The following is a 57,671-nucleotide window of genomic DNA, read 5'->3' as shown; positions in this document are numbered from 1 at the left end:
AAATAATAGCAGATATTATATGCAAAAAATTACAGGCAACTTCATTTCAGAAACAATGCGTAGAATTACCAAAGGGGGAAGAACCGTTTGAATATAGTGATGAACTGGAAATAACAGAAGAAATGGAGCAGTACATTACCCAGATAAAGAACCGGGTAGAACTGCCGGAAACAGCCATGATTGGAAGTATTATCATGAACTGTAATCCATTTACATTAGGACATCGCTATTTGATTGAAACGGCGAGAAAACAGGTTGATATATTGCTGATATTTGTTCTGCAAGAAGACCGTTCTGAATTTTCATTTTCCGAAAGATATCAATTGGTAAAAGCAGGAACGAAAGATTTAGAAAATGTATTTGTTGTGCCAAGTGGGAAGTTTATTATTTCAGCAATTACCTTCCCGGAATATTTCCTGAAGAGTCAGAAAAAAAGTATGATTGTAGATACCACAAGAGACTTAGAGGTATTTGGGAAATATATTGCCAAAGAACTGCATATTAAGAAGAGATTTGTTGGTGAAGAACCGATTGATATGGTGACAAATCAGTATAATCAGAACATGAAAAAAGTGTTGCCGAAATATGGAATAGAGGTTATAGAGATTCCAAGAAAAGAAGTTGAAAATCAAGGTGTAATCAGTGCTTCTAAAGTGCGAAAAATGATGAAAGAGGATAGTGAAGAACTAAGGAAATTTGTACCGGAAACAACCTATTCCTTCTTACAGTGGAGAAAAAATAATGTTACTTTTTACAGTTTAAGTAATGGGATGCGAATACCCAAAATCGGATTTGGAACATTTCCAATGAAAGAGGAATTAGAGGAAGTGATTCCAAAGGCGGTAAAAGCAGGATATCGCATGTTTGATACATTGGATAACTATCACAATGAATCCTATTTAGGAAAAGCATTGGAGAAAAGTCAGGATTTAGAAAAGGATTTTTTTGTTGTTACCAAGATATCAAAGCCTCAAAAGCTGTTAAAATTTTCACAAGAATATCAAAAAAGTCAGGAAAGACTAAAACACAAAATCGATTTATTCTTAATGCACTGGCCGTATCCGTTTGTAAAATATAATTTGTGGCGAGAAATGGAAAGTTTATATGAAAATGGTGCATGCGGAGGAATTGGTGTTTGTAATTTTACCAATAAGGAAATGATAAAATTATTAGAAAGGGCAAAAGTGAAACCACTGGTAAATCAGATTGAACTTCATCCAATGTTTCAGCAAAGACAGATATGTGAATTTTGTGAGGAAAATGGAATTAAGATAATGGCATATTCTCCTTTAGCAAGAATGGATAAACGTTTGATGGAGAATGAATTGCTTAAATCTATGGCAGAAAAATACGGAAAAAGTGTTCCACAGATTATTTTAAGATGGGATGTTCAGCATGGATATATACCCATTCCGTCAGGAAAGAAAGAAGAGCATTTAATTGCCAATATTGACATTGATGATTTCTTGTTGACAGAAGAAGATATGCAAAAGATTGACAGTCTTGATTGTGGAATGCGAGTAAGATTTGACCCTGATAAACGATTTAATGCAAAATATAAAATTGCTTTCTGGGGAATCAATGTAATTTATGCAACCAGAAAAAAGTTTGTGAAGATGTCTAAAAGTATGATAGGAAACTTGAAATTTTTAATAAAATATTATTTGAAACAACTTGTTAGAAGTAGGTAGATGGGGGAAAGATGAGTAAACGTTTTATAAAGATATTTTTTGGTTTAGGAATAATACTGTTATTGGTAACTGCCGGAATGGTGGCTTTGGTGGACCCGTTTGGGGTTTATCATAAGCCTTGGTTTGGGTGGAAGACTGTTAATTTGAATCAGGCATACCAAAATCCGGGATATGTGAAAAATTATGATTATGAAACAGCACTGGTAGGAACATCTATGACAGAAGGTATGAGAGCATCTGAAGTAGACAAGCTATTTGATACTACAACCATTAAAATTTGCCAAAGTGGTGCGCATTCTATGGATATGGCAGAGATGTTAAAGTTAGTTTGTAAGGAAGGAAAGGCAAAACAGGTTATTGTAGGATTTGATGCAAATATTTTCCGAAAAGAATACGATACCTATCGTAGTGAGATGCCATTATATCTTTATAATGATAATCCATTAGATGATATAAATTATTTATTTAATAAACAGGTACTTTTTGAAGAAATTCCGGAAATGTTACAAGCCAATAAAGAGGGGAATTTACCGAAACTAGATGATTATTATATTAGGGGAGAAGGAGAATATTCCAGAAAAATTGCATTATCAAATTATGAAAGAGGGGTAATTGATGAAGTGAGTGTGAGCTGGGATAGAGCAGACAAAAATATTGATAATATTGCACCCATTATTGAAAATAATCCGGATGTTACATTTTATATTTATATGCCCCCATATAGTATGTTGTTTTGGGACAGATATATGTGTAATGGGATAGTAGATAATGAGCTTGCAATGCAAAAGCAGATAGCAGAAGCCTTTTTGAAATATGATAATGTACAGTTCTACTATTTTATGAACGATTATAATGTTATAACAAACTTGGAAAATTACAGAGATGCAGGGCATTATAGTCCGCAGGTTTGCAGTGAGATATTACAGGAAATTCATAATGGTAATTATAGGGTTACAAAGGACAATTATTTGTCGGTGTTTGCTGAAATGGAGAATTTTGTAAAAACTTATGATTATGATTCCATGTTCAATTAGGAATAGAATGAAAACATATATCGTTACGAAAGAAAAGGTTGGATGATATCAAGGGAGGAACACATGACATTTAATACATATCTGTTTATATTTGCATTTTTACCGGCATGCTTTTTGCTGTATTTTGCATGTAATCATTTGAAAAAGTATACATTGGCGAATATTTCATTAATTATTATGTCAAGTCTGTTTTATTTATACGGAAGCATTTATAGTATGCTTGTGGTTTGGGCAAGTATTGTTGTAAACTATGCAATACTTCAATGGATGAAAAGAAGTAAGGCACCAAAAGCAATTTTAATTGTAGGGATTGTTCTAAACTGTATGGGCTTACTTTCTTTAAAGTATTGTAATTTCTTTATTGACAATGTAAATGGTATCTTTCATTCAGATTTTAATTTACTGAAACTTATATTACCATTGGGAATTTCCTATTATACATTTCAACAGATTGCATATCTGGTAGATAATTACAGAGGAGAAGTTCCGGAATATAGTTTTATAGAGTATAGTTTATTTATTTTGTTTTTTCCAAAGGCAATTGCAGGACCGATTTTATTTCACTCAGATATTATGCCGCAATTCCAGGAGGAAAACAGAAGAAAGATAAATGCAGATAACGTAGCAAAGGGATTGTATGCAATATCCGTAGGAATGGCAAAGAAGGTATTGTTGGCGGATACTTTTGGAAAGTTTGTAGACTTTTATTATGGAGATATTGCTTCTATGAATTCCACGCTTGCAATTCTTGCAATGATAGGATATACATTCCAAATTTATTTTGATTTTAGTGGATACTGTGACATGGCAACCGGAATCTGCTTACTGTTTAATATTGAGATTCCAACGAACTTTAATTCTCCATATAAATCCTATTCAGTGATTGAGTTCTGGGATAGATGGCATATTACATTGACACGTTTCTTTACAAAGTATGTGTATATTCCTTTAGGGGGAAGCAGAAGAGGAACGGTAAGAACTTATGTAAATACGTTAATTGTATTTCTGGTTAGCGGCTTGTGGCATGGAGCAGAGTGGAGTTTTGTGCTTTGGGGATTAATGCACGGCATAATGTTAATATTAAATAAAATGTTTAGGCAGAAGATAGAAACATGGAATAAAGTATTTTCCTGGTTCATAACATTTGGATTTGTAAATGTAGCGTGGATATTTTTCCGAGCAAACGATTTATCTCAGGCTATGCAAGTGATAAAACAAATAGCACAATGTAACTTTGGAGATATTGGCAGCAGTATTGCTCAAATATTTGCCTTGCCGGAGGTAATGGAAGTATTTAATGTATTACACTTAAGTGAGTGGATGACAATTAAATTACCATACTTTATGGTTTGCAGTTTCTTTATTTTGGCATTGGTTGTAATACTAAATGGGAAAAATGTGATAGAGCAGGTTGCAGAGTTTAAACCCACAGTCAGAAAGAGTATTTTTACAGCTATTCTTATGGTATGGTCTATATTATCATTTACCGGAGTGGGCACATTTTTGTATTCTGGGTTTTAGAACGGAGTAAAGCATGGAAAACAGGTTATCGAAGTTGCGGATATTGGCAGGGAGTGTGGGAATAATAGCAGCATGCACGGGAATACTTTTCTTTCCTTACTTATTGGGAGAAAAGTTATTTCTGTTCCCGCATGTTATAAGTGACGGTGTGGTACAATTTTATCCGCAGTATTATCAACTGGCAGAAATGCTGGAAAAAGGGCAAGGATTTGCGACGTATGTATTTAGCAGCGGATGGGGAAATTACATTTATATAAGTGATATTTTTGAGTTATTCATCGTTATGGGTGGAACACAACAAATCGCATATAGAGTTGGCATTGTCATTGTATGCAAAGTGATTTTAAGCGGAGCAATCTTTAGTACATATTTGTATTATAGCGGTAAGCACAGTACAACCAGTATAATTGGCGGGCTGACCTATGGATTTTCGGCTCAGGTTTTAATCGGAGGAATCTGGAAGAACCAGGGGGAGCTTGCAATTATAATGGCACTGGCATTGTTGGTAATAGCGGTATGGAAAAAGGGAAAAAGCATACGCAACGTAATACTTACAATATTTGCATTAGCTATGTATGCTACACAAATCAGCATTTATTATCAATTAGTGTATGGTGTGGTAATTGTTGGATGTATTTTTGTATCCTATTTGCTGAAAGAAAGAAAGCAACATTCTGAGAAAAAAGCCAAGAACAAAAAAGTGTGGATCGTCCTTGGCGTAGCTATCATAGTGGTAGCAATTATTTTGTGTTGGTACATTATGCCCCAAATGGTATCTGTTTTTCAAAGTTACCGGGTACAGTCAGGGCTTGCACAGTGGACAGAGAAATGGAAAGATACATTTACGATACATAATATAAAAGAATGTATTACGGTATATTTGCGAACCTTATCTCCTAGCATATTGGGAGTTAGCGGAATTGAAATGTGGTATGGGGAAGGTCCCGGAGCATATTGTGAGGCGGGAAGTTATTACTGTGGACTGCTCATACTCCTTATGGTGCCGCAAGCATATGGAAAAGACAAAAAAAGAAATATAATATATTCTTTGTTATTGGCAGGCGTAGCAGTGTTGACGTTTTTTCCTGCAATACGTTTAGTTGCCAATGGATTTGCAAATACCTATTTCAAACTAACCAGAATGTTAGGAATGTTAGTTGTTTTGTGGATTGGTATACAAGGATTGCAAAAGATTGTGGATAACAGGGAAAATCTAAAGGTAAAGCGTCTGTGGATAACCGTAGGTGTGATACTGACCCCTATGTTATTGTTAGCAGTTTGGAAATATCGAGGAAAAATTTATACACAGGATATGATAATTGTATCGGTATTTATGTTATTATATGGGGTGATTCTTACTTTTTATAGAGTAAATCAAAAACAAGAAAAGAAACTAAAATATATCTTAATTGTTTTAGTGGCAATAGAGAGTGTAGGAATTAATTACCGCTTTATCAATAATGCGGATGCAGTCACAAAAGAAGAATGGGATACAGCCTACTATCAGGACGGTACGATAGAAGCAGTAAATGAGATAGAGGAAAAGGATGATGATTTTTTCAGAATCGAAAAGGGATATCGTAGTGGTTTGTTAGATGATGCAGGGGTACAGGGATACCATGGAACCACTTATTATATCGGTGGAGTGGGAAACAGACCGCAGACAGAACTGATGGTGAATTTAGGAATGCCGGCATTGTGGAATCAGCGAGGATATTGCGGTGGTGCATATGGAAATGCAGCAGCAGAAGTATTGTTTGCAGACCGTTATGCATTGGCACGTTATGATGAATGTATCAGTTATAATTATCAAAAAGTGGATACCGTTGACCAAGTTCATATATTTGAAAATAAGGATGCATTTTCAATAGGGTTCGCCTATGATACTGTAATATCACAGGAAGAATTTGAAAAAAGTGATTATCAGGATCGTAGAGATATTATTTTACAAAGTTGTGTAGTAGAAAATGACAGTCCGTTATTAGAAGATATAGGAGAAGCTGATGTTTTACAGACAACAGATATAGAACCTATAAGATACATAGAATTGGAAAATTACCAATTAAATACGGGAATTAATGTAGAAACGATTCAGAAAAATGAGACGGTAGTGGTGGAATTGGAAAATGCCAAAGAAGAGTGTCTGAATGTGGTGTGGTCTACACCAAAAGAGGCATGGCAGAAGAATCGGGAGCGGATTGTGAGTATCTACGAAGAAATGGGAAAAAATGAGCTGGTGTTAAATAATCAGGAAGGAACAACTATGTTTATAATACAGCCGTTTTCCACCACAGAACTTACAACCGTAGATAAAGTGGCAATCAAAGTATATGATACAGACGAATACTATAAGGTTTACGAACAGTCAGTGGCAAAACTACACAAGAATGAGCTTCAGCTTGAAGAATGGTCAGATACATCCATGAAAGGAAGTATCACAGTGGATAGTAAGAAATTGCTGTATTTATCCATACCATATAATAAAAAGTGGACATATCTGGTGGACGGTGAAAAAGTACAAGCAGAAAGAGTCAACTATGCATTTACCGGAATTGTGTTAGAACCGGGAGAACATGAGGTAGAGGTGCAGTTTCGAAAGTAGAATCTTCATGAATTCTATGTTATAATTTAAGTACAATTATTCAAGGGAAGAAGGAGGATTTTTATGGGAAAAAAAGTGTTATTGAACAAGAGACTAAGATGCATTGGGGCATGGTTACTTTCACTTTTTTTAATGTTACCATTGTGTATTCCGATGTATGCAAATGCAGCATCAACCTTGATGGGGACAAGGGCAACTGCTGCAGATGTGGTGGAGGCAACTTCTACAAACAAGAAGGGTATTCAAGGCGTTGAGTTTTGGACAGATAGCAGTGATACCGAGTTTAAGAATTCTGTAAATCATGTGTACATGAATTTGGAACTTACCAGTATCATTAATACAGACGGAACCGGAACACCGTATGTTTATAATGGGAAGACTTACTACTTTAATTATGAGAATTATGTAAAAATTTTTGAATGGAGAATTCGTGAATTACGTGCAGCAGGTAAGATTATTACGGCAGAAGTTTTGATGGGATGGACAGATAATCCACAGTTGCAGAAATTGATATATCCGGGGGGAAGAGAATCAGGACATTTTTATTATGCTTTGAATGTACAGGATGCTGAGGCTGTAGAAACATTGAATGCTACATTTCATTACTTAGCAGATGTATTTGGTCAATCAGATTGTTTTATTCAAAATTGGATTTTGGGAAATGAGGTTACAGCGCCACAGCATTATAATTATTGCGGTACTTATGATGCAAATACGAATATTGATATTGCAGTAAAGTCTTTTGATTTATTATACAATGCAATTCAGGATAATAGTCCTTATGCAAAAGTATATGTTTGTCCAACTCATAACTGGTATGATAATTTAGTAGGAACGGGGATTCCAACGAAGACATTTATTGATGGATTTGCAGCAAGAGAAACAGGAAAGAATTGGAACATAGCATATCATGCTTATCCTAGACAGATGGATAAGACCATGTGGAGTAAGGATGCGGCGGCAGATTTGTCACATGACATTACCTCTAACTTTGTATGTGCAGCCAATTTAGAGGTACTTACAGATTATATAAAAAACACCTATGGAAGCTCCCATCGAATTATTTTGTCCGAGCAGGGATTTGATGCAGGAAGTCTGGGACAAGAAGCACAGGCAGCCAGTTTAGCATACCTTTATTATGCTGCAGCACGAAATGATATGGTAGATGCCATGATTTATGTGCAATATAAAGATAATTTAGGAGCAACAGGTGCAGGACTTTATCAGGGCTTAGTGAATGCAGATGGAACAGGGCGACAAGCATATAATGTGTTCAAATATATGGATACGCCGTATGCAGCTTCTGTGGTAAATCCGTATATGCGTTATATTACCCCGAATGCAAATGGAACACCAATCACAAGCTGGAGTGATGATATTATATGGAAGGCAGCAAGTACCAATGCAACCATGACATCAGCCCAGTTGTATATTCCTGATAATCAAACAGGACCTTGTATCCAAATGGCAATGAGTGCAACTGCTTCTAGTGAGACTGACTTGGAATATCGTTGGCTGGTATATGATCAGAGTACAGGAGTGTGGAGTGTTGTTAGTGGTTGGCAGCTCAATCAGAACATTCTAAATTGGTATCCACAAAAGCAGGGGGCTTATCTTGTACAAGGTGAAGTTCGCGTAGCAGGAAATCCGGGCTCTGTGCTTACAGCAGCAACCGGATATCAGTATGGAACTACCACAACAGTACCTACATTATCTTCCGTAGGAGTTTATCTTTGGCAGTATGAAAACGGACTGATTGAAGGTGGAGCGGTTGTGAATGATGGAGTAGATACTTCACAGTTATCTTATCGCTGGTTAGTATATGATGTAAAAAATAATCAGTGGATTCAGGCAAGTGATTGGTCAGGTGATTATGGCATTCACTATAGACCAAGTAGTAGTGGTGATTATTTGGTTTACTGCGAAGTGAAAGATAATGCAGGACATACTGTAAACACAACAGTTGGCGTAAATTACCGTCATGCAATTAAGGCAATTTGTCAGATGCCAGACCCAAATGGTAATGGTTATTTGATTGGGATTCAAAGTTTTGATAATCCGGGATATTATTATGAGATGCAGATTTTAGATTGTAATTTGTATGTACAGGGAAAAGATGCCTGGATTTATACTACAGGAAAATGTGGAACACAAGACACTACACTATGGACTATCTGGCAACCGGTTCCGGGATATTATTGGACATTGTTTAACTTATATGATGCATCCGGAAATCTGGTAGATCAACAGTGTTATGGATTTACAAATGCAGAATAATGAAATTGTAATAATAGGAGAGTCTCAGAAGGACTTTCCTATTATTATATTTTTTACTTTCTTTTTTAGAACAGCAATTGTATAATAGAAACATATTTATAATATGCGAAAGTGAGAAAAAGGTACGGAGGAGATAACGAATGAAAATAGCAGTGGCGGGTACCGGATATGTAGGTCTGGTGGCGGGAGTATGCTTTGCCGAAAAGGGACATCAGGTAATGTGCGTAGATGTGGATGAGAAGAAAGTAGAGACAATGAAGGCAGGCATTAGTCCGATTTATGAGCAGGACTTAGAAGAATTAATGCAGAAGAATTATAAAGAAGGAAGATTAGACTATACCACAGATTACCGGTCAGCATACCACGATGCGGAGGCTATTTTTATCGGAGTAGGAACTCCGGAGCAACCGGACGGTTCTGCAAATCTTTCTTATATAGCAACGGTGGCACGCCAAATTGCGGAGAATGTAGAAAGAGATTGCCTGGTAGTGGTGAAGTCTACCGTTCCGGTAGGAACCAATGATAAAGTAGAGCAATTTATCCATGATTTCCAGAAGAATAAGAAAGTAAAAATAGAGGTGGCAAGTAATCCGGAGTTTTTGGCACAGGGAACCGCAGTACATGATACACTTCATGCAGCCAGAATTATTATCGGAACCGAATCCAAAGAGGCAGAACAGAAACTTATGGAGATTTATGAGCCGTTTCATATTCCGGTAGTATCGGTAAATCGCAGAAGTGCAGAGATGATTAAGTATGCAAGCAATGACTTTTTAGCATTGAAGATTTCTTATATGAATGATATAGCTAATTTATGTGAGCTTGTGGGAGCTGATATTGAGGATGTGGCAAAGGGAATGTCTTATGATGCAAGAATCGGAGAACGTTTCTTAAATGCAGGAATCGGATATGGCGGAAGTTGTTTTCCAAAAGATACCAAAGCACTGGAATATCTTGCACGACAGAATGGATATCAGTTGCGTACGGTAAAGGCAGCAATAGAAGTAAATAAGGAACAGAAAACCTTACTTTTACATAAAGCAATGAAACGTTTAATTACATTTCAGGGGTTAAAAGTTGCAGTTCTTGGACTGACTTTTAAGCCGGGAACGGATGATCTTAGAGAAGCTCCATCCCTAGAGAATATTCCATTATTAATACAGGCAAAAGCCAATATTTATGCTTATGATCCGGTGGGGGCAGATAACTTTAAAAAGCGTTATCCGGAAGGAGTAACATATGTATCAACACCGGAAGAAGCATTAAAGGGAGCAAATGTATGCTTTATCTTTACGGAATGGGGAGAGATTAAAGCAGTAAAACCGGAAGAATATGCAAAATTAATGCAGACCCCATTAGTATATGATGGAAGAAATATTTATCAACCGAAAGAAATGCTAGAAGCAGGGGTTGAGTATTATTCCATAGGAAGGTAAAGGAAGTAATGGAGAAGAAGAAAGACATAGAGATTTCGCTGTTAAAAGGAATTGGAATTATTGCAGTTGTAGTAGGACATACCAGTAACATACATATCGTTCCGATTATTTACTATTGGCATTTGCCCTTATTCTTTTTTATCATTGGTTTGACCTATAATCATAAAAAGTATGAGAAGAATGTAAGTGGATTAATGGGGGCACGATTGCATGGATTCTTCCCTATGTATTTTGTATACATGATACTTTTGGGATTGCTTCACAATGTATTTTATAATATGGGGATATTAGCAGATGGGAATGTGGCTTATAACCTGCAAGGATTTCTAGATGCTTTTTGGAATTATTTTCGTTTATATACAGAGCCATTTGCAGGTCCATTGTGGTTTATGTTTCCATGGTTTTTTGCTACGTTACTGTATGGAGTAATTGTGTATGGTACATCATGGATGCGAATAGATTATAAGAAACGTCAGATTTTTATTGTAGGAGCTACAGTTGTTTTAGCAGCGTTTGGTTTCTTTTGTGTATCAAGGGGATACTTACGTTATGACTATACAGATGTTGCGTTGGTAATTATGCCTATCGTAGCAGTTGGTGGATTGTACCGCTTATGGCATGAACAGGCACAAAAATTTATTGTATTACCGGGATGTTTGGTGGCATTTGGTATTATGCTGTTTGTTCATTTGAAGTATGGATTGTGGACAATTTTGGATCAGAGAAGATACAATCATGTGGCGGTATTTTACTTATTAGCATTTTGTGGAATATATTGTTGTTTATATGTGGCAAAGTTATTAAAAAAGAAACCGGAAGCAATATGGGTAACAGTTCTTGCGAAAATCGGTGAATATAGTATGGATATTATGACACTTCATTTTGTGTTTTTTAAACTTGTGGATTATATTTGGTTTAAATGCTTTAATGTAGATGAACAGTTTGCATTAAATACATTTCCACATAGTTTTAAAACAGAATGGAGCAATATCGTATATTCGATAGTTGGAATTATAGGACCGATTCTGGTAAGAATGACATTGGATTTTGGAAAAAAACAAGTAATAAAGGTTTATCTGCGAAAGGAAGTAAAGGAAAGTTAGAAATGAAAAAAAGGATAATTGATACATCAGTGTTTTGTGGAATTCTTGGAATTGCAATGATGATACTGTTTCATAATTACATATTCGGAGACAGATATTTTCTGTTTCCTAATGTAGTAACCGATGGAGTCGTACAGTTTTATCCGGATTATGTTCAGAAAGCATCCAAAGGTATTGGGTCCTTTTTTTCGTTTTCTTATGCCTGGGGAAGTAACTTCAAGGTAAGTAACCCGTTTGAATTGTTAATCACCTCTTTTGGAGGAGCGCATGTGGCATATATGATAGGAATTGCCATGGTACTAAAATGTATGCTTGCAGGCATTTTCTTTTATGGATTTTTAAAAGAAAAAGGCATGACAAGGGTAACAAGTACGGTATTTGCACTTAGTTATGCTTTCTCCGTTCAAGTAATCGGGGCTGGTTGTTGGAAAAGTCAGGCAGAGTTAGCCATTATTGTTGCTATTTTCCTGTGGGCAATTGAAAGAGGAAAAAAGAAACGCGGAATTGTCCTGTTTGCTTTGGGAATTTTATTGACAATATTATGTCTTGGATTATATTTTAAGCTGATGTTGATTGCCTTTTTGGCTTTATATCTCGTGGCAGAGCTTTATCAGAGCAATATTAACGTGAAGAGGCAGTTTACAGCAAAACAAAAGAGAATCATCATTTTAGGATGTGCTTTATGTATGCTGGTAGTCATGGGAGTGCTTTGGTACAAATTGCAAGATGTTTTTCAAAGTTACCGTTTTCAGGCAGGAGTAGAAAGTTTAGGACAAGAATGGAAGAAAACATTTTCTTATAAGAATATACAGATTATCGGAACAGCAATCATACGAACCTTTGCACCGAATGTACTGGGAATTCCTGGAGCAAACGAATATTACGGAAGTGATACCGGGTGGTATATTGGAGACGGCACATATTACTGTGGTATATTGACCATATTGCTGATACCACAGATATTTCATCGTGATACCAAGAAGAGAAATCTTGTGGTTGCAGTAGAATTAGGAATCAGCAGTATCATTATGCTTTGTCCGGTATTTCGTTTGGTGTTGAATGGATTTTCCAATGATATTTATAAATTGTCCAGAGTATGGGTAATTCTAATTATGCTGATAACGGCAGCAATTGCACTGGATGAAATGATAACAGGAAAAAGACAGCTTGCGGGGAAACGACTTATAATGACATGGGGCGCAACGATAGCAATCGTTCTGGTGATGTGTCTGAAATTACAGAAACATATGTATTACTATGATGTTTGTATATATTTGGTTGTTTCCGCATTAGAGGTTCTGCTTCTTTGGATATACGGTAAGAAAGGAGAAAAGAGCACCAAACTCATCCGGAGTGGAATGGTAGTGTTGGTAGTTTTTGAGGTACTTTCACTGAACTATAAATTTATAAATAACAGTGATGCTGTAACAAAGGAAGCGTGGATTACCGGATATTACAATGACGGAACAAAAGAGATTTTAGAACAGTCTCAAAAAGATATGTTGTTTGAGCGAGTAGATAAAACTTATCAGAGTGTTCAGTTAAATGATTCGGCAGTACAGGGATATTATGGAACCGCTTATTATGTGGGAGGAGTAGGAAAAAGTTCTTTTACGGACTTTGCGTTGTCAACATCTATCCCTACATTGAAAGGAATTCCGGGATGGTGTCTGGGAACTACGGGAAATGTTTATCTGGAATCCTTATTTTCAGTAAACAAGATAGTTGCTAATAGTGATAATTGTGCAAGCTATGGATTTCAGTTAGAAAATAACAGCAATGATAAGTATCTATATAAAAATAGGAATGTATTGCCACTTGGTTTTTGCTATGACAAGGCAATTTCCCAAAGTGCATTTGAAGAAATAGATGCATCAGACCGAGCAGAAAGTTTACTGGAGTATGCAGTAGTAGAGGATGGAAGTGATATATTTAAGGACTTTCAGACAGAGCCAAAAGAGAAAAGAAAGTCAGAACCTGTATACACGGATGAAATAGCATCTTATGGGATAGGTACGAACATTGGATTACCGGTAGAAGTGACAGAAAACGAGACTGTGGTAGTGGAGATAGAAGATTCCCAAGAAGTAAGTGCTCAAGTGGCATGGACAACAGAGGAAGGGAAATTCGGTTACCGATATGCAAGCTGTTATGAGCAGAATGGAAAAACAAAAGTTGAGTTCAGCGGTCAGAACGGAATTAGAAATATTGTAATATATAGTAATTCCGGTGAATCGGATTTACATTTGGATAAAGTAAGAATCAGTGTATACCAATCAGAGGAATATTACAAAGAATTTGAAAAGAATATTGCAGAAAGAAAGAGTAATGTACTACAACTTGAGCAATGTACAGAGGAATACATCTGTGGCACCATTCAAGTTGAGAAGGCACAGTTATTATTTTTTACCATACCGTATGGGGCAAAATTTAAATATTATATAGATGGAGAGGAGGTAAAAAAAGAAAAGGTAGATATGGCATTTACTGGAATCTATTTACCAAAAGGAACCCATAAAGTGGAAATTGTTTATTAAGATACGAAAGAAAAGGAGAAGGCTATGAAAAAATTTTTAATGTATGCCATTGGAGCCATTGGAATTATCGGAACATTTGCTTTTGGAGGAAAAATGTCCGCAGAGGCTCATACAAGCGGAGGATTTGGCTGGGACGGCAGATTATATGACGACAATGGAAACGTAGTAGTGAATGACTTTGTATTTGATGGTTTTTACACCTATTATGCACAGGCAGATGGAACACCGATGAAGGATAGATTAACTTATCATCCGGATGGACAGCATATTATTTATTTTGATGGAGAAGGACATGAGGTGTTTTCCGATTTCAAGTATTGCGCAAGTGTAGGATATACCTGCTATTTTGATTCACAGGGGTATATTTACAAAGACCAAATTACATATGTAGATGGTGTCCCATATTACCTGAATGGAAATGGAAAGCTGGAGGATGCAGGTTGGTTTCGGTTTGCCAATGGTTTGGATTACGGATATGCAAATGAAGATGGAAGCTTGTTAAATAACAGATTTGCCAATGATGGTTATGGAAGAGTTGTATATTACCATTGGAATGGAATGGCAGCCAGAGGGTTAATCTCAGACGGACTATGGTATTATAATATGGATGCGAATGACGGTCATTATCTGGGCAGATTTAAGGCGGCAGGTGTAGCAGCATCTGATAGTTATCAATTACAGGTATTGGATTTAGTAAATCAGGAACGTCTTAGTAGAAATATTGCACCGCTTAAGTTAAATCATCAGGTACAGCAGGCAGCGCAAGTGCGGGCAAATGAGATTTGTACATCATTTAGCCATACCAGACCAGATGGAAGAAGCTGCTTTACAGCCTTAAATGAAGCCGGTATACCTGATGTGATTGCAGGTGAGAATATAGCAGCAGGTTACAGAACACCGGAAGAGGTCATGGACGGTTGGATGAATTCACCGGGACATAGAGCTAATATTTTGGATCCGGACTTTACAGAAATGGGAATTGGATATTTCTATAATCCGGCAGGAACATATGGCACTTATTGGGTACAGATGTTTATAGGGGATTAAGAAAATAGAAAAATAAATGTTGAAAATTGGAAAAATAGCTGATAAACTAAATATATAGCTAAATTTTACTGAGAGAGGAGAAGTAGAGTTATGAAGAAACAGTTAATGAAAGTTGCAGCATTCTTTGGATTAGTGGTTACGGTATGTTTTGTAAGTAAATTATCTGCAAATGCATATACAACCGGAGAGCTGAGAACAGAGAACGGACAGCAGTACTTGTATGCAAACGGACAGAAGGTAATTAACGATTTTGTATTTGATGGAACTTATACTTACTATGCACAGGCGGACGGGACACCAATGACAGATCGTTTGACTTATCATCCGGATGGAGAACATATTATTTATTTTGATGAAAGCGGACATGAAGTATTTTCTAATTTCCAGTATTGTCCAAGCGTAGGATATACCTGTTATTTTGATTCACAGGGATATATCTACAAGGATCAGCTTACTTTTGTAGATGGTGACCCATATTACTTAAATGCAAACGGAAAGATGGAACAGGACGGATGGTTTCAGTTTTCGAATGGTTTGGATTATGGATATGCATATGCTAGTGGTGAATTAGAACATCAAGGATTTGATTATGATCCATGGGGGAGAGTTGTATATTATCATTGGAATGGAATGGTAGCCCGTGGATTGATTACAGATGGAAATAATTATTATAATATGTCCACAGACGATGGACATTACTTAGGACATTTTTCTACCGGTAATCCAAATCCGGTATATGGACCGGGAAATTATATTGTTGGAGTAAATATTCCGGCAGGTGAATACTTCTTAGCAAGTCAGGGCGATGGAGTAGATTTCGATATAATTGGAGCTGATAACAGACGAGTAAGAGGAGATTGGAATTCACAGAACCTGATTTTTACCGTTTTAAATGGAGAGACATTGTACATTAATGAAGGAATTGCTACTGCTAATTTGGCTTCTCAGGGAATTGATACTTCTCAACCTGCATTGAATGCTAAGATTGGAGTACATTTAGGACCTGGAGTATACAGAATAACAGCAACAGATGTATATGGAACACCAGATGGCAGAAAAGGAATTTCATATTTTAATTTGTGGAATGACAGTTCATTCTTAAATGGAGTGGCAAATAGTTGTGACTTTTCTTATACCGGTCAATATGTAGATGTAAGAGTATCAGCAGGACAGATGTTAGATGTTTGGAACGCATATGTTACTTATGTAGGACCGTAATACAGCAAAAAAGCCGGGCATAAAGTGTGAATGCCCGGCTTTTCACTTACAAACAAAGACATAAAGAAAGATAAATAATTGGAGAAGAATATGTTAAAGGATTATAAGCCCTTAGATAAAACAAAAAAGATTTTAGTAACTGGCGGAGCCGGATTTATTGGTTTTCATTTCAGCAAGAAATTATTAGAATTAGGATGTCAAGTGGTTGGATTTGATAATCTTAATGAATATTACGATGTAAAGCTGAAATATGATCGTCTTGCAATACTGCAGGAGTTTGAGAAGTTTCGTTTTATAAAGGGTGATTTGGCAGACAAGAATGTGTTAGAACAATTGTTTGAAACGGAAAGACCTGATATTGTTGTAAATCTTGGCGCGCAGGCAGGAGTTCGATATAGCATAGAGAATCCGGAGGCTTATATGCAGTCTAATATGATAGGATTTTTTAATATATTAGAATGTTGCCGGCATTATCCGGTAGAACATCTGGTATATGCTTCCTCCAGTTCTGTATATGGGGTAAATAAAAAGATCCCATTTTCCACACAGGATAAGGTTGATAATCCGGTAAGTCTTTATGCGGCTACGAAAAAGTCAAATGAACTTATGGCACATTGTTATAGTAAGTTGTATGGAATACCATCAACCGGATTAAGATTTTTTACTGTGTATGGGCCGTACGGAAGACCGGATATGGCATATTTTTCTTTTACCCAAAAGATTATGAAGGGGGAAACAATTAAAGTGTTCAATCACGGCGATATGTATCGAGACTTTACTTATGTAGACGATATTGTTGCCGGAATGATAAATATCCTCAGCAATCCACCAAAGAAAAATGAAAATGGTGTAAGATATAAAATATACAATATAGGAAATAATAAACCGGAGAAATTGATGTATTTTATTGAAACATTAGAAAAGTGTTTAGGAAAAGAAGCAAAGAAGGAGTTTTATCCAATGCAACCGGGAGATGTATATCAGACATATGCAGACGTGACAGACTTGATAGAAGACTTCGACTTTAAGCCCGGTACACCAATTGAAGAAGGATTACAGAAATTTGCTGAGTGGTACAGAGAGTATTACAAATAATGAAATGGAGGAATGAAAGAGTGAAGAAATTAAGAGGAAGTTTGGTATTAATGCTGATTATGGCAATGTGTATTCAGCTGGTACCTATGAATGTATTTGCCAGTGAGCCAATGGAGGAGCTGGCAAATAAAACAGGATATTTACCACTGGAACTGGAAGAAGTTGAACTTACAGATGAAGATGTGGCAGATGCCTATACGTTAGAGGAACAGGAACAAATCGGAGCCACCTATCAGGCAGGAGTTTCAAGTTACGAATCAAGATATTATTATTATCAGTTGTCCGATAGTAAAAAGGCATTATATGATAGCATGTACTATCAGTGCAACCAGTATTTAAGTACACAGCAGGATGCGACTACTTATAATAGCAGTTATGGTAGAACCGATTATATTGAGTGTACAGGATTTTCCAGAGACGATTTAATGGAAGTAGTATATTTATTTACTATCTCTAATCCACAGTTCTATTTTGTTCGTGGAACAGCCGCGATGACAGGAACACAGGGAAGTAGAAGCTTTGTGGCATTAGCAATATATGCGGATTATATTTCAGGATCTGCGCGTGCAAATTATACTGCACAGTTTATGAATAAAGTAAATAATTGGTTAAATACCATAAATGCACAGGGTAGCGAGTATAAAAAGATAAAGGCAGCACATGATATAGTTTGTGCTAATGTTACTTATGATAATGGAAGTAATATTGACAAACATCAGAGTAGTGCAACAGCAGTACTTACTGGAAATACAGTATGTGCAGGTTATTCCCAGATGTTTTCTTTGCTGTGTAATGCAGCAGGAATGGAGACAGTTTGTGTTACAAGTCCGGAACATGAATGGAATGAAGTATATCTGTATGGCGGTTGGTATGTGGTTGACTGTACCTGGGATGATTTAGATGATTCTAATTCCTGGGATTATACATATTTCTGTAAGTCAGAAAGTGCCATTGATGAAGGATATCATGAACCGGAAGCCTATATTGTTGCATACAGACCGGGATGTTATGTAGATTATATCGGTAAAGTATCTTCTTACAATGGAAATACTTTTTATCGTGAGCCGGACGAAAGTATAAGATGTTACAATAAAAACGGAGCATTGATTACCAACAAGTTTATGTTTGACGGTAGCTATACTTATTATATGCAGGCAGATGGTTCAGCGATGACAGACCGATTGACCTATCATCCGGACGGAGTGCATATTATTTATTTTGATACTTATGGACATGAAGTATTTAATAACTTCCAGTATTGTCCAAGTGTAGGATATACCTGCTATTTTGATTCACAGGGATATATCTATAAGGATGTTATTACATTTGCAAACAATGCAGTATATTATTTAGATGCAAACGGAAAAATGCAGAATAGTGGTTGGTTCCAATTTGCAAATGGTGTAGATTATGGATTTGCTAACTGGAATGGAACATTAAATACAAGTGGATTTTCCTATGATCCATGGGGAAGAATTGTATTCTATCATTGGAATGGAATGGTAGCTCGTGGATTGATTACAGATGGTGCTTATTACTATAGCATGGATACCACAGATGGTCATTACTTAGGAAGCTTTCCGGTAAACTAAAAATAAAAAGCTGACGATATAACGATAGGGAGAGTGTAAAATACAAGCACTCTCCCTGTTTTTATACAATAGGAAATTGCGTTCTATTGCATAAAAAGCGCTCCGCTAAGGATGTAATAGGAAATGTTGAAGGAGGAAGGAAAAGGGATGAAGGAGAGAAAGGTATTAAAGAAGTTAATGGCATTTACATTAAGTTTGTTACTGGGGATGATGTCATCTGTAAGTGTTGTTCAGGCAGAGGAAATATCTGATGCAATAGAAGAAAATCAGGTAGAGGAGCAATTAGGAGAGAACGAATATGTGCTCGATGCCGATGAAGAAGATGTGCTAAAAGATGAAGAAAAGCCGGAAGTACCATCAGGTTATAAGGTCGATTTGGAACAGGAGAATGAAGTAGACTTATACCAAGATGAGAAAGAACTGGCATCTGCGAATAATTCTTGTGGAGATAATGTAGCATGGAACTTGAATAATGGTGTGCTTACCATTAGTGGAACGGGAGCGATGAGTGACTATTCAGGAAGGGCTTTACCGGCATGGTATAGTCAGAGAGCCGGTATTACTTCCATTGTAGTTAGTGAAGGGATTACTTATGTAGGTTCATGTGCGTTTTACGGTCTAAATAGTGTAACAACGGTATCATTGCCATCATCATTAACTGCATGTGGCAATATGGTATTTGCAGAATGTAGTGGCTTAAGTAGTGTATCGGTACCGGCAGGAGTTACCTCTATTTCATATGCAATGTTTGCAAACTGTACAAGCCTTAGTACAATGAGTGCACCGGGAGCAACTGCCTATGGAGATTATGCATTCCAGGGATGTAACTTTTCAAAATTTACGGTAGGCAGGAATGTCAATACAATTAGTTCACTGGCATTTTTTAATATGAATGCAACAGAATTTGAGGTAGAAGCAGGGAATACCGTATATTTTGCATCAAATGGTGTACTGTTTACAGATGGAGGAGCTACGTTGTATGCATATCCTTCATCAAATACCAATACTTCTTATATAGTTCCTAACACGGTAAGAAAAATTGGAGATTTAGCATTTAATAATAATAAGTATGTAACACAGCTTACAATTGGAAATTCTGTTACAAGTTTGGGAGAATCAGCATTTCAGGCTTGTTCCGGTTTAGAATCTATTACAATTCCGGATAGTGTGACGGAAGCTGGGAATTTTACCTTTTATGAATGCCCGAATTTAAAAAGTATAAATTTTGGCAGGGGATTAAAAGAGACGTCATATCAGATGTTTGAAGAGTGTAGCGCATTAACAACCATTAATTTTGGAGAAGGTTTGAGTTCTCTTGCAGCAAGAACTTTTGGATATTGTAGTGGATTGAAAAACGTAAGTCTTCCGGCAACTGTAAAAAGTATAGGAAATGGATGTTTTGGTGAATGTTCGAATTTGCAAAGTGTTGCATTGGCGGCATTGACGGATATTCCGTATCAGGCTTTCTTGAATGATTATTCTTTGACAACAGTTTCCCTAAATGAGGGATTGACCACAATTAATCGCTATGCTTTTGGAGGGTGCGGAAATTTAAGAAGAATTACATTACCATCCACCATAAAGATTGTTTATTCCTATGGATTCCCGGATGCCACTGAGGTGGTTCAAACAGGAACTGCATTGACACAGTATGGGCATAATGGGTATCGAAGTATGGAAAAGGTATCTGTGTCCTGTACCAGAAATTATAACTATGCTTATGAAGTATTGAATATTGTAAATCAGAGAAGAAGCGAAAACGGTCTTGCACCGCTGGTGATGAATTCCTCTTTGATGGAATCAGCTATGCAGCGTGCGGCTGAAACATCTATTTTGTTTTCCCATACCAGACCGGATAGCTCATTATGCTTGGATATTAATAGTCTGATGTATGGTGAGAATATTGCATCAGGATATTCAGATGCCTCAAGCGTTATGACGGGATGGATGAATTCCAGCGGACATAAAGCAAATATTTTGGATACCGATTATACAACAATCGGTATCGGTTGTGTTAATATTAATGGTGTATGGTATTGGACACAGTGTTTTGGAATAGGGGCTGATAGTAATAGTTGTTCCAAACCTTCAGATACCTATGTAACAGAAACCATTAATATAGCGGCAGAAACCTTTAAAGAAGCGCCAACAACATCAGGGATTATTTGGGGAGAACAGGAATCCTATACATATACGGTAGGAATCAGTGTGTCCAAAACAGATTTAGATTTGAATAGTTCGGTACAAGCGAACTTATATATTAAAAATCCGGGAAATTCACAGTGTACAATCGTAAATAATGATGAAAATATTGTTTGGTCCAGTAGTAACAGCTCGGTTGCAACAATAGAAAACGGAGTAATAAAAGCGATAAAGACGGGCGGGACTACAATTACGGCAGCAACAAAAAACGGTGCCTATAAAGCGTCCTTACAAATTGGTGTAAATATAGGAACATTTGTTACACAGTATGGCAATTTGAGTTTTTACCGCTACCGGGATGGAAAAATGCGCTGTTATGATGAAAACTTTAATATGATTAAAAATCAGTTTGTGTTTGATGGATCGTACACCTATTATATGCAGGCGGATGGGACACCGATGTGTGACAGATTAACTTATCATCCGGATGGAGTACATATTATTTATCTGGATTCCAATGGACACGAGGTGTTCAATAATTTCCAGTACTGTCCAAGCGTTGGATATACCTGCTATTTTGACTCTCAGGGATATATCTACAAGGATGTTATTACATTTGCAAATAATGCAGTGTATTATTTAGATGCCAACGGAAGAATGCAAAACAGTGGTTGGTTCCAATTTGCAAATGGCGTAGATTATGGATTTGCCAACTGGGATGGAACATTAAATACAGGTGGATTCACCTATGATCCATGGGGAAGAATCGTATTCTATCATTGGAACGGAATGGTAGCCCGTGGATTGATTACAGATGGTGTTTATTACTATAGCATGGATACCACAGACGGTCATTATCTGGGAAGCTTTCCGGTAAACTAAAATGGAAAATTCAGTTGTAATAAATTACAAAGTATTTATCAGGCTATAAGCCGATGAAAGGAGAAAAAATTTGAAGTTACGAAAGAGAATCTTAGGGTTACTGTTGGCAAGTAGTATTCTCGTGTGGGAGACACCGCATATTGTATTGGCAGAACCATTGAATGACAGTCAAAATGAAGAAGTGTCAATACAGAACAATGTGGATAATGAAGGCGAAGAAACACAAGCCATGATGGGGTACATTGCATCGCCTGAGGATGAGAATGCACCGGTAGTAGATGAACAAAGTATAGATAACGATATATTAAAAGAAGTAAATACGCCGGTAAAATATAATCCACTGGAAACTAGCTATGGATATCAATTGCCGTCTATCAGAAATCAGAATCCTTATGGAACCTGCTGGGCGTTTTCTACAGCAGCAATTACAGAGATGAGTTATCTTTTAAAAACCGGAAATCCGGTGGATGTATCAGAGCTGCAAATTGCATATTATACATATCATAGTTCCACAGACCCGCTTGGAGGAACAAATGGCGATAGTGTAGATTATGTTGGAACAGGAGAAACATATCTTGATTTTGGTGGAAACTTAAGCTATTCTACGCAGGCATTGATGAATTGGCGAGGGGCTGTAGATGAGGCTACAGTTCCCTATTCAGAGGCAGCACAAACTTTGAGTAATGGATTGCCTTCTGAGTATGAGTATAATAGTGACAGATTGCATGTACAGGATGTATATAAAATTAATATTAAGGGAAATCCAAATGAAGTAAAAAAAGCAATTATGAATTACGGAGCAGTAGGAGCATCCTATTATCATGATGCTTCATATTATAATGCTGCAAATAATTCATACTATTGTACAGAAAGTGGCAGTAACCACGCGATTGCAATTGTGGGCTGGGATGATGATTTCCCTGCATCGAATTTTAATACAGCACCCTCAGAAAATGGTGCATGGCTGATTCGAAATAGTTGGGGGGATGACGCAATGAGTATGTCGGGGTATTTCTGGATGTCGTATGAAGATGTATCGCTAAATAATACGGTGTATGCAGTAGTTGCAGAGGATGCTTCAAATTACGATCATAATTATCAATATGACGGAGGGATAACAGCGGGGTATGTGTATCTGAATGCACAGCAAAGTGTTGCAAATGTGTTCACGATAAAGGGAGAACATGAAATGCTAAAAGCAGTGTCTATGGTTATTCCCGCAAATTCACAAGTGAACTATACAATAAAAATATATAAGAATCTTACAGATAGTACAAATCCGGAAAGCGGAATATTAGTTTCGTCTGCAACTACAAGCGGGACTACAGAGTTTGCCGGATCTTATACGATTCCTCTTAATAACGGTGTAATATTAAAAAAAGGGGAAAATTTTTCGGTTGTAGTAAATTTGAGTAAAGAGGGAGAAACGGTTGGAGTAGGTACAGAGGGCACGCAGAATATATGGAATAGCGTGAATGTAATAGTGAGTGCCGAGGCTGGACAGAGTTTTTGTAAAACCGGTACTTCATGGGTAGATTATGGGGCAAATTGTAATGAAAATCTTCGTATTAAAGCATATACAAGCGATATTGCAGTAGAATCTTATAACGTAACATTGAATGCAAACGGTGGAACAGTAACACCGAATGAAATTTCAGTATATAATGGAGATGTATATGGAACCTTACCTGTACCAACGCGAAAGGGATATGGTTTCATTGGGTGGTATACAGAAGCTTCCGGAGGAATAAAGATAACAGAAGATACTCAGGTTGAACTTTCAAATGACCAGACACTTTATGCTCATTGGGTGAAGGCTTCTGCCGTAACATTGAATGCGAATGGTGGGTCAGTAACGCCATCAACCATCTCAGTAATTAAGGGAGAAAAATATGGGACATTACCAATTCCAGTCAAAAGTGGTTATGAATTTACAGGTTGGTATACGCAAGCAGAAGGTGGAACAGAAGTAACAGAGGATACCATTGTGTCAGTTAGTGGAAATCATACACTGTACGCACAGTGGATTGGCAAACAATATAAGGTGACTTTGAATGCAAATGGTGGATGGATTGATGGAAGCAATTCATTACAAGTGAGAAATGGAGACAAGTATGGTACACTTCCAATATCTAATTATGAAGGGATGAGCTTTGTTGGCTGGTATACGAAACCTGAAGGAGGCACAAAAATAACAGAAAATACCATAGTCAATCTTTCAAAAGAACAGACTTTGTATGCACATTATAGCGGCTGGAAAAAGAGTAGCACAGGAGACATACGCCTTTATGATGATAATGGAAATATGGTGACAAATCAGTTTGCGTTTGATGGTAGTTATACTTATTATTTGCAGGCAGATGGATCTCCGATGAAAGATAGATTGACTTACCATCCGGATGGAGAACATATTATTTATCTGGATTCCAATGGACATGAAGTGTTTAATAATTTCCAGTATTGTCCAAGTGTAGGATATACCTGCTATTTTGACTCTCAGGGATATCTATATAAAGATCAGATTACATTTGTAGGAGATAAAGTATATTATCTGAATGCCAACGGTGCAATGGAAAATAGTGGATGGTTTCGGTTTGCTAACGGTATGGACTATGGATTTGCTAACTGGGACGGAACATTGAATACAAGCGGCTTTTCCTATGACCCATGGGGAAGATTAGTGTTCTATCACTGGAATGGAATGGTAGCACGTGGATTGATTACAGATGGTGCTTATTACTATAGCATGGATACCACAGACGGTCATTATCTGGGAAGCTTTCCGGTAAACTAGAAAAATGTTAAGACCTTGGACAGGAGTGATTATAGCTGCTGTTCAAGGTTTTTTCTATGCGTTGTAAGAAAATTGTAAATAAAAAAAGGTAAAAATTGTAAATTTTGGGAATATGGTTGAATGAAAAAAAGATGGGTGATATACTAAAAAAGGTAAATTATAGAAACATGTAGAAAAAGCAAAGAAGGAAACGAGGATGAAGAGAAGAGCAAAGAAATTACTTGCAATTGTATTGGCGGCGTTGACTGTAGGGACAACTTTTCCAATGCAGACGGTTATGGCAGCAGGAACAGATGCAAGTCAGCAAGCAACCGTAACAGAATCATCTGTCGCAGAGCAGTCAAGTGCAACGGAATCTGTAACAGATGGGACAGTACAAGGGGCAGAATTACAAGGAGAATCTGTACAGGCAGATACAACCGTAACGGATGGAACAACTGCACAGGCAGGTACAACCGTAACGGATGAAGATGTTCAAACAGATAACGTAGCAGTGCAGCAGGCAGACACCCAGGAGAATACTACAACAAATGCAGTAACAGATAATGCAGGAATTGGATATGTAGTAGTGTCTGAGCCAACAGTGGCGTTGAATGAAACACAGAACATTTTAGTTGGAATCGGCGAAGAAGGTGCCAATATTCAGAATGTTGTGTTGAACGTGTCAAAGGACGGGGTTATTTCTCAGATACCTGCAAGCAAACAGGATGGAAATGCATTCCTGTTTACAAAGCAGTATACGCAGGAGGAAGAGAGTGGAGTATATAAACTTGAGAGTGTTACATTTTTATTAGATGGTCAGGAAGTAACAAAGAACTTTGCAGATGCAGGATTTGATGTTTCTTATGGAGTAAATCAGGAAGTAGAAACCAATCCGGATGCAGTTGTTACAGAAGAAAGTGATAATACAGATGCAGATCTTGATATTGTTACCATCGATGAGAATGGAAATACAGTTTCTCAGGATACCATCGGGGATGCAATTGAAAATGCAAAGAGTGCAGATGGCGTGAACGGAAGTACCAAGGCAAGCAATGGAAATGTTGTAGTTGTATTGGATCCGGGACATGATAATACACATGCAGGAGCAAGAGGTAATGGCTTGGCAGAGGAAGACCTGAACTTAAAAATTGCTAAGTATTGCCGTGCAGAATTACAGACTTATCAAGGTGTTACCGTATACATGACAAGAAATGATAATGGAGATTGCCCTTATCCGGGAACATCTTCTACAGACTGTAATGCCAATCGTGTAGCGTTTGCACAGAGTGTGGGAGCGAGTGTATATGTAAGTATTCATAACAACTCATCCCCAAGTTCTTCTGCTCATGGAGCAATGGTATATTATCCAAACGGAAATTATAATCCTACTATAGGAGCACAGGGACAGCAGCTTGCAAGCATTATTGAGGATAAGCTGGTGGCTTTGGGATTAGCAAATCGCGGAATTCAGATTAGAAATTCCGGTGATAATACAACATATCCGGACGGCTCTTTAGCAGATTACTATGGTGTTATCAGAAGAAGTAAGCTGGCAGGATTCCCGGCAATTATTGTGGAGCATGCCTTTGTTAGTAATGCAGGGGATGCAAATAACTTCTTAAACAGTGATGCGAAGTTACAGCAATTAGGTATTGCAGATGCAACCGGTATTGCAGAATATTTTGGATTATCTAAGAGCAATTTAGACTTAAAAGGTATTTGTTATAATTACACAAATCGCGGAATTGATGTTGGAGTAGATTATGGAACAACTGGTAGCAACATTCGATTCAAATGGATGGCATATGACTTAGATACACAGGAGTGGGAAGGAATTAGTGACTGGTATGCCGGCAACTGGGCAACCTGGCAGCCACATACAGGAAACTACTGGCTTCAGGTGCAGGCAATTACAGACGAAGGATATACTGCAAGTCAGACAATTAACTTCCATGTAACACAGAATTATGCACCAAATAGTGTGAAGATATCAGGAATTTGTTATCAGTACCAGCAAAACGGTGTGAATATTGGTGTTGGATATGAAAGTAACGACCCGGGCTTAAAGTTCAGATGGTTATCTTATAACTTAGATGAACAGCGTTGGAGTGAAATCAGCGGCTGGTTTGGAGGCAACTGGGCAACCTGGAAACCGAAGGTTGGAAATTATTGGCTTCAGGCTCAGGTTATGAACTCCTTGGGACAGGTATGGACATATACCATTTGTTTTGCAAATACCAATAATTATATTACAGAGCCGTTGACAATGGACGGAATTGCATATGTAGTAAATGAGGATTGCATTAACGTAGGTGCAGCATATACTACATTACAGTCTGGTATCGAGTTCCGTTGGATGGCATATAATTTACAGACACAACAGTGGAGTAATATTTCCGGATGGTCAAGTGCAAACTGGACAGACTGGAAACCACAACCGGGAAATTATTGGCTTCATGTAGAAGGAAGAACCAAGGATGGCGTGGTAAAAGATTATACTACATGCTTTGCGGTAGATAAGGATTATACAAAGAAGTCTTTGGAAATTTCCGGTATTTGTGTGGTGGAAGAACCAATCGGAATTAATATTGGTGTTGCCTACCAGACAAAAGCGGCAAGTGTAAACTTTAAATATAGCATTTATGATTTGAATAAAAATACCTGGACAGATATTTCAGGATGGACAGGTGCCAACTGGGCAACCTGGTATCCGGAATCCGGTTCTTACTGGATTTATGTGGAAGCGGTAACAAATGAAGGTGTTACTGCCAATAAGTGTATCGGATATGTGATTGATTCAAGATATGCGATTATGGGAAGCAGCAGTACCACTTTGAGCCAAATGGTAAATTATTACAATGCAAATCAGGCATATCCGGAGTTTTATCGTGGATCAGATGCACCTACAATACAGGCATTTTGCCAGATATACATACAAGAGTGTCAGGCAGAGGGTGTGAAAGTTGAAGTAGCCTTTTGCCAGGCAATGAAAGAAACAGGATTTTTACGTTACGGTGGAGATGTAAGCATCGGACAGTATAATTTTGCCGGATTAGGAGCTACCGGAAACGGTAATCCGGGAGAAAGTTTCGGCAGTGTTAGAGAAGGTGTAAGAGCACAGGTACAGCACCTTAAGGCATATGCTTCTACCGACCCATTGAATAATCCATGTGTAGACAAGAGATTTGACCTTGTTGCAAGAGGTTCTGCTCCATATGTAGAATGGTTAGGAATCAAAGAAAACCCATATGGTAAAGGATGGGCAACCGCTAAAAATTATGGATATAGTATAAAGAATGATTATATGAAGAAATTATTCACTTATTAATTATTCATTTATTAAATTGAAATAGTTACAAAAGAAAGCTTCACATTATTGGTGACATATCAGTAATGTGAAGCTTTTGTATTATTCACATAAGAAGAAATAAATTGTAAAAAGTCGATTAGAGTGATAAAATGAAAAAAAATAAAAAAAATAGAATTTTTTAAAACCTGTAGAAAAAATAACTCGTCTAGTAAGTGTAACAAGAAAATGCAAAGGAAAAGGAGAAACGTATGAAATTAAAAAAAGTAATGCTCACATTAACCTTAGTATTTGTTACAGGTGCATTTCAGATGCCTGTACATGCAGCAGAAGAAAGTGCTCAGGTGACAGCGCAGGAAAATGAACAGAGTGTGGATGCAACTGAGGCACAGGAAACAGATACAGAAGTTATAGGGGAAACATTAGGGGCAAACACAAATGAAAGTGATTTTAACTGGAACGGTACAATTATTACAGGCTATACAGGTAGTGCAACAGACGTAGTTATTCCGGAAAGAGCTACGGGAATAGCAGATAGTGCTTTTGCCAGAACAGGGATTACAAGTATTACATTTTCAGGGAATAATATGACGACAATAGGAATGGAAGCATTTTCAGGTTGTAGTTCCTTGAACAGTATCAGTTTTCCGGCTAGTTTAAAGAGCATTGGTTATCGGGCATTTTATGGATGTAGTGCATTACAGGAAGTAGTAATACCGGAAAATGTACAGAGCATAGGAATGGAAGCATTCAAAAACTGTAGTACAATTAATAAATTCAATATAAAAAGTAGTGTTTTAAATAGCACAGGCTCTGGAATATTTAGCGGATGTAGTAGTTTGAAAACAGTAACTATGAATGGAGAGCTTTCGACAATTCCAGAAGGGATGTTTTCAGGAGCAGAATATATTACAAGTATTACAATTCCACAGACAGTAACAACAATAGGGAGGGAAGCATTTAATAATTGTACGTCATTAAAGCAAGTGGTAATACCAGAAAATGTAGAGCGCTTAGGAGATTTTTCATTTAACAATTGTACGTCATTAAAGAGTGTGACATTTCCTTCAGGTTTAAAAAATATAGATTATCGCTCATTTTATAATTGTACAGCATTACAGGAAGTAGTAATACCGGAAAATGTACAGAGCATAGGAATGGAAGCATTCAAAAACTGTAGTACAATTAATAAATTCAATATAAAAAGTAGTGTTTTAAATAGCACAGGCTCTGGAATATTTAGCGGATGTAGTAGTTTGAAAACAGTAACTATGAATGGAGAGCTTTCGACAATTCCAGAAGGGATGTTTTCAGGAGCAGAATATATTACAAGTATTACAATTCCACAGACAGTAACAACAATAGGGAGGGAAGCATTTAATAATTGTACGTCATTAAAGCAAGTGGTAATACCAGAAAATGTAGAGCGCTTAGGAGATTTTTCATTTAACAATTGTACGTCATTAAAGAGTGTGACATTTCCTTCAGGTTTAAAAAATATAGATTATCGCTCATTTTATAATTGTACAGCATTACAGGAAGTAGTAATACCGGAAAATGTGCAAGGCATAGGAATGGAAGCATTTGCAGGATGTAGCGCATTAACAAAGCTGACAACAAAGGCAGTCGATACAAGTTGGAGTTATTCTGTTTTCTCAAATGATTTAAGACTTGTCATTTATGGTTTAGAAGGTGCTACAATTGAAACTTATGCAAAAGATAATAATATAAAGTTTGTCTCTATGGGACATGCACCTGGCTGGTTTACAGGCTCTGATGGTCAGGTAAGATATTATGATAAAAATGGCAATATGGTAAAAAATCAGTTTGCTTTTGATGGAAAGTATACCTATTATTTGCAGGCAGATGGAAGTCCAATGAAGGATAGATTAACTTATCATCCGGATGGAGAGCATATTATTTACTTTGATTCCGACGGACATGAAGTATTTAACAGTTTTCAATATTGTCCAAGTGTAGGATATACCTGCTATTTTGATTCTCAGGGATATATTTACAAAGATCAGATTACATTTGTAGGTGATAAAGTATATTATTTAAATGCAAATGGAAAAATGGAACAGAACGGATGGTTCCAGTTCGCAAATGGTAGAGATTTTGGATATGCTAATAGTGACGGAACGTTAAAGACAGATGGCTTTTCTTATGATCCATGGGGAAGAGTTGTATTCTATCATTGGAATGGAATGGTAGCTCGTGGTTTGATAACAGACGGTGCATATTATTATAATATGGATGCTACAGATGGACATTATTTAGGAAGTTTTCCGGTAAACTAAATTGAAAAGGAGAGAAGAGTATGAAAAAACCTTTTAAAGTGTTACTATCAGGAGTTTGTGCATTTGCGATGATGTTTTCTATGGGAGAACAGTTAGCATTTGCAGAAGAAATAAATCCACAGGAATTTGTATCACAGACATATGAGTCTGGAACAGTTACGATTTCCTCAGCAGCAGAGCTTGCAAGCTATGCTGCTGGGACAATGAATCAAAACTATGTTCTTATATGCGATATTGATATTAGTGCATATATTGGAAGTATTGCAGGTATGAGCTTATCCGGAACTTTTGATGGAAATGGACATATTATTTATGGAATGCAGGGAGAAACCTCATTGTTTTCGCAGGTAGCAAGTTCCGGAACAGTAAGAAACCTCACGGTTGTAGGAAATCTACAGGTAAATAGTTCTTCATTAAAAGATGTTGGCGGAATAGTTGAGTATAATGACGGAACCATTGAAGACTGTGTGAGTCGTGTTAATATCAATGCCGGCGGAAGTTATGCAATTCGTGTCGGTGGAATTACAGGTCAGAATGCCGGAAATATTTACAGGTGTAAGAATGAGGGAAACATTTCGGGAAATATAAGTGAAATAGGCGGTATTGCAGCAATGAACGGTGGGGAACATGTTGTTGATTGTGAAAATACCGGAAATATAACATTTAACACACGAGATTGTCATGTCTATGCAGGTGGAATTATCGGAGAGGAAAGCCGTTACATTGGTGCTAGTCAGTTTACGGTTGAAAACTGCAAGAACTTAGGAGATATTCAAGGCGATGCAGGAAATGGAGCAGCATCAATCGGTGGAGTAATCGGAGAAACCGGAAGAAAAGGAGACAATAGCACTTCCTCCATAAAGAATTGTACCAATACGGGAAATATTTCGGGAGTAGGAGAGTTAGGTGGTGTAATCGGAAAAATAGGTCTTGACCATAACTATAGTGTTAATGGAGTAGAGATAGCAAGTAACGGGGACAACATTATTGTAGATGGTTGTGGCAGTACAGGAATAATTACAGCAAAGAAACCAACAGAAGGGAACAATACAACATGGTTAGGGGGAGTATTTGGTAGCATTAATATTACCCAAAATGGAACTATTTATATAAAAAATTGTGGAAGTTCATCAAGTTTATATAGTGAAAATGGAATAACTGGAGAGGATACCGTTGGTGGCATCGGTGGTTCCATGAATAATATTGGAAATGCCGAAGGTATAGCAAATAGCTATGTATATGTGGAGAACTGCTACAATAGAGGGTATATAGATAATAATATAAAATATGTTTCGGATTTGATTGCCGCTACTTATGGTGGAAATATGGCAGTAACAAAGTGTGAGTATAATGGAAACAGATTTAAAATCGATACAGACGGAACTATATATGCTTATTATCCGGATGGAAGTGCTATTTATAATCAGTTTATATTTGATGGATTTTTTACTTATTATATTCAGGCAAATGGAACTGCAATGAAAGATCGATTGACCTATCACCCGGATGGAACACATATTATTTGCTTTGATGCCCAAGGACACGAAGTATTTATGGACTTCCAGTATTGTTCCAGTGTAGGATATACCTGTTACTTTGATTCTTTAGGATATATTTATAAAGACCAGATTACATTTGTTGGAAGTAAGGCGTTTTATTTAAACCAAAATGGTAAAATGGAAAATTCCGGATGGTTTCAGTTCGCAAACGGTGTAGATTATGGTTATGCAAATAGTGATGGAACTTTAAAGACAAATCAATTTTCCTACGATGCATGGGGAAGAGTTGTGTTCTATCATTGGAATGGAATGGTAGCAAGAGGCTTAATAACAGACGGTGTTTACTATTATAGTATGGACACTACCGATGGACATTATCTGGGAAGTTTTCCGGTGAATTAAGAAAGTAAAAATTTTATAGAATGTATCAGAACAGAAAAAGAGGTTGTGACAAACCTCTTTTTCGTTTATACTAGAAAAGAATTCTGTAAAATATAGGTAAGAACGGAGAACACAGATGGATAGAAATAGATTTTATATAGAAAAGATAAGATTTCATTTACAGGAGGAAGATACACTTCTGATACGCGGATGGTATTCCCAGAATAATCCTCAGAAGCGTCAGGTAAAGGTGTACTTGGACGGACAAGAGCTTGCAACTAAGGTAAGTATCAAAAGCGGTGTAACCGTGCGCCAGCGTTACTTGCGTTATCAGGAGAATATTAGTGAGGAATTGACCATTCAGGTGAAATTGCCAAAAGACTGGCAGAATAAGAAGCAGTTGTCTGTGGTAGATACCAGAAACAGTGCCCAGTGGTTAATTGAAAAAGTAAGTGTAAAGCAGTTAAAGAAAAAGCAAAACAGTGTGGAATATTTCATTGAGACAGCAAACGTTTCGGAAAATATATTAACATTGAGTGGATGGGGCATAGGAACCAAAGAGCTTGCATTGACGCTTAAGTTAGATGGAAAGCCTGCAAAAGATGTAACAATTAAGAAAAACTACCGTAGAGATGTAATGGAAGTATTCGAAGAAGTAGGAAATTCCTACGAAGCAGGATTTCAAATATCAACTTCCGTAGCAGGAGTAAAAAAAGTAGAAGTGATTTTGGAATCAGCAGATAAGAAAAGTGTGTATAAAACATCTGTTGCAGCGGCAGCAAGTGGAAAAGGTAGTGCCGCTGGCATCAATGCATTTCAGAAGTTTTTTATTTATCTGCGAAAAGAAGGAGTTTCTGCAACTTTCAACCGAATCCGAGTGAAGTTGTTCCATAAGAAAGACACCTTTACTTATGAAAGATGGCTAAAGGACAATCAGATTACAAAGAGCGAGTTAGAGGAACAGCGAAAAGAGACATTTTCCTACGAACCGAAGTTTAGTATTGTAGTTCCTTTATACATGACAAAGGAATCCTACTTACGGGCATTGATTGAGTCCGTGGCAAATCAAACTTACGCTAACTGGGAACTGTGTTTTGCAGATGGAAGCGGCGAGGGAAGTCCTTTAGAAAAGATTATAAAGGAATATCAGAAGCGTGGATTAGATATTCAATATGAAATTTTAGCGGAAAACAAGGGAATCTCAGAAAATACCAATGCAGCTATAAAAATGGCAACAGGAGATTATATCGTATTAGCGGATCATGATGATATTGTGGCTGAGAATGCCCTATATGAATGTGCTAAGGCAATCAATGCAGATAAAAATATTGATGTGTTATATTCGGATGAAGATAAGATTGATATGGCAGGAAAGAAGTATTTTGATCCGAACTTTAAGCCCGATTTAAATATGGATTTGCTTTGCAGTATGAACTATATTTGTCACTTGTTTGTGGTAAAAAAGACAATCATTGATAAAATCGGAATGTTACGCAGTGAATTTGACGGAGCGCAGGATCATGACTTTATCTTGCGTTGCGTAGAAGTAGCCCAGAGCGTTTACCATATTCCAAAGGTATTATATCACTGGAGATGCCATATTAATTCCACAGCAGCAAATCCGGAAAGCAAGCTGTATGCATTTGAAGCAGGTCGAAAGGCAGTAGAGGAGCATTACAAGAGAATCGGCGTTCCCGCAAAGGTAGAACACAGCAGTTTTTATGGAATGTTCCACACAAAGTTCTGCTGGGAAGAGCAGCCATTGATTTCTATTTTGATTCCAAATAAAGACCACATAGAGGACTTAAAAAAATGTATGGAATCCATAGAGCAAAAATCTACTTACCGTAACTTTGAATTTGTGGTAATTGAAAATAACAGTACGGAAGAGGAAACGTTTGCTTATTATAAAGAGATTGCGAAAAAGGAAAATGTTCAGGTAGTTTATTATAAGGGAGGATTTAACTTCTCTAAAATCAACAACTTTGGTGCCCAATATGCCAAAGGCGAATATTTGTTGTTATTAAACAATGATACAGAGATTATCACACCGGAATGTTTACAGGAATTGTTAGGCTACTGTATGCGCGAAGATGTAGGAATTGTCGGTGCAAAACTTTGCTATGACGATGATACCATTCAGCATGCAGGCGTGGTAATTGGATTTGGAGGAATGGCGGGACATGCCTTTATAGAATCCTCCAGATTTGATACCGGTTATATGGGACGCATCATGTGTGCGCAGGATTATTCCGCAGTAACAGCTGCTTGTATGATGACAAAGAAGAGTGTATACAATGCAGTGGGGGGACTAACAGAGGCATTAGAAGTAGCTTTTAATGATATAGACTACTGTTTGAAAGTAAGAGAGCTTGGAAAACTGGTGGTGTATAATCCATATGCAGAACTGTACCATTACGAATCCAAGTCCAGAGGGATGGAAGATACACCGGAAAAAGTGGAACGCTTTAATAGTGAAGTTGCAAAATTCTGTGAACGTTGGGAAGATATTTTGCAAAAAGGTGACCCATATTACAATCCAAATCTTACCTTAGATAAGGCAGACTTCTCTTTGCGAGTGTAGGATATTTGAATGAAAAAGTCAGTATAAGTGGCTTATCTTGAATAAAAGGTAAAAAAATGTTAGAATAAGCCGTATGTATTTGATTAGAGACAGGTAAAAGGAGAAAAAAATGGATAAAATAGCAGTATTGATTCCTTGTTATAATGAGAGTAAAACAATAGAAAAGGTAGTAACAGATTTTAAACGTGTATTGCCGGAAGCAGTTATTTATGTATATGATAACAATTCTACTGACGGAACAGATGAGATAGCCCGTAAGGCAGGAGCAGTTGTCCGTTACGAGTACCAGCAGGGAAAGGGAAATGTAATACGAAGAATGTTTCGTGATATTGATGCAGAGTGCTATATTATGGCAGATGGAGATGATACCTATCCGGCAGAATTTGCACCGGAAATGATTAAAAAGGTATTTGAGCGAAATGCAGATATGGTAGTGGGTGATCGTTTATCTTCTACCTATTTTACAGAGAATAAGAGACCGTTTCATAATTTCGGTAATTCTATCGTAAGAAAGAGTATCAATATACTGTTTGGTACAGATATTAAGGATATTATGACCGGATATCGTGCCTTCAGTTATCAGTTTGTAAAGTCTTTCCCGGTATTATCAAAGGGATTTGAGATTGAGACAGAAATGAGTATTCATGCAGCAGACAAGAATATGTTTGTAGAAAATGTCATCATTGATTATCGTGACAGACCGGAGGGAAGCGAGTCAAAACTGAATACATTTTCCGATGGATTCAAGGTAATTAAAACGATTGTGAAATTGTATCGTAACTATAAACCGATGGGATTTTTCGGTGGAATCGCTTTGATATTAGCAATTCTTTCTGTATTGTTATTTATACCGGTATTAATTGCTTACCATGATACCGGTATGGTTGGAAATTTCCCAACATTGTTCGTATCCTTATTTATTATGTTGGCTGCAATTCAGTCATTCTTTGCAGGAATGATTTTACAGACAAGCTGCCAGAAGAATCGTCAGGACTTTGAAATGCAGTTACAACGATTGAAGGATGAGAGGGATAGAAAATAATGTGGGACAAGATAAAAAAGATAGATAGAAAATATGTGTGGGCGGTGTTTGCAGTATTGTTTTCTGCAATGGTAATGCTGTATTTCAAAGGCGTATTTATCGGTGCTTCCCAGACAGATTTTAATGAGATGGATGCAAATACAGAAAATGTACCATTGTCTGCCGGAACAGTTCGCCAGTCTTTTAACATATTAAATGATATGAAGTATATTGACATGCTGTTGGCTAACACAGGTGAAAAGACAGAGACTGTGCAGATTGTGTTGGGAAATGCTCAGACAGGAGAAGTGTTGGGAGAGCAGACCGTAGAGGTAGCACCATCCAACGGAATGGAACAGCAGATACATCTGGATATGCAGACCAATGGAATTGATGCCGGAACAGAGCTGTATGTGGAGATACAGTCTGATGTACAAAATCAGGATGTATATGTGTGTGTAGATTCCGGGGAATACGAAGAGCAGTTCACACAGAACGGAACAGCATTGTGGTATCGTATTCGTATGTCTATTACATATGGATTAGTTAGTTTAAAACTGTTTTTTGTCATTACCGGATTTTTTGTATTGGTATCTGCCTTAATCTTTTTTGTACCAATCAAAGGAACGAAACATTATAACGTACAGATGATGTTCTTAGTACTTGGAATAATTGGCGGAATTGCAATGGCGGTAATGAATCCGCCGGGACAGGAATGTGACGGTTGGGATCATTTCCTGCGAGCAACAGATGTTTCTTATGGAAATGTGTTGCGTCCGTTTGCAGATGTTGCACATAAAGACGGTGTGATTCGTGTGCCGGAGAATATCAATGATTTTGATTTTGGATTGGTTCAGCCGAATTCAAGTTATGGTACTGTTTATGTGAAAAATTTACAGGAACAGAGTTTTGCAAAAGATACGATATTAATGAAATATGATGGAGGCGTGACCTCTATTTCCTATTATCCACAGGCAATCGGAATTTTCTTAGGTAGATTGTTTGGACTTAGCATGTACGGAGTCTTTTTAATGGCAAGATTATTCAATCTGGCTGTGTATATGGTAATTGTGTATTTTGCTATCAAGATAATTCCGATTTATAAACAGCTTATGGCAGTTGTTGCCATTATGCCAATGATGATGTATCAGGCAGCTTCCTGTTCACCGGATGCGCTTTTAAATGCCTTATGCTTTTTATTTAGTGCGTTGTGTATACGTTATGCATTAGAGGAAGAAAAGAAATTGAATTGGAAAAATGCCATTGCATTGAGCGCAATACTCTTGGTTATTTTTGTAATGAAATATGTATATATCTGTATTGGTTTGTTGGTGTTCTTAATTCCGATGAAGCGTTTCGGAGAAAAGAAGGATTACTGGAAAGCCTTTGGAATAGCCATGATTCCATTGGTGTTGATTGGTGGATATTTGTTACTCCACATGTTTGGTTCTGTGTCTACTTTGCAGGCAACTACCGATGGCATTTCACAGACACAGTACTTAAAGCAACATCCGTTAATGTTACCAAAAGTTATTGTGGCAACCATTGTGCAGCAGTTTGATTATTTTATGGGAAATGTCAATACACTGGGCTGGTTAAAATATCCATTGGGAGCGTTGTTGTATATTGTTCCGTGTTTTGTAGTTGGAGTTGCATGTGTAAATACCAACGAAATGTCCAAAAAGCTAACACGCGTCCAGAAAATTATCTGTGTATGTGCGGGTGGATTGTGTATTCTGGCAGTATTTGTGGGACTATATATCGGTGATGGTGTAAACAATGCAGTGGGAACGCCGGTAGTACATGGTTTTCAGGGAAGATATATTTTACCGGTGTTACCATTACTGTTCATAGGAACCGGAAGTAAGAAAATCGAAAATAAAATAGAGCGTTTTTCAGAAAAAGCAGTAGGCGGCATGGGACTTATGACTGCATATGCCGTTATCCAGTTAGTATCATACTGTTATTAAAAGAAAGGACACATTATGGAAAGTTCAATAGCAGCATCACTCTTTTTTATCGTTGCATGGGGTGCTTTGGCGAGTGGAATATATTTTAGTAAAAAATCTGAGAAGAAGTTAGACGCAGTTACATGGGTAGTAGCCGATATTTTGGTTACTACCTGTTGGCATGTTTTGGTAGCAGCAGTAATCAATCTGTTAAAAGTTCCGGTAAACATTATTACTATAGGAATTTTTGATTTATGTGCAGGAGCAGTTTTGTGGTTTCGCATTTATAAATCAAAGGAAAGACAGAAATATGAATTTCATATCGGCGATGCAGTTTTTTGTGTGGCGTTATTGGTGTTTTCTGTGTTGTTGACAAAATATCGTTATGGTGGAACAGAGTTTTTTATCAATTATCTTACCATAGACCCGGCAGCACATTTTAAGGCAGCCATGGATGTGGTGAACAATCAGTGTGTAAACAACATGTTTTATCAGGCATTAACCAATGGATTGTTGATAGAAGTGTTTTCGCCCTTACTAAAAGTGGATTACTACTATCGAATATTTGTGTTTAGTGAGCCGCTATTTTTAGCATTAGCAGGTGGAATGTTTTACGGAACGATAAAACGATACTTAAATACCAGATTTATGCAGGTGGCAGGAATTATTGTATCATTCCTGTATATTGGTGGTTATCCATTAGACAGTACAGAATACGGCTTTGTATATCTTGGAATGGGAGTTACGCTTTTGATATTATTAGTATTCTTAGCAGATACATTTGCCAAGGATGAAATTGCCAAGTGGTGGAACATAGTTCTATTATCGTTAGGTTGCCTTGGCATTTTTGAGTGTTATGTTATGTTTATGCCGATTATATTCTTTGCGGTTATTTTTGTAGTATTTTTAAAACAGCAAAGAGCAGGAATCTTAATTTCCAAAGACACGGTTATCACTTGTCTTGCGATTTTCCTGATACCATGTATTTTGGGAATGGTGTATACATACTTTGGGATTTTCGGTAGCAATTTAACCGTTGGCGGAGCATTGTCAAACGAAGGGGCAATTTACAGAGACCTGTATTCTAATTTTGTTCCGTTTTTACCATTTGCACTGTATGGATTCTATAAAGAAGTAAAAGAAAAGAAAAATACAACAACTTTATTCTTACTTCCGTTTTTAGTAATCTTTATGATAGGTCTGTTTCTAAGAGGAATGGCGGGAAAAGTATCCTCCTATTATTATTACAAGACCTATTATGTATTATGGTTTGTTGTGATGTTATTGGTGATTGCCGGAATTTCTTATATGACAAAGGAAACAAGAATTGTAACCGGATGTTGTTTTGCTGTATGGCTTGCAGTATTTGGGGCAATGGTATTTCATATAGAAGAGAAGATTCAAGGAAGAAATGAACTGTTTAATGTAAATATAAAGTCCTCGGCATTCAATGATATTTTTAGTTATAATTATAATAACCTGCGGTCAGCAGGCTATTCACTAGACAAGCGAGAGTTATACCATTATGTGTATGATGAATTGATTTCTAAGGGACAGGATATGGTTCCAATCGCCAGTTACTGGCAGGACGATTTCTGGTATCAGGGAATTACCAATCAGAGAAATGATGGTTGGGATGTGAATAACTCAGCAGGATTTTTGGAAATGTTGTTAAATTCCGATGCAGAATATGTATTAGTGCTTACAGATAGTCAAAGCACGGTTTACTTAGACAATCAGACATATTTTGATTCATTGGAACGCGTGTATGAGAATGCAGCAGGATTTGTAGCAAAGTTGAAATAAGGAGGCAGAAATGAGTCAGGCAAAAGTAAAAGTATTAATGTCTGCCTATAATGGTGAAAAATACATTGCCCAGCAGATTGACAGTATTTTAGGGCAAACCTATGAAAATATTGAGATTTATGTGCGAGATGATGGTTCCAAGGATAATACCTTAAAGGTATTAGAACCATATGTGGAAAAAAATCAGATTCACTTGGAAAAGGGTGAAAATGTAGGATTTGTAAATAGCTTTTTATGGTTAGTTGCCAACAGTGGCGAGGCAGATTATTATGCATTTTCCGATCAGGATGATGTATGGTTTGAAAATAAAATCGAGATGGCACTGGAGCGTTTGGAAAATACGCCAAAGGATAAACCGGTCTTATACTTTTCCAATTATGATTACTATGACGGAGATTTGAATTTCATGGCACATCGAGATGGAAAAACCCCTAAGATGGGATTTCGTAATTCCCTGGTAGATTGTGTTTCCCTTGGATTTAACAGTGTATTTAATAAGACTGCAAGAGATATTGTAGCGGCAGATGTTCCAAAGAAATGTACCGGGCATGACTGGTGGATGTATATGATTTGCGCCGGAATGGGTGAGGTAATTTATGACGAACGCCCCACTACAAAATATCGCAGACATGCAAATAACGTCAGTGATGGTGGAGATAGTTTTATCAAGTTTCAGATATGGCGATTCAAGCGTTTCTTTTTGAATCACTATTTCCATCATATTCATGAGCAGATAAAGGAATATGAAGTATTATATAAGGAAAGATTATCTGTTAAAGATCAAAAGACCCTTGCAATGTTTACGAAAGACGGATTTCATCCGTTATTGGCATTAAAGAAAACCTTTTATCCAAAGTATTTCCGTCAGGGGATTGTAGACGAAATTTTCATAAGAATTATTTTCTTAATAGGACGATTATAATATGAGTAAAACAAGTGAGAAAAAAGTAAGAACAGTACAACAGAATATGTTGTTTAATACGGTAGGCTCTTTGATTTATTATGTATGTCAGTGGTTGATATCTGTAATTATTGTACGAGTTTCCGGTTTTGGTGATGCAGGGCTTTTATCCCTAGCCATGAGTGCAACAGCAGCACCGGCAATTGTAGGTCTGTTTAATGTAAGAAGTTATCAGGTGTCCGATATGGACGGACAGTACACGGACAGAGAGTATATGCGTTCCAGAGTATATACCAATGTGTTGTCTGTTGTAGCGTGTCTGCTAGTGGTTTTATACTATGGGTATTCCTTAGATAAAGCAATTATTATCATGAGTTTTATGGGCTTTAAGGTCGTGGAAGGAATGGCAGATGTATATTATGGAATCGACCAGAAAAATGAACGAATGGATTATGCGGGAATTTCCCTGACAATTCGTGGAATCGGTTCGATGGTAGTTTTCTTTGCGGCGTTCATTATAGTCGGTAATGTATCACTTATTATGATGTCAGATACACAACCGATTTCTGATACTATGTTTGTCACAGCACGTTTATTAATCAGTATTGTGGCAATGTCACTGTTTTCTTTAGCAGTGGTGCTGTTCTATGACAGACGCAAGGTAAAGCGTTATGTAGAAGAAACACCGATAGACAAAGCGGTTATGAGAAAACAGGTAAAGTCCTTATTGATTACCTGTTTTCCATTAGCAGTGGTAGCATTTTTAAATAATATGTCTTTGACCATACCAAAATTATATTTAGAACAGTTCTTTGGAGAAAAAGTGATGGGAATTTATTCTTCTGTTGCATCTCCTACCATTGTAATCCAGCTGGCAGCAACAACCCTGTTTGCACCACTGATTCCACCGTTGACCGTAGAGTTTAACAATGGCAATAAAAAGAATTTTTTAAGTGGATTGAAAAAGTTTGCTTTATTGATAGGTGCAATTACCATAGCAGCATTAATAGGTTCTAAGCTGTTAGCGCATTGGGGATTGGTATTGCTGTTTGGAACAGATATTGAGCCATATGTTTATCTGTTTATTCCGGTAATTATTGTGTCCATATTGATTGCCATTAACGCAAGTATGTTCAGCGTATGTACCTTGATTCGTGCCATTAAGTCACAGTACCTTATTGGCGGATTTGGAATTTTAGCGGCAGTCATAGGTTCACTTACCGTTGTAAAAGAATATTCTATGGACGGAGTAGTGTGGGCATTAGTAGCAACACTATTGGTTCAGATTCTGATACAGTTTATAATTATTTATCGAAAAGTAAAGAAAATGTGAGAGGCGAAAAATCATGGGAAAGCCAAAAGTAAATGTAGTTCTGGCAACTTATAATGGAAAAAAATTTTTAAAACGTCAGTTAGACAGTATTGTGAATCAGACATATGAAAATATAGATATTTATATTCGAGACGATGGTTCTAAGGATGATACCGTTGCTTTTTTAGAGGAATATATCAAGAAGGATACCAGTGGAAGAAGAATTGCTTTATTAGATAATGGCGGAAAGAATCTGCGTTGTCCATACAGCTTTTACGAGATTTTGCGTAAGTGTGATGAAGCTGATTATTACTCTTTTTGCGATCAGGATGATGAATGGTATCCGGATAAAGTTGCATGGGCAGTGGAGCGTTTAGAACAAGAAGATAAAAATCAGATTTTGTTATACTATACCGCATGTGATTACTATACGGATAAGGGAGAGTTTATCCGCCGTTCTCCAAAGCAGAAAGAAACATTGGAGTTATCAGATGTTATTTATTATACGCCGGGTTCTGGATTTACCATGGTAATCAATGAACGGGCAAGACAAGAACTGTTATTGCAGGTGCCGCTGGGAAAGGAATTGCATGACCGTTGGTTGATTCGCGGAGCAGTGTGCTTTGGTAAGGTATTGTACGATGAACGAAGCTCGGCAACACATATCCGCCATGAAGAAGCAGTGACTTCCGGTGATGCAGGGACCGGAAACCTTATAAAGTATTTTGTGCAAAAGGAAATCTTAGGACCGGAGGCAAAAGAAGATAAAAAGTCCTTACAGTATTTTTATCACACCTTTGAAGGTCGATTAAATTCAGCGCAAAAAAAGATACTTTCTGTTTTTATACGAGATGGATTTTCCCTGCCAAACTGGTTTCATAAAGTGTTTTATCCAAAACGCCTGCGTACCAGAACACCGGGAGAAATTGCATTACGAATATTGTTTATATTAGGAAGAATTTAGAAAGAAAATCAAGAAAAAATCGCAAAAAGCGTAGATATCAAAAAAGAAGAAAGAATCATGGTAAAATATGCCCTATACATTTGAGAAATAAGTTGTGTAGGGTATTTTTTTATGAATGGAATTGGAACAGTAATTAAAAATTTGCGTAAGGAGGAAGGAGTATCACAAACAAAACTAATAAAGGGTCTATGTTCACACACCACGCTGTGCAGAATAGAAAGTGAAGAGCGAAGACCGGATCAGCTATTGCTGGAAGCCATTTTACAGCGACTGGGAAAATCATTTGATAAGTTCGGAACGATTATCAGTGTAAAAGATTACCATATGTTAGAAGAACGTGATAATATATGGAACGCTCTTTTAAGAGGAAAATACGAAGAGACATATCATCGGTTAAGAAGCTACGAGAAAGATGTAAATATGCAGGATACATTCCAAAAACAATTTGTGTTAAAGTGTCTGGGAATGTTGCAGGCAGAAAAAGGAAAATGGAAAGAAAGCGTAGAAACCATAGCCCAGGCGATATACTTAACAGTCCGTGATTTTATGGAAATGTCTATAGAAAAACTGGTATTAGGCAGGAATGAAATGTTTCTGATATTATTACTTTCCCGCGGGTATGAAAAGCTGGGAAGGCAAGAAGAAGCAAAGAAATTAGTATACGGATTATTAAAAAACATAGAAAAGAAAAAATGGGACGAAGAGGAATTGGTAAAAATATATCCCAAAGTGGTATATGCCGGTATTCAATTTTTAAAAGAAGAGAAAAAATATGAAGTTGTGATATTGTTGGCAAATAAAGCAATCGATTTATTAAAGCGCAATGAAGTTATTTTTCAGTTGGCAGATTTCATGGAAGAACTTATGTGGGCAATGCAGCAAAAAGCCCGGGAAGAAAACCGTAAACTAACACAGGAAGAAGCCTTTTTATATATACAAATAAAAAGACAAAAAGCAGCCCTGGAAAAGGTGTGGGAAGAGTACGGAGGGATTCCCCAAGAAAATATGTGGTGTTGTACCAATATTCAAAAGAATCTTGTTACAAGTAATGAAATTATAAGAAAATGTCGGGAAAATGCAGGATTGTCTCAGGAGGCATTGAGTGACGAAGTTTGCAGTTCCGAAACTCTGTCACGAATTGAAAGGGGGCTTGTTACTCCGGAAGAAAAGAATTATCGCAGCCTCATGGAAAAAATGAATCAGGCGATAGAACGAGATCGAGGTTTTATCAATGTAGAAGAGTATGAGTTGCGAGAAGAATTGCGGATGGTTTCTAAGTATACCACCCAGATGGAATATGAAAAAGCCTATCGGGTCTGGCACAAGCTTCGTAAAAAAATCCCGAAAAATTCAATGGAAAATCGTCAATGTATTCTACGTTATGATACGCTAATTCATTATGGAAAAAGAGAAATCGGATGGGAAGAGGCAATCAGGCGGTATGAGACAGCTTTGCGGGAGACCATGCCAAAGTTCGGAAAAATAGATATTACCAGGTGGCCATTAACCAGAACAGAGATATTTCTTCTAAATAATATTGCAAGTGGTTATTATAATATAGGAAGAAAGCAAGAAGCAAAAGAAATCTTAAATAGTATTAAAAAGTCCATTCAAAGCAGTAACGTTGCAGTTACTTATCAAGTGAGAGAATATGTAGTGGTGCTATATAATATAGCTATGATAGAAAAGCTAGAAGGAAACACAGCCAGAGCACAAAGGATATTTGAAGAAGGAATATATTTGGAACTTCAGGCAGGAAGATTTACAAAAGTAGCCAAGTTACTATACGGAATCGGTTGGGTACTAAAAGAAGAAGGACAAGAAGAAAAAGCCCGTCAAGTCATAAAACAGGCATTTTTCCTAAGTGATATTACAAACTCCCCAAGACTTCATAATGATATCTATAACTATTGGCAAAGGAATTGGAACGATAGTATTTTGCCTAAAAGTTATCATAATCCCATTCAGGATCTGTGTACGGAAGAATCATAAAAGCCTTTCCTCCTTTGTGAAAAGTTCAAAAATATTATGCGAAAGATGCAAGAAAAAGCCCATGATATTGCCGGAAAGATATATAATAAAAATTTTTCGGCAAAAACCATGGACTTTTTTTAAAATTCTGTCATAATAAAAAGGTTATTGCGAGTGTATATTTAGGTATGCTAGAATAAAAAAGAATGATTTAAGATTAAGAAGGAAGAATGAATATATGAAAATTACACCATATCGAATTATGAAAGGCTTTAAATATTTAAAACATTATGGTCCAAAAGCATTTTGGGCAAGACTTTGTGACCGCATGGAGCCGGAAGAAGTGCCATATGAACCTTGGTATGAATATTACAAAGCAGGAACAGAAGAACTGCAAAAGCAAAGAAAACAGGAACGAAAGTTTTCCTATCGACCATTGATTAGTATTGTGGTACCTACTTATCAGACCCCGGAAAAGTATTTGATAGAGATGTTGGAGTCTGTACACAAGCAATCCTATTCAAACTGGCAGTTGTGTATTGCAGATGCAAGTCCAAGTGATGAGGTTAGAAAAATCGTAGAACAGTTTATTGGGGAACAGCAGGAAAACAGAATAAAGTATCGTCACCTTGATAAGAATCTGGGAATTGCAGAAAATACCAACGAAGGATTAAAAGATGCAGAGGGTGAGTGGATTGGACTGTTAGACCATGACGATTTGCTGGCACCGGAAGCATTGTTTGAAATGGTGTCTAAGATGAATCAGGATTTGGAATTTGAAGTAATTTATTCCGACGAAGATAAGATTACCGAAGGAAAAAAGGGAGAGTGGGTACATTCACAGCCCCACTTCAAACCGGACTTTAGTATTGATTTATTACGTTCCAATAACTATATTACTCATTTCTTATGCGTGAAGCGTAACGTATTAGAACAGGTAGGCGGTTTCCGCAAAGAATTTGACGGCGCACAGGATTATGATTTTATTTTGCGTTGTACCGAAAAGGCGAAAAAAGTAGGACATGTGGCGAAGATACTGTATCACTGGAGAGTGCATCGCAGTTCTACCTCAGACAATCCAATGAGTAAAAAATATGCCTATGACGCAGGACAAAGAGCAATTGAGGAACATTTGGAGCGTGTAGGACAGATTGGAACGGTAACCCAGAGAAAGTTTTTTGGCTTTTATCGTGTAAAGTATAAAGTACATGGAAATCCCTTAGTAACCATTTTGATTCCAAATAAGGATCAGGCAAAGACGTTAAAACGTTGTATCGAATCCATAGAAAAGTCCACATACAATAATTATGAAGTGATTATTGTAGAGAATAATAGTGAGGAAGACGAGACTTTTCAGTATTATGAAACACTTTGTGGAGCAAAATACCAGAAGGTGTCCGGCGGCATATCTTGTCAGGGAACTTTAGCTGGTGGACAGAAAGTTAAGATTGTTACATGGGAACAGGGATTTAATTATTCTGCAATCAATAACTATGGAGCTTCCTTTGCAGCAGGAGAGTACCTGATTTTATTAAATAATGATATTGAGTTGATTACAAGAGACTGGATAGAAGAAATGCTTGGAAACTGTCAGCGACCGGAGGTAGGAATTGTGGGAGCACGTCTATACTATCCGGACAATACCATTCAGCATGCAGGAATTGTATTGGGAATTGACGGAATTGCAGCGAATATGTTCCCGGGATTGAAGCGGGAACGAGAAGGCTATATGCATCGTGCTGCTACTCAGTTGAATTACAGTGCGGTTACTGCTGCTTGCATGATGATAGAAAAACGTATTTTTGATGAAGTAGAAGGATTGGACGAAGTCCTCACTGTGGCATTCAATGATTTGGACTTGTGCCTTCGAGTAGGACAGGCAGGTTATCTGGTAGTCTATAATCCATGGGTAGAGGCATATCATTATGAATCTAAGAGCAGAGGAAAAGAAGATACGAAAGAAAAAGTACGCAGATTTGGTGATGAGATAGAGTTTATCAGAACCAGATGGATTTCCTTACTAAAAGAAGGGGACCCATATTATAACAAGAACTTTTCCCTGAAAAAGTGTAACTATGCCCTAAAACCGTATAAGTAAGGAGAAATGTCCATGCGAGAATCATTTGCAAAAAACAGAACAGGAATTTTATTGATGTTGCTTTCCTCCATTTGTGCATGTCTCGGACAGTTATTATGGAAACTGTCAGCAGAGCAGGGATTACTCATCGCATTGTTGGGATTTGTATTTTATGGTATAGGGGCGTTGATTATGCTGATTGCATATCGATTTGGCAGTCTTTCCGTATTGCAACCGATGCTTAGTATGAATTATGTGTTAAGTATTCTGTTGGGCGCAGTGGTTTTAAAAGAAGTAGTAACCATACGCAAAGTAATAGGAGTACTGGTAATCATGGCAGGAGTAATACTCATCGGGGGAGGAGACGAAGAATGATTTATTATGTGATTTTAATTGGGGGAACTGTATTAGGGGCAGTTGCATCCATGTTTTTTAAGCAAGCCTCAGAGAAAGAAAATATCATAAAGGCACTGTGGGATATCAAGTTGTATATTGGTGGTGTATTGTATCTGGCATCTGCTTTAGTAGATATTTATGTATTGCGTTACTTAGATTACTCTGCGGCACTTCCTTTTACGGCAATTACTTATATCTGGACATTGTTGTTAGCGTATTTTGTGCTGAAGGAAAAAATATCGAAAAAGAAGATTATCGGGGTAGGATTGATTGTACTGGGAGCAATTTTAGTGATGTAAAATATAGGAAAAAAAGCAGAAAAGGGCATACCGGAACGAAGTATCATAAATAAAACAGTTGTGTGGAAATAAAGAAAGCTGTATACTTGTATAAGTATACAGCTTTTTAGTAGGAGGAGATTATGGATAAAAAGAAAAAAAGTAAAATAATTCTTGCAATTTTAATTGTAGTACTTGTAGTGAGTGTTTCCTTTATAGTGGTATATTTTGTGAAACAAAATAATGCTAAGAATGAATACAAAGATTTACAAAGCAAAGCAAAGGTAAAAGAGACTACCAAAGAAACACCGGATGAGTCACAGGAAGATGGCGAATATAAAAGCCCTATTGATTTTGAAGAACTTTGGAAAACAAATGAAGAGATTTATGCATGGATTCAAATACCGGGGACGGACATTGACTATCCAATTGCACAAAGAGCAGATGACGATGCATACTACTTGAATCATACGATAGAAGGAACAGAAGGATTACCTGGGTCTATTTATACAGAAGCGATAAATAGCAAAGATTTTTCAGATTTTAATACCGTGATTTACGGTCATAATATGAAAAACGGAACTATGTTTGCAGGTTTACATAAGTATGAAGATAAAGAGTTTTTAAAGGAAAATCCATATGTATATATTTATTTACCGGATAAAACCTTGAAATATCAGATTTTTGCAGCAGTTGTGTTTGATGATAGACATGTAATGCATAGTTTTGATTACAGTACTCCGGAAGGTCGTCAGCAATTCTTAGACGAAATAAAGGGAGTGCGAACTATGGAGTCCGGTTATGATGAAAATGTAACAGTAGGAACCGATAGTAATATTATTACACTTGCAACTTGTATAGGAGGACAACCAGACAATCGCTGGTTAGTAGAGGCGGTATTAGTAGACGATGGAACAAAATAAAGAGGGGCTTACGCTTGCAATTGTAAAGAAACGTAAGAAGAGAAGAAAAAGAATTAAAGTTATTTTAATAATAGCAGGTATAATAGTAGCACTTTGCATCTGTGCGGTAGCGGCATTTTTTATCTTGCGTAAAGTAGGAGAAAATAGTCTAAAGGGAAATGTACAAAATCAGGCAAAGGAAAATTACATAACATACCAAGGGAAAAAGTATCAGTATAAGAAAGATATGGTAAATATTCTGTGCTTAGGAGTGGATATACGTCAGGAGAATCTGGACGAATGGGCACAGGAAGATGCACAAGCACAGGAAGAAGCGTCTCAGGAAAATGAAAGTGAAAGCAAACAAGAGGCAATAGAGCGTCAAAAACTTACGGGAAATAAAACCGAAAGACGAGCAGGACAGGCGGACGCTATTTTTCTGGTAGCCTTAGATACCAAAGAGCACACAATGGATGTAATTGCAGTTCCAAGAGATACTATGGTTCCGGTAAAGAAATATTCTGTTAGCGGGGAATATGAAGGAACACAGGAAATGCAGATTACTTTGCAGCATGCATATGGAGATGGCAAGGAACAAAGTTGTGAATTGATGGAGGAGGCAGTATCAAACTTGTTTTATCAATTGCCAATCAACGGATATTGTTCTATTAATATGTTGGCGCTTCCTATTGTAAATGATGCAGTAGGTGGTGTGACGGTGCATATTGATGAGGATTTGACCTTGCTAAATCCGGAATTTACAACAGGAAGTGATGTACTGCTACAGGGGGAAGCGGCAATGGACTTTGTAGGTGGCCGTGATATTACGGTAGCCCAAAGTAGTCTTGCGCGAATCGGAAGACAGAAAGAATATCTGATGTCTTTTGTTCCAACAGCTAAAAAGGCGATAAAAAAGGATATTACTTTGCCAGTGCAGTTATATCAGACGTTAAGTCAATACATGGTTACAGATATCAGCGCAGATGAAGTGACCTATCTTGCATCCGAGGGAATCCAGTGTGACTTTTCCCAAGACAATCTGCATATTGTAGATGTAGATGTGCAGATGGGAGAGCAGTACGAAGAATACTATGCTAAGGATGATGAACTTTACCAAATGATTATTGATATTTTTTATGAGGAAATAAAGTAAAGTTTAAGAATCTCTTAATCTGTAAAAAAGAGAATGTTATTGTAAAAAGAAATGTGCTATAATTCTGCGTTGTGAGGAAAATCCAAAGAAAATTAGTGAGGATGAGAAAATGAAGAAGAAAAAACATGGAAAAAAGCATAGAAAAGCGTGGAAGATTGTAGTAGCAATCTTAGCGGTTATTGTAGTATTGATTTTGGGAGTGGTAGCTTTTGCATGGAGTAAGTTCCATAAGATGGATAAAATTGAGCTGAAAAATGTAAAAGTAAATAAATTACAACCGGAAACAGAGAAAGCACTAAAAGGATATACCACAATAGCACTGTTCGGATTGGACAACCGTTCCAATGGAAACTTCAAAAGTGGAAATAGTGATACCATTATTGTAGTAAGTATTAACAACGATACCGGTGAGATAAAAATGGCATCCGTATATCGAGATACTTATTTGGACATTAGCGAGAATAAGTTCCGAAAAGCAAATGCGGCATATAGCAGTGGTGGTCCGGAGCAGGCAGTTAATATGTTGAATAAGAATTTGGATTTAAATATTACAGATTATGTAGCGGTTGATTTTAATGCTGTGGTAGAGGCAGTAGACTTGCTAGGCGGCATTGAATTAGATGTTACTTCAGAAGAAGTAAGCTATATGAACGATTATATTGATGGAGTAAGCGAGGTGACAGGTAAGAAAGGTCATCATGTAAGTGCAGGAAAGCAGACCTGTGATGGTGTACAGGCTACAGCGTATGCAAGAATTCGATATACCACAGGGTGGGATTATAAACGAACAGAACGCCAAAGAACGGTAATTACCAAAATGTTTGAAAAGGCAAAAGGGACAGATTTGCTGACGCTAAACAAGATGTTAGATGAAATACTTCCGGAAGTTTCCACCAGCTTAAGTGCCGGAGAAATCTTGAACATGGCGGGAGATATGACAAAATATCATATGGGAGAAAATACCGGTTTTCCATTTGATAAAGAATCTACCAACCTTGGAAAATTAGGAAGTGTGGTAGTTCCGGTAGATTTAGAAAATAATGTCATTCAGCTTCATCAATTTCTATATGCAAATGAATCTTATACACCATCTCAAACGGTAAAAGATTTGAGCAAAACCGTACATGACAATACAGGATATTAAAAACAAGACGAAACAGCTTATACCAAGCAGGTATAGGCTGTTTTTATATCATGGAAAATACCATGTTGTATTAAAGTGTGAAAGTTATGATTTTCCTATGATATAAAAAACGCTCTGCTAAGGAGGATTGCTCCGCATTTCTGACGAGTTTTGTCAATAAAATGCTAATAGTATGCGCAAAATTCATATAATAGTAAAAAAGTTGGAAAAAAATGGTAAAATATAGAAAAAGAGAAATGAAGGTGAGAATGTGGACGGAATCGGAAAGATTATTTTGGAAGAGAGAGAACAGGCAGGTATTTTACAGAATGAGTTATGTAAGGGAGTATGTTCGGCGGCCACGTTATCAAGATTAGAATGGTCTGAACAAAATATAGGACAATGGGGTATCGATGTGTTTTTACAACGTTTAGGAAAATCCCAAGATAAGTTTTGGACAATTGTTCATATTGGCGATTATGAACTTATGGAATTACGAAGAAAGTTGTGGAATTATATTTTACATAAAGATTATGAAAAAGCTGAAAAGGAAATAAAGAAATATCAGAAATGTGCAGGAAAAGAAACGATGCATGAGCAGTTTTGGAAGAAATGCCAAGGATTGATAAAAGGAAAAAGAGATAATGATTGGAAAGGAGCATTGCAAAGTTTTGAGAAAGCAATAAGGGCGACGCTACCGGATTTTTCTATAAAAAAGATAAGGAATACATTGATGGGAAGGGATGAGATGCAAATCGTGCTTTTGATGGTAGAGGCATACAAAGGCATTGGTGAGGAAGAAACAGCCCGACAAATGACAAAGGATCTTATAGAAAATATTAAGGGAAAACACTGGGATGAAGAAGAATTGGCAAAAATTTATCCAAAGGCAGTGAAAGTTTATAATGAATTTTTGAAAAAAGAAAATCAATATGAGCAGGTTATTACTCTTTCGCAAGAGGCAACGGAAATGTTAATAGAAAATGGAATTATATTTTTACTAAAGGAACTATTACAAGACGTTGTTTGGGGAATGGAGTGCTGTCAAAAGGTAGAGGAAAGACGATTTACCATTCGAGAAGAAATGGAATATAAACAGCTGAAAAAGCAAATTCAGGTATTAAAAGAAGTCTGGGAGGAGTATGGTAATCTGCCGGAAGACAGTATGCTGTATTGCACCAATGTACAAAAGGATGTAAGTGTCAGCAATGAAATTATGGCGAAATGTCGAAAACTGTGTAATTTGTCACAGGAAAAGGCAAGCGAGGATGTCTGTACAGTAGAACAGTATTCCAGAATAGAGACAGGAAAATGTTCGCCGTTGGAGAAGAGTTATCGGGCGTTAATGGAAAAAATGAACCAGGCGCAAGAACGAAATCGTTTTTTTATTAATGCACAGGAATACAGTATACATGAGAAGATAAGACAGATAGAAAAAAGGATAAGTGGACAGGAAATAAAAAAAGCTGCTCAAGAATGGAGTAAATTAAGAAAAGAAATACCAGATGATACTTTGAACAATCGTCAGTATATAGCAAGATACGATGCGCTGATGCGATGGTATAATAAGCAAATAACACCATTAGAATATATTAAAGAAATGAAGGAAGCATTGCGTATTACTATGCCTAAGCTAGAAACCATTGATATTAGAAAATGGCCATTGTCTAGAAATGAGATGTTTTTATTAAATAGTATTGCAAGTGCATATTATGTTATGGGAGAGAATGGAAAAGCAAGAGAAATATATAGTGCCCTATTGGAAACCGTGGTAACGAGTAATGCAAATCAGGTATATCATATTACCGAATATCGTGTATTGGCTTATAATATAGGGTTGTTAGAAGGAAAAGAGCATAATTATGATAATGCTAGGGAAATTTTAATATGTGGGATTAAAAGTTGTATGCAGGCTGGAAGAATGGAAATGTTAGCTAGTTTTCTATATTGTTTAGGATGGGTTTTACGAGAAGACGAAAAGAATGCAAATAGAGAAAATGCAGCAGAGAAACACGGCGAAAAAGCCCGTCATATTTTAGAACAGGCTTTTTATCTTAGTAATGTTTTGAATTTACCAAACCTCTGTAATGAAATATGTGATTACTACGAAAAGGAATGGAATCAAAAGATTATATATTAGTAGGTTCCATCAATAAAATTTGGATCCATAGCAACAAGTTGTGGCTTTTCAGAAGTGGACAATGAGGTTAAAGCTCCCAGGGCTGCAACTGCGCACAATGCTACTGCAAAGATAATGGATTTTGTTGATTTTAAAATGTTTTTTTTCATAAATTTTCACTCCTTTTTTTCGTTTGTTTGCAAGGCAATTATGTAAAAAAAACACTCAAAACCCCATGAGCTTGAATGTGAAAAAACAGGGGTAAATTTAACGTATGATGTCATGGCATTTTTTGTAGAAAGTTGTCATAATAAAAGGTTACGGATAAGTAAGATAAGCAATAAAATATTCCGATTTGGTCGCTTAAAATTTGTGATTAAATCGGAATATTTGTTTATGTTTTTTGAAAAATAATTGACATGATACTGGAAAATGTTTACAATAAAATTTAGTTGAGGGAAAAGAGGGCAAAAGAAGTAATAAGGAAAAATTCATAGCCTGTCATTCGACAGATTACTGGTTCGGTAGAAATACCAAAGAAAATGAAGCAAATAAATATAAAGGAGAGAAAGTTATGGCATACCTTATAGGTTATTTTGGCGTAATATTTTTCATGTCATATCTAATCGTTCATTTTGGAATGAAAGGAAAGTATATGAAAAAATACGGGGAACCCATGGGAACAGGAAAAGAAATTTTTAGAATCATTATAATTGGAATTGTATTAAGTGCCATCAGTATGTTAGGTAAATAGTGCAAAGAAATGAGACGGAAAAGAGGGAAAAAATGAATCAAAGGGATGTAAACAGAACACTGATAAACCAGTTTGTACAACAGCAGGATTTAAACGAACAGCAACAGAAAACACTGGAACAGTGGTTCCTTACATATGAAAGTAAGTTGCAGAAATTGTACGAGTATTATAAAAATGTGTTTAACAGTAACTGTGATATGCACACAGAGAAGGGGATAACGTTGCCGAAAGAGCAGTGGAAAATTCTGATATCAGGAGCCATTGAACTAATGCAGCGGATTTTGCCACTGGGAAGTGTAGTAGACCTGAGAAAAGAAAGGCTACAGGGGGCATTTCCAAAACTGGAGCAGGTGGAAAAAGTAAGAGTTGTCATTACACAAAGGTTTTTAAGCTATACGGATGAAGGATATTTTACTTATGCAGGTGTGATATATCCGGTTGGCAACCTGACAGGAAGTCAGGTCATTCATTTTAATTCGCAGATGGTTCAAAAGGTAGTTCATCTTGGTTATGAAGATGAACAGGACAGTGCGTATGTGTACCTGACAAAGCAGGAATATATCCTGCAAAAGGGAAAACGTAGTTACGAATTTGCCTCAAAAGAAGAAGGCAGAAAGTTAAGGGAGAAAATGGAGGGAAGAGATGTCGAAGGAAATAAAAATTAATATAGAGGCACTGGAAGAGGCGTTGGAAAATCTAAGAAATGCCAGTGCAACATTTGAAACTTACAGTACAGAATTTATCGGGAAAGCCCGAAACTGTATGGATGGATTTCAGTCTGATTTTACAGAAGAAATGAGCTGGCTTTTGAAAAATATGTCAGATACAGAGGCGCCACAGCTTTTGGAAAATATCGAGGAATTTATAAACGAAACAGAAATTTTAAAACAGGGATTTCAAGATGCAGATAATGGAATCGCAGAACAATTCAAATAGATAAGGGAGAAAAAGATGGGAAGATGTTGTAAGAAATATTTGAATAAGATGTTGGATGCGTATCAGGAAGAATTAGCAGATATTTCAAAAGCCATTCAGAAGAATTTTGAAGATATGGACTTTGAAAATGCAAAGACAAGAGAGGATATGGAGCTGATTGTGGGCGATATGAGAGCAGCCTGCGAAGCACTTAAAAGTACCATAGCAAGCCAGAAGGTATAGAAAGATTTGGCATAAAAATATAAAACCAAAGGGATAAGACAAAAAATATGAGACAGAAAGTATAAGACGCAGAGATGCAAAAATATAGGACATAAGAGTATAGACAAGAAAGGGAAGAGAATGTTTCATCGTGAACTAAAAATTAATTATGGAATGCTGGGTGATTTGATAAGCAACATAGAAAGTTATCAGTCAGCATTATCTGTTATGAAACAGAGCGTAGAAAAGGTATGGGAACTGTTAGAGGAAAGCTCCGGAGAGGCATACGAAGGTCTGGAAGAACGAAAAGAGACGATTTTAGGACAGATTAGTTCCTGTGAAGAAGAGTTGACAGACCTGCATGATTTATTGGCAGGATACAGTTATGACATGCAAAGTGTAATCGCACCGGTAGATGGTGAGCAGACAATGGTGGTAGACCGAAACGATATCTGGTTTAACATGCAAAGTATTTTAAGTGCATGTGACAGAATTGCCGCCATGGTATATAATGTGAATGTTCCATGGCTAGGGACAACTTATACTGCATTTGCCAAAGAGGAAGTAAAGGAAAAAGAAACCAAGTATTACAACAAGTTGGAAGAAGTTCAGCAAAAGATACAGAAAAAGTATCAGGACAGTATTGCAGGATACAAGGATGAACTGGTAAAGCTGTACGAAGATAAGGTTATAGTATATGAAAATACAGATGATGTATATGCATCAAAGGTAAGCAAAGACTATTATCCCAAGTATACCAGTCTGGGCGAAGGAATTTTAAATGTTTTTGAATGGCTGGGAGATGCAGTGACCGGTTTTGTAGGTGGTGTAATCGAAGGAGTCATAGGAGTTATAGACGGAATAGGAGAATTCCTTTTTGGCATCGGAGAATTTGCAGTTTCCGAATGTGTTGTGTTGGTAAATAAGGGAATGGGGAGCGAACCACCTGATTGGGCGCTGAAGAATGTAAAAGGAATGAAAGAGCAGGTAGGTGCGATTCTGGATGACCCAATGTTACTGGTAGAGGGGATGGCACAGGGAATCAGTGATACATATGAAAGTGAAGGAATCTGGTACTGTGCAGGATATGCAGTAGGAACCTATGCAGGAACGAAAGGGATTGCAGAGGCAGGGAAAGCAGTGAAGGGGAAAGTGGAAGTAAAAGGGAAAGTAGGGGAGAGTGGTATAAATTCTATTATTAAGAATGGAAAGGTATCAATTGACGATTTAAAAGCTAATCCAAGTGTATTTAGCGGAAAATCAGTGGATGAAATAGCACAAGCTCTTACAGATGCTGGTTATGATGTAACAGTAAAAGCATCTACAAGGTCAAGAAGTGGAGCACAAATTATAAAGATAAACAATCCAGGCGGAGGGAAAAATATTTCTCAAGTACAAGTTTCGCCAGGTGGTGGAAGACATGGAAGTAATCCGTATGTAAAAATAAGTACTACAGACCAAGGTATAATAAAAATAATTGATGGTTCAGAAAGTCTCTACAAAACAGATGGAAAAGAAACTGCAACAATTATTTTTTCAGGAGGTAACTAATATGCTATTAGATATTACTGCTCCAATTATACCCTTTAAGGGATTTGGAGAAATAAAATTATATAGTACAAGAGATGAACTGAGTGATTTATTATCATTAAATAATGTTGAAGCTATGGTAATTAATGAAAATTGGATTCGATATGATATTCAAAATAGTGTGGAATTATTCTTTCATCTTGGAAATAATAAATTATTTCGAATAACAACACTGGATAACTATAAGGGAAGGTTATTTGAAAAGATAGGAGTCGGGACTACCGAACAAGAAATGTTAGAAATTGAACCGTCATTTGTTTATAATGAATTTGAAGAAGTATGGGAGTCTGACAAAGGTGTGTTTATAGAAATGGATGCTGAAACCAATAAGGTTAGATGGATTTCCGTATACATACCAGAATTAGATTTAGAAAGCTTTGAAGAATGTAACTGGTAATATATTTAATTATAGTTATACTTTCGGACTCAAAAGTAAAAAATTAATCCTACTGATACTAACGATTGCTGAAAGCAGTAATATTAATGTGATTCAAGTATGATACAATTCCGTATAGGAATTGATTAATGAGGGCGAAATTTGCCCTCAGGTATACGAAAGAAAAAACTTGATATGAATTTCCAATAGGCTGATATAAACGCACTCTTAGCAACAGAATATTTGTGAAAGGGTGCGTTTTTATGTGAAAGTATTGTTATAAACGGTAAGTGTTTTTTATCAAAATCAGTCTTATAAGAGGTATTCTAGATACAAAAAGGAGTCAAGCATCATTTATGGAATGTTAAAGCATGGTACGGAGTACCGTATGCCAGTAGAGGAAAATGCTGGAGAAAATATGTAGAGCAAATGTCAAATATGTGGTAGAATTTTAAGCAGATGTAAAGGTCGGCTTTGGAGAGTGTACTCTTTTTTCGATAGGTGGGCATCGGCTTGGATTGTTATAAGGGCAAAGACTTTATGTCAAGAGTGGTGCATATTCAGGAGATTTAATGTCGTCTGAGGAAGCAGCTCGGTATAGTGAGCATTGGCGTGAATGAAAAACCTAATCCCCCAGCTATGCTGGGGTGAATGGAGTAAGCAGTAGCGTGTAGGATAACGATAAAAAGCCTCCTGTGTTACAATGAGAAAGGTATCGCAAGCCAATCTCAAAACAAAGGAGGCGGTCCTTAATGGACAATCAAAGTTTATCACATGTTCGCTGGAAATGCCAGTACCATATAGTTTTCATACCAAAA

At 36.9% G+C, this 57,671-nt stretch carries 39 protein-coding genes (1 of these 39 running past the window's edge); 38 read left to right on the top strand and 1 reads right to left on the bottom strand.

Annotated features, from left to right (window positions below):
• The 32 genes from KQI83_RS13720 to KQI83_RS13565 all read left to right on the top strand — a co-directional run.
• A protein-coding gene (locus tag KQI83_RS13720) for an aldo/keto reductase (RefSeq protein WP_216559232.1) crosses the window boundary here: on the top strand, positions 1-1,691 show its 3' portion. 727 nt of this gene lie to the left of the window's left edge; 1,691 of the gene's 2,418 nt are visible here — the last part of the coding sequence; the start codon falls outside the window, past its left edge; its stop codon occupies positions 1,689-1,691.
• Between the two features lie 11 nt (positions 1,692-1,702).
• Positions 1,703-2,725: a hypothetical protein gene (locus KQI83_RS13715; RefSeq protein WP_216559229.1), complete on the top strand. Its 1,023-nt coding sequence runs from the start codon at positions 1,703-1,705 to the stop codon at positions 2,723-2,725.
• A 63-nt stretch (positions 2,726-2,788) separates the two neighbouring features.
• Positions 2,789-4,246 carry an MBOAT family O-acyltransferase gene (locus KQI83_RS13710; protein ID WP_216559225.1) on the top strand — a complete coding sequence of 486 codons (1,458 nt, stop codon included), beginning with the start codon at positions 2,789-2,791 and terminating at the stop codon, positions 4,244-4,246.
• Between the two features lie 13 nt (positions 4,247-4,259).
• A complete protein-coding gene (locus KQI83_RS13705; protein ID WP_216559222.1) occupies positions 4,260-6,848 on the top strand; it encodes a YfhO family protein in 2,589 nt (862 codons plus the stop codon).
• Between the two features lie 63 nt (positions 6,849-6,911).
• Positions 6,912-9,125, top strand: a complete 2,214-nt coding sequence (locus KQI83_RS13700; protein ID WP_216559219.1) for a DUF5722 domain-containing protein — start codon at positions 6,912-6,914, stop codon at positions 9,123-9,125.
• A gap of 140 nt (positions 9,126-9,265) precedes the next feature.
• A complete protein-coding gene (locus KQI83_RS13695; RefSeq protein ID WP_216559216.1) occupies positions 9,266-10,561 on the top strand; it encodes a UDP-glucose dehydrogenase family protein in 1,296 nt (431 codons plus the stop codon).
• Positions 10,562-10,569: 8 nt separating this feature from the next.
• Positions 10,570-11,664 carry an acyltransferase family protein gene (locus KQI83_RS13690; RefSeq protein ID WP_216559213.1) on the top strand — a complete coding sequence of 365 codons (1,095 nt, stop codon included), beginning with the start codon at positions 10,570-10,572 and terminating at the stop codon, positions 11,662-11,664.
• A 2-nt stretch (positions 11,665-11,666) separates the two neighbouring features.
• Positions 11,667-14,201 (top strand): YfhO family protein, encoded by a 2,535-nt coding sequence (locus KQI83_RS13685; RefSeq protein ID WP_216559210.1) that lies wholly within the window; start codon positions 11,667-11,669, stop codon positions 14,199-14,201.
• A gap of 24 nt (positions 14,202-14,225) precedes the next feature.
• Positions 14,226-15,248: a CAP domain-containing protein gene (locus KQI83_RS13680; RefSeq protein WP_216559207.1), complete on the top strand. Its 1,023-nt coding sequence runs from the start codon at positions 14,226-14,228 to the stop codon at positions 15,246-15,248.
• Positions 15,249-15,338: 90 nt separating this feature from the next.
• Complete coding sequence (locus tag KQI83_RS13675) at positions 15,339-16,466, top strand: hypothetical protein (RefSeq protein ID WP_216559204.1); 1,128 nt, start codon at positions 15,339-15,341, stop codon at positions 16,464-16,466.
• A 90-nt stretch (positions 16,467-16,556) separates the two neighbouring features.
• The gene (locus tag KQI83_RS13670; RefSeq protein WP_216559201.1) at positions 16,557-17,561 is read left to right on the top strand and encodes an NAD-dependent epimerase; all 1,005 of its coding nucleotides are present in this window, start codon (positions 16,557-16,559) and stop codon (positions 17,559-17,561) included.
• 20 nt (positions 17,562-17,581) lie between these two features.
• Complete coding sequence (locus tag KQI83_RS17125; protein WP_216559198.1) at positions 17,582-19,153, top strand: transglutaminase domain-containing protein; 1,572 nt, start codon at positions 17,582-17,584, stop codon at positions 19,151-19,153.
• Between the two features lie 147 nt (positions 19,154-19,300).
• Positions 19,301-22,177 carry a leucine-rich repeat protein gene (locus tag KQI83_RS13660; protein WP_216559195.1) on the top strand — a complete coding sequence of 959 codons (2,877 nt, stop codon included), beginning with the start codon at positions 19,301-19,303 and terminating at the stop codon, positions 22,175-22,177.
• Between the two features lie 70 nt (positions 22,178-22,247).
• Positions 22,248-24,971, top strand: a complete 2,724-nt coding sequence (locus KQI83_RS13655) for an InlB B-repeat-containing protein (RefSeq protein ID WP_216559192.1) — start codon at positions 22,248-22,250, stop codon at positions 24,969-24,971.
• 196 nt (positions 24,972-25,167) lie between these two features.
• Positions 25,168-28,281, top strand: a complete 3,114-nt coding sequence (locus tag KQI83_RS13650; RefSeq protein WP_216559190.1) for an N-acetylmuramoyl-L-alanine amidase — start codon at positions 25,168-25,170, stop codon at positions 28,279-28,281.
• Between the two features lie 230 nt (positions 28,282-28,511).
• The gene (locus KQI83_RS13645) at positions 28,512-30,560 is read left to right on the top strand and encodes a leucine-rich repeat domain-containing protein (protein WP_216559187.1); all 2,049 of its coding nucleotides are present in this window, start codon (positions 28,512-28,514) and stop codon (positions 30,558-30,560) included.
• Positions 30,561-30,580: 20 nt separating this feature from the next.
• Positions 30,581-32,461 (top strand): hypothetical protein, encoded by a 1,881-nt coding sequence (locus KQI83_RS13640; RefSeq protein WP_216559185.1) that lies wholly within the window; start codon positions 30,581-30,583, stop codon positions 32,459-32,461.
• Positions 32,462-32,576: 115 nt separating this feature from the next.
• Positions 32,577-35,024 (top strand): glycosyltransferase family 2 protein, encoded by a 2,448-nt coding sequence (locus tag KQI83_RS13635; RefSeq protein ID WP_216559182.1) that lies wholly within the window; start codon positions 32,577-32,579, stop codon positions 35,022-35,024.
• Positions 35,025-35,133: 109 nt separating this feature from the next.
• The gene (locus KQI83_RS13630) at positions 35,134-36,066 is read left to right on the top strand and encodes a glycosyltransferase family 2 protein (protein ID WP_216559179.1); all 933 of its coding nucleotides are present in this window, start codon (positions 35,134-35,136) and stop codon (positions 36,064-36,066) included.
• A complete protein-coding gene (locus KQI83_RS13625) occupies positions 36,066-38,015 on the top strand; it encodes a DUF2142 domain-containing protein (protein ID WP_216559176.1) in 1,950 nt (649 codons plus the stop codon). Before KQI83_RS13630 ends, KQI83_RS13625 begins: the two co-directional genes overlap by 1 nt.
• Positions 38,016-38,030: 15 nt before the next feature.
• A complete protein-coding gene (locus KQI83_RS13620) occupies positions 38,031-39,800 on the top strand; it encodes a hypothetical protein (RefSeq protein ID WP_216559173.1) in 1,770 nt (589 codons plus the stop codon).
• A 10-nt stretch (positions 39,801-39,810) separates the two neighbouring features.
• A complete protein-coding gene (locus KQI83_RS13615; RefSeq protein WP_216559170.1) occupies positions 39,811-40,722 on the top strand; it encodes a glycosyltransferase family 2 protein in 912 nt (303 codons plus the stop codon).
• 1 nt (position 40,723) lies between these two features.
• Entirely contained in the window at positions 40,724-42,034 is a 1,311-nt protein-coding gene (locus tag KQI83_RS13610; RefSeq protein ID WP_216559167.1) for a lipopolysaccharide biosynthesis protein, read from the top strand.
• Positions 42,035-42,047: 13 nt separating this feature from the next.
• Positions 42,048-42,977, top strand: coding sequence for a glycosyltransferase (locus tag KQI83_RS13605; protein ID WP_216559164.1), 930 nt, complete (start codon positions 42,048-42,050; stop codon positions 42,975-42,977).
• 111 nt (positions 42,978-43,088) lie between these two features.
• On the top strand, positions 43,089-44,969 hold the full coding sequence (locus KQI83_RS13600) for a helix-turn-helix domain-containing protein (RefSeq protein ID WP_216559161.1): 1,881 nt from the start codon (positions 43,089-43,091) through the stop codon (positions 44,967-44,969).
• A gap of 217 nt (positions 44,970-45,186) precedes the next feature.
• Positions 45,187-47,046 (top strand): glycosyltransferase family 2 protein, encoded by a 1,860-nt coding sequence (locus KQI83_RS13595; protein WP_216559158.1) that lies wholly within the window; start codon positions 45,187-45,189, stop codon positions 47,044-47,046.
• Between the two features lie 12 nt (positions 47,047-47,058).
• On the top strand, positions 47,059-47,400 hold the full coding sequence (locus KQI83_RS13590) for an EamA family transporter (RefSeq protein WP_216559155.1): 342 nt from the start codon (positions 47,059-47,061) through the stop codon (positions 47,398-47,400).
• Positions 47,397-47,720, top strand: a complete 324-nt coding sequence (locus KQI83_RS13585; RefSeq protein WP_216559152.1) for an EamA family transporter — start codon at positions 47,397-47,399, stop codon at positions 47,718-47,720. The genes KQI83_RS13590 and KQI83_RS13585 overlap by 4 nt, the downstream gene beginning before the upstream one ends.
• A 122-nt stretch (positions 47,721-47,842) precedes the next feature.
• Positions 47,843-48,622, top strand: coding sequence for a class B sortase (gene srtB / locus KQI83_RS13580; RefSeq protein WP_216559149.1), 780 nt, complete (start codon positions 47,843-47,845; stop codon positions 48,620-48,622).
• Positions 48,609-49,754, top strand: coding sequence for an LCP family protein (locus KQI83_RS13575; RefSeq protein ID WP_216559146.1), 1,146 nt, complete (start codon positions 48,609-48,611; stop codon positions 49,752-49,754). The genes srtB and KQI83_RS13575 overlap by 14 nt, the downstream gene beginning before the upstream one ends.
• Positions 49,755-49,863: 109 nt before the next feature.
• A complete protein-coding gene (locus tag KQI83_RS13570; RefSeq protein WP_216559143.1) occupies positions 49,864-50,898 on the top strand; it encodes an LCP family protein in 1,035 nt (344 codons plus the stop codon).
• Between the two features lie 250 nt (positions 50,899-51,148).
• Complete coding sequence (locus KQI83_RS13565; RefSeq protein ID WP_216559140.1) at positions 51,149-53,017, top strand: hypothetical protein; 1,869 nt, start codon at positions 51,149-51,151, stop codon at positions 53,015-53,017.
• On the opposite strand, the gene KQI83_RS13560 is transcribed toward KQI83_RS13565, so the two are convergent.
• Complete coding sequence (locus tag KQI83_RS13560; protein ID WP_216559137.1) at positions 53,014-53,166, bottom strand: hypothetical protein; 153 nt, start codon at positions 53,164-53,166, stop codon at positions 53,014-53,016. The genes KQI83_RS13565 and KQI83_RS13560 overlap by 4 nt on opposite strands.
• A gap of 404 nt (positions 53,167-53,570) precedes the next feature.
• Between KQI83_RS13560 and KQI83_RS13555 the strand changes: the two genes are divergently transcribed.
• The 6 genes from KQI83_RS13555 to KQI83_RS13530 all read left to right on the top strand — a co-directional run bounded on the left by KQI83_RS13555 (position 53,571) and on the right by KQI83_RS13530 (position 56,874).
• A complete protein-coding gene (locus tag KQI83_RS13555) occupies positions 53,571-53,750 on the top strand; it encodes a hypothetical protein (RefSeq protein WP_216559134.1) in 180 nt (59 codons plus the stop codon).
• A gap of 32 nt (positions 53,751-53,782) precedes the next feature.
• Positions 53,783-54,415, top strand: coding sequence for a DUF4176 domain-containing protein (locus tag KQI83_RS13550; protein WP_216559132.1), 633 nt, complete (start codon positions 53,783-53,785; stop codon positions 54,413-54,415).
• Entirely contained in the window at positions 54,393-54,686 is a 294-nt protein-coding gene (locus KQI83_RS13545; protein ID WP_216559128.1) for a hypothetical protein, read from the top strand. The genes KQI83_RS13550 and KQI83_RS13545 overlap by 23 nt, the downstream gene beginning before the upstream one ends.
• 15 nt (positions 54,687-54,701) lie before the next feature.
• Complete coding sequence (locus tag KQI83_RS13540; RefSeq protein WP_216559126.1) at positions 54,702-54,908, top strand: hypothetical protein; 207 nt, start codon at positions 54,702-54,704, stop codon at positions 54,906-54,908.
• Positions 54,909-55,028: 120 nt separating this feature from the next.
• Positions 55,029-56,438 (top strand): hypothetical protein, encoded by a 1,410-nt coding sequence (locus tag KQI83_RS13535; protein WP_216559123.1) that lies wholly within the window; start codon positions 55,029-55,031, stop codon positions 56,436-56,438.
• Position 56,439: 1 nt separating this feature from the next.
• Complete coding sequence (locus KQI83_RS13530; protein ID WP_216559120.1) at positions 56,440-56,874, top strand: hypothetical protein; 435 nt, start codon at positions 56,440-56,442, stop codon at positions 56,872-56,874.
• The last annotated feature ends 797 nt before the right edge of the window (positions 56,875-57,671 follow it).

It is taken from the genome of Roseburia sp. MSJ-14 (genome assembly GCF_018918225.1).
In the GTDB taxonomy this organism is placed as follows: Bacteria; Bacillota; Clostridia; order Lachnospirales; family Lachnospiraceae; genus Petralouisia.
The sequence above is the reverse complement of the archived record's forward strand: the minus strand, read 5'-3'. Positions and strand labels throughout refer to the sequence as shown.

Excerpts from the sequence above, each read along its gene's own strand:
- KQI83_RS13575 (WP_216559146.1), top strand. The coding sequence starts at position 48,609 with ATGGAACAAAATAAAGAGGGGCTTACGCTTGCAATTGTAAAGAAACGT.
- KQI83_RS13635 (WP_216559182.1), top strand. The coding sequence starts at position 32,577 with ATGGATAGAAATAGATTTTATATAGAAAAGATAAGATTTCATTTACAG.
- KQI83_RS13570 (WP_216559143.1), top strand. The coding sequence starts at position 49,864 with ATGAAGAAGAAAAAACATGGAAAAAAGCATAGAAAAGCGTGGAAGATT.
- KQI83_RS13600 (WP_216559161.1), top strand. The coding sequence starts at position 43,089 with ATGAATGGAATTGGAACAGTAATTAAAAATTTGCGTAAGGAGGAAGGA.
- KQI83_RS13640 (WP_216559185.1), top strand. The coding sequence starts at position 30,581 with ATGAAAAAACCTTTTAAAGTGTTACTATCAGGAGTTTGTGCATTTGCG.
- KQI83_RS13590 (WP_216559155.1), top strand. The coding sequence starts at position 47,059 with ATGCGAGAATCATTTGCAAAAAACAGAACAGGAATTTTATTGATGTTG.
- KQI83_RS13675 (WP_216559204.1), top strand. The coding sequence starts at position 15,339 with ATGAAGAAACAGTTAATGAAAGTTGCAGCATTCTTTGGATTAGTGGTT.
- KQI83_RS13530 (WP_216559120.1), top strand. The coding sequence starts at position 56,440 with ATGCTATTAGATATTACTGCTCCAATTATACCCTTTAAGGGATTTGGA.
- KQI83_RS13610 (WP_216559167.1), top strand. The coding sequence starts at position 40,724 with ATGAGTAAAACAAGTGAGAAAAAAGTAAGAACAGTACAACAGAATATG.
- KQI83_RS13540 (WP_216559126.1), top strand. The coding sequence starts at position 54,702 with ATGGGAAGATGTTGTAAGAAATATTTGAATAAGATGTTGGATGCGTAT.
- KQI83_RS13670 (WP_216559201.1), top strand. The coding sequence starts at position 16,557 with ATGTTAAAGGATTATAAGCCCTTAGATAAAACAAAAAAGATTTTAGTA.
- KQI83_RS13620 (WP_216559173.1), top strand. The coding sequence starts at position 38,031 with ATGGAAAGTTCAATAGCAGCATCACTCTTTTTTATCGTTGCATGGGGT.
- KQI83_RS13690 (WP_216559213.1), top strand. The coding sequence starts at position 10,570 with ATGGAGAAGAAGAAAGACATAGAGATTTCGCTGTTAAAAGGAATTGGA.
- KQI83_RS13700 (WP_216559219.1), top strand. The coding sequence starts at position 6,912 with ATGGGAAAAAAAGTGTTATTGAACAAGAGACTAAGATGCATTGGGGCA.
- KQI83_RS13705 (WP_216559222.1), top strand. The coding sequence starts at position 4,260 with ATGGAAAACAGGTTATCGAAGTTGCGGATATTGGCAGGGAGTGTGGGA.
- KQI83_RS13605 (WP_216559164.1), top strand. The coding sequence starts at position 42,048 with ATGGGAAAGCCAAAAGTAAATGTAGTTCTGGCAACTTATAATGGAAAA.
- KQI83_RS13715 (WP_216559229.1), top strand. The coding sequence starts at position 1,703 with ATGAGTAAACGTTTTATAAAGATATTTTTTGGTTTAGGAATAATACTG.
- KQI83_RS13545 (WP_216559128.1), top strand. The coding sequence starts at position 54,393 with ATGTCGAAGGAAATAAAAATTAATATAGAGGCACTGGAAGAGGCGTTG.
- KQI83_RS13550 (WP_216559132.1), top strand. The coding sequence starts at position 53,783 with ATGAATCAAAGGGATGTAAACAGAACACTGATAAACCAGTTTGTACAA.
- KQI83_RS13560 (WP_216559137.1), bottom strand. The coding sequence starts at position 53,166 with ATGAAAAAAAACATTTTAAAATCAACAAAATCCATTATCTTTGCAGTA.
- KQI83_RS13585 (WP_216559152.1), top strand. The coding sequence starts at position 47,397 with ATGATTTATTATGTGATTTTAATTGGGGGAACTGTATTAGGGGCAGTT.
- KQI83_RS13685 (WP_216559210.1), top strand. The coding sequence starts at position 11,667 with ATGAAAAAAAGGATAATTGATACATCAGTGTTTTGTGGAATTCTTGGA.
- KQI83_RS13650 (WP_216559190.1), top strand. The coding sequence starts at position 25,168 with ATGAAGAGAAGAGCAAAGAAATTACTTGCAATTGTATTGGCGGCGTTG.
- KQI83_RS13630 (WP_216559179.1), top strand. The coding sequence starts at position 35,134 with ATGGATAAAATAGCAGTATTGATTCCTTGTTATAATGAGAGTAAAACA.
- KQI83_RS13535 (WP_216559123.1), top strand. The coding sequence starts at position 55,029 with ATGTTTCATCGTGAACTAAAAATTAATTATGGAATGCTGGGTGATTTG.
- KQI83_RS13645 (WP_216559187.1), top strand. The coding sequence starts at position 28,512 with ATGAAATTAAAAAAAGTAATGCTCACATTAACCTTAGTATTTGTTACA.
- KQI83_RS13695 (WP_216559216.1), top strand. The coding sequence starts at position 9,266 with ATGAAAATAGCAGTGGCGGGTACCGGATATGTAGGTCTGGTGGCGGGA.
- KQI83_RS13710 (WP_216559225.1), top strand. The coding sequence starts at position 2,789 with ATGACATTTAATACATATCTGTTTATATTTGCATTTTTACCGGCATGC.
- srtB (WP_216559149.1), top strand. The coding sequence starts at position 47,843 with ATGGATAAAAAGAAAAAAAGTAAAATAATTCTTGCAATTTTAATTGTA.
- KQI83_RS13615 (WP_216559170.1), top strand. The coding sequence starts at position 39,811 with ATGAGTCAGGCAAAAGTAAAAGTATTAATGTCTGCCTATAATGGTGAA.
- KQI83_RS13555 (WP_216559134.1), top strand. The coding sequence starts at position 53,571 with ATGGCATACCTTATAGGTTATTTTGGCGTAATATTTTTCATGTCATAT.
- KQI83_RS13660 (WP_216559195.1), top strand. The coding sequence starts at position 19,301 with ATGAAGGAGAGAAAGGTATTAAAGAAGTTAATGGCATTTACATTAAGT.
- KQI83_RS13625 (WP_216559176.1), top strand. The coding sequence starts at position 36,066 with ATGTGGGACAAGATAAAAAAGATAGATAGAAAATATGTGTGGGCGGTG.
- KQI83_RS13680 (WP_216559207.1), top strand. The coding sequence starts at position 14,226 with ATGAAAAAATTTTTAATGTATGCCATTGGAGCCATTGGAATTATCGGA.
- KQI83_RS13595 (WP_216559158.1), top strand. The coding sequence starts at position 45,187 with ATGAAAATTACACCATATCGAATTATGAAAGGCTTTAAATATTTAAAA.